This window comes from Agromyces chromiiresistens (assembly GCF_029167465.1).
GTDB lineage: Bacteria > Actinomycetota > Actinomycetes > Actinomycetales > Microbacteriaceae > Agromyces > Agromyces chromiiresistens.
The window spans coordinates 1,651,160-1,707,103 of sequence record NZ_JARFNL010000004.1 but is presented as its reverse complement, the minus strand read 5'-3'; the positions used below and the strand labels follow the sequence as shown (position 1 = coordinate 1,707,103).

General features: G+C 71.7%; 56 protein-coding genes (2 of these 56 only partly in view). 17 read left to right on the top strand and 39 right to left on the bottom strand.

Translation table 11 applies throughout. From position 1 onward, the window contains the following. Positions 1–542 carry the 5' portion of a methylenetetrahydrofolate reductase gene (locus tag PX701_RS15110; RefSeq protein WP_231431301.1) on the bottom strand. The gene continues 436 nt to the left of window position 1, outside the view, so the window shows 542 of its 978 coding nt (coding positions 1–542); the start codon lies at positions 540–542; the stop codon falls past the left edge of the window. Positions 543–815: 273 nt separating this feature from the next. After that, positions 816–2,345 (bottom strand): GTPase HflX, encoded by a 1,530-nt coding sequence (gene hflX / locus PX701_RS15105; protein ID WP_275506755.1) that lies wholly within the window; start codon positions 2,343–2,345, stop codon positions 816–818. Between the two features lie 42 nt (positions 2,346–2,387). Here hflX and PX701_RS15100 point away from each other — a divergent pair, with 42 nt between their 5' ends. Then, positions 2,388–2,993, top strand: coding sequence for a class I SAM-dependent methyltransferase (locus tag PX701_RS15100; RefSeq protein WP_275506754.1), 606 nt, complete (start codon positions 2,388–2,390; stop codon positions 2,991–2,993). Positions 2,994–3,017: 24 nt separating this feature from the next. Here the strand turns inward: PX701_RS15100 and PX701_RS15095 are convergent, their stop codons facing one another. From PX701_RS15095 to PX701_RS15015, 17 genes are all read right to left on the bottom strand, one after another. Then, on the bottom strand, positions 3,018–4,286 hold the full coding sequence (locus PX701_RS15095) for an MFS transporter (RefSeq protein ID WP_275506753.1): 1,269 nt from the start codon (positions 4,284–4,286) through the stop codon (positions 3,018–3,020). Continuing rightward, on the bottom strand, positions 4,283–5,164 hold the full coding sequence (gene dapF, locus PX701_RS15090; RefSeq protein ID WP_275506752.1) for a diaminopimelate epimerase: 882 nt from the start codon (positions 5,162–5,164) through the stop codon (positions 4,283–4,285). Before dapF ends, PX701_RS15095 begins: the two co-directional genes overlap by 4 nt. A gap of 5 nt (positions 5,165–5,169) precedes the next feature. Beyond that, positions 5,170–6,090 carry a tRNA (adenosine(37)-N6)-dimethylallyltransferase MiaA gene (gene miaA, locus PX701_RS15085; RefSeq protein ID WP_275506751.1) on the bottom strand — a complete coding sequence of 307 codons (921 nt, stop codon included), beginning with the start codon at positions 6,088–6,090 and terminating at the stop codon, positions 5,170–5,172. Between the two features lies 1 nt (position 6,091). Beyond that, entirely contained in the window at positions 6,092–7,678 is a 1,587-nt protein-coding gene (gene miaB / locus PX701_RS15080; RefSeq protein WP_231431307.1) for a tRNA (N6-isopentenyl adenosine(37)-C2)-methylthiotransferase MiaB, read from the bottom strand. A gap of 12 nt (positions 7,679–7,690) precedes the next feature. Continuing rightward, a complete protein-coding gene (locus tag PX701_RS15075; RefSeq protein WP_275506750.1) occupies positions 7,691–8,359 on the bottom strand; it encodes a regulatory protein RecX in 669 nt (222 codons plus the stop codon). Between the two features lie 49 nt (positions 8,360–8,408). Beyond that, positions 8,409–9,464: a recombinase RecA gene (recA, locus tag PX701_RS15070; RefSeq protein WP_231431309.1), complete on the bottom strand. Its 1,056-nt coding sequence runs from the start codon at positions 9,462–9,464 to the stop codon at positions 8,409–8,411. Positions 9,465–9,742: 278 nt separating this feature from the next. Next, a complete protein-coding gene (locus PX701_RS15065; RefSeq protein ID WP_231431310.1) occupies positions 9,743–9,985 on the bottom strand; it encodes a DUF3046 domain-containing protein in 243 nt (80 codons plus the stop codon). A gap of 65 nt (positions 9,986–10,050) precedes the next feature. Continuing rightward, on the bottom strand, positions 10,051–10,359 hold the full coding sequence (locus tag PX701_RS15060; RefSeq protein ID WP_130351053.1) for a helix-turn-helix domain-containing protein: 309 nt from the start codon (positions 10,357–10,359) through the stop codon (positions 10,051–10,053). Positions 10,360–10,610: 251 nt separating this feature from the next. After that, positions 10,611–11,120: a CinA family protein gene (locus tag PX701_RS15055; protein ID WP_231431311.1), complete on the bottom strand. Its 510-nt coding sequence runs from the start codon at positions 11,118–11,120 to the stop codon at positions 10,611–10,613. Beyond that, entirely contained in the window at positions 11,117–11,713 is a 597-nt protein-coding gene (gene pgsA / locus PX701_RS15050) for a CDP-diacylglycerol--glycerol-3-phosphate 3-phosphatidyltransferase (RefSeq protein WP_231431312.1), read from the bottom strand. The genes PX701_RS15055 and pgsA overlap by 4 nt, the downstream gene beginning before the upstream one ends. A gap of 21 nt (positions 11,714–11,734) precedes the next feature. Then, a complete protein-coding gene (locus tag PX701_RS15045; RefSeq protein WP_275506749.1) occupies positions 11,735–14,614 on the bottom strand; it encodes an FtsK/SpoIIIE family DNA translocase in 2,880 nt (959 codons plus the stop codon). Positions 14,615–14,696: 82 nt separating this feature from the next. Further along, positions 14,697–15,191, bottom strand: coding sequence for a GNAT family N-acetyltransferase (locus PX701_RS15040; RefSeq protein WP_275506748.1), 495 nt, complete (start codon positions 15,189–15,191; stop codon positions 14,697–14,699). A gap of 144 nt (positions 15,192–15,335) precedes the next feature. After that, positions 15,336–17,012 carry a ribonuclease J gene (locus PX701_RS15035; RefSeq protein ID WP_275506747.1) on the bottom strand — a complete coding sequence of 559 codons (1,677 nt, stop codon included), beginning with the start codon at positions 17,010–17,012 and terminating at the stop codon, positions 15,336–15,338. An 81-nt stretch (positions 17,013–17,093) separates the two neighbouring features. After that, on the bottom strand, positions 17,094–18,068 hold the full coding sequence (gene dapA, locus PX701_RS15030; protein ID WP_275506746.1) for a 4-hydroxy-tetrahydrodipicolinate synthase: 975 nt from the start codon (positions 18,066–18,068) through the stop codon (positions 17,094–17,096). A 79-nt stretch (positions 18,069–18,147) separates the two neighbouring features. Continuing rightward, a complete protein-coding gene (locus tag PX701_RS15025; protein WP_275506745.1) occupies positions 18,148–19,074 on the bottom strand; it encodes a type IV toxin-antitoxin system AbiEi family antitoxin domain-containing protein in 927 nt (308 codons plus the stop codon). Between the two features lie 311 nt (positions 19,075–19,385). Then, complete coding sequence (locus tag PX701_RS15020; RefSeq protein WP_275506744.1) at positions 19,386–19,976, bottom strand: dihydrofolate reductase; 591 nt, start codon at positions 19,974–19,976, stop codon at positions 19,386–19,388. After that, positions 19,973–20,782 carry a thymidylate synthase gene (locus tag PX701_RS15015; RefSeq protein ID WP_275506743.1) on the bottom strand — a complete coding sequence of 270 codons (810 nt, stop codon included), beginning with the start codon at positions 20,780–20,782 and terminating at the stop codon, positions 19,973–19,975. The genes PX701_RS15020 and PX701_RS15015 overlap by 4 nt, the downstream gene beginning before the upstream one ends. Positions 20,783–20,873: 91 nt before the next feature. Here PX701_RS15015 and PX701_RS15010 point away from each other — a divergent pair, with 91 nt between their 5' ends. The 4 genes from PX701_RS15010 to PX701_RS14995 all read left to right on the top strand — a co-directional run bounded on the left by PX701_RS15010 (position 20,874) and on the right by PX701_RS14995 (position 23,202). After that, entirely contained in the window at positions 20,874–21,320 is a 447-nt protein-coding gene (locus PX701_RS15010) for a TlpA family protein disulfide reductase (RefSeq protein ID WP_275506742.1), read from the top strand. Next, positions 21,304–21,774, top strand: coding sequence for a DUF4395 domain-containing protein (locus PX701_RS15005; RefSeq protein ID WP_231431319.1), 471 nt, complete (start codon positions 21,304–21,306; stop codon positions 21,772–21,774). The genes PX701_RS15010 and PX701_RS15005 overlap by 17 nt, the downstream gene beginning before the upstream one ends. Positions 21,775–21,864: 90 nt before the next feature. Further along, positions 21,865–22,290 (top strand): OsmC family peroxiredoxin, encoded by a 426-nt coding sequence (locus tag PX701_RS15000; protein WP_231431320.1) that lies wholly within the window; start codon positions 21,865–21,867, stop codon positions 22,288–22,290. A 3-nt stretch (positions 22,291–22,293) separates the two neighbouring features. Then, entirely contained in the window at positions 22,294–23,202 is a 909-nt protein-coding gene (locus PX701_RS14995) for a TIGR01777 family oxidoreductase (protein ID WP_231431321.1), read from the top strand. On the opposite strand, the gene PX701_RS14990 is transcribed toward PX701_RS14995, so the two are convergent. Both PX701_RS14990 and dapB read right to left on the bottom strand, forming a co-directional pair. After that, the gene (locus tag PX701_RS14990; RefSeq protein WP_231431322.1) at positions 23,174–23,641 is read right to left on the bottom strand and encodes a tetratricopeptide repeat protein; all 468 of its coding nucleotides are present in this window, start codon (positions 23,639–23,641) and stop codon (positions 23,174–23,176) included. The genes PX701_RS14995 and PX701_RS14990 overlap by 29 nt on opposite strands. Further along, complete coding sequence (gene dapB, locus PX701_RS14985; RefSeq protein WP_231431323.1) at positions 23,638–24,402, bottom strand: 4-hydroxy-tetrahydrodipicolinate reductase; 765 nt, start codon at positions 24,400–24,402, stop codon at positions 23,638–23,640. The genes PX701_RS14990 and dapB overlap by 4 nt, the downstream gene beginning before the upstream one ends. Before the next feature lie 58 nt (positions 24,403–24,460). Between dapB and PX701_RS14980 the strand changes: the two genes are divergently transcribed. Further along, entirely contained in the window at positions 24,461–24,958 is a 498-nt protein-coding gene (locus tag PX701_RS14980; protein ID WP_275506741.1) for a GNAT family N-acetyltransferase, read from the top strand. A gap of 123 nt (positions 24,959–25,081) precedes the next feature. Here PX701_RS14980 and PX701_RS14975 read toward each other — a convergent pair whose 3' ends face one another. The 8 genes from PX701_RS14975 to PX701_RS14940 form a co-directional block, all read right to left on the bottom strand. Then, on the bottom strand, positions 25,082–25,684 hold the full coding sequence (locus tag PX701_RS14975) for a histidine phosphatase family protein (RefSeq protein WP_231431325.1): 603 nt from the start codon (positions 25,682–25,684) through the stop codon (positions 25,082–25,084). Positions 25,685–25,716: 32 nt separating this feature from the next. Continuing rightward, positions 25,717–27,102, bottom strand: a complete 1,386-nt coding sequence (locus PX701_RS14970; RefSeq protein WP_275506740.1) for a M16 family metallopeptidase — start codon at positions 27,100–27,102, stop codon at positions 25,717–25,719. 58 nt (positions 27,103–27,160) lie between these two features. Further along, the gene (locus PX701_RS14965) at positions 27,161–28,243 is read right to left on the bottom strand and encodes an aldo/keto reductase (RefSeq protein WP_275506739.1); all 1,083 of its coding nucleotides are present in this window, start codon (positions 28,241–28,243) and stop codon (positions 27,161–27,163) included. Positions 28,244–28,411: 168 nt separating this feature from the next. After that, a complete protein-coding gene (locus PX701_RS14960) occupies positions 28,412–29,230 on the bottom strand; it encodes an HpcH/HpaI aldolase/citrate lyase family protein (protein ID WP_275506738.1) in 819 nt (272 codons plus the stop codon). After that, complete coding sequence (locus PX701_RS14955) at positions 29,230–29,811, bottom strand: MaoC family dehydratase (RefSeq protein ID WP_231431329.1); 582 nt, start codon at positions 29,809–29,811, stop codon at positions 29,230–29,232. Before PX701_RS14955 ends, PX701_RS14960 begins: the two co-directional genes overlap by 1 nt. Before the next feature lie 53 nt (positions 29,812–29,864). After that, on the bottom strand, positions 29,865–31,031 hold the full coding sequence (locus PX701_RS14950; protein ID WP_275506737.1) for an acyl-CoA dehydrogenase family protein: 1,167 nt from the start codon (positions 31,029–31,031) through the stop codon (positions 29,865–29,867). Beyond that, positions 31,028–33,103 (bottom strand): ATP-binding protein, encoded by a 2,076-nt coding sequence (locus PX701_RS14945; protein ID WP_275506736.1) that lies wholly within the window; start codon positions 33,101–33,103, stop codon positions 31,028–31,030. The genes PX701_RS14950 and PX701_RS14945 overlap by 4 nt, the downstream gene beginning before the upstream one ends. A 62-nt stretch (positions 33,104–33,165) precedes the next feature. Further along, positions 33,166–33,735 carry a TetR/AcrR family transcriptional regulator gene (locus tag PX701_RS14940; RefSeq protein ID WP_231431331.1) on the bottom strand — a complete coding sequence of 190 codons (570 nt, stop codon included), beginning with the start codon at positions 33,733–33,735 and terminating at the stop codon, positions 33,166–33,168. Positions 33,736–33,847: 112 nt separating this feature from the next. Here PX701_RS14940 and PX701_RS14935 point away from each other — a divergent pair, with 112 nt between their 5' ends. Further along, positions 33,848–34,573, top strand: coding sequence for an MBL fold metallo-hydrolase (locus PX701_RS14935; protein WP_275506735.1), 726 nt, complete (start codon positions 33,848–33,850; stop codon positions 34,571–34,573). A gap of 47 nt (positions 34,574–34,620) precedes the next feature. Here the strand turns inward: PX701_RS14935 and PX701_RS14930 are convergent, their stop codons facing one another. Next, entirely contained in the window at positions 34,621–36,228 is a 1,608-nt protein-coding gene (locus PX701_RS14930) for a carboxyl transferase domain-containing protein (RefSeq protein ID WP_231431333.1), read from the bottom strand. A 127-nt stretch (positions 36,229–36,355) separates the two neighbouring features. Between PX701_RS14930 and PX701_RS14925 the strand changes: the two genes are divergently transcribed. Next, positions 36,356–36,982 (top strand): TetR/AcrR family transcriptional regulator, encoded by a 627-nt coding sequence (locus tag PX701_RS14925; protein ID WP_231431334.1) that lies wholly within the window; start codon positions 36,356–36,358, stop codon positions 36,980–36,982. Continuing rightward, positions 36,961–37,443, top strand: coding sequence for a GNAT family N-acetyltransferase (locus tag PX701_RS14920; RefSeq protein WP_231431335.1), 483 nt, complete (start codon positions 36,961–36,963; stop codon positions 37,441–37,443). The genes PX701_RS14925 and PX701_RS14920 overlap by 22 nt, the downstream gene beginning before the upstream one ends. A gap of 126 nt (positions 37,444–37,569) precedes the next feature. Here the strand turns inward: PX701_RS14920 and PX701_RS14915 are convergent, their stop codons facing one another. The 4 genes from PX701_RS14915 to pdhA form a co-directional block, all read right to left on the bottom strand. After that, the gene (locus PX701_RS14915) at positions 37,570–37,884 is read right to left on the bottom strand and encodes a 4a-hydroxytetrahydrobiopterin dehydratase (RefSeq protein WP_231431336.1); all 315 of its coding nucleotides are present in this window, start codon (positions 37,882–37,884) and stop codon (positions 37,570–37,572) included. Between the two features lie 133 nt (positions 37,885–38,017). Continuing rightward, on the bottom strand, positions 38,018–39,421 hold the full coding sequence (locus PX701_RS14910; RefSeq protein ID WP_275506806.1) for a dihydrolipoamide acetyltransferase family protein: 1,404 nt from the start codon (positions 39,419–39,421) through the stop codon (positions 38,018–38,020). Positions 39,422–39,426: 5 nt separating this feature from the next. Further along, positions 39,427–40,437, bottom strand: coding sequence for an alpha-ketoacid dehydrogenase subunit beta (locus PX701_RS14905; protein ID WP_231431337.1), 1,011 nt, complete (start codon positions 40,435–40,437; stop codon positions 39,427–39,429). Next, on the bottom strand, positions 40,434–41,582 hold the full coding sequence (pdhA, locus tag PX701_RS14900; protein WP_275506734.1) for a pyruvate dehydrogenase (acetyl-transferring) E1 component subunit alpha: 1,149 nt from the start codon (positions 41,580–41,582) through the stop codon (positions 40,434–40,436). The genes PX701_RS14905 and pdhA overlap by 4 nt, the downstream gene beginning before the upstream one ends. A gap of 165 nt (positions 41,583–41,747) precedes the next feature. Here pdhA and PX701_RS14895 point away from each other — a divergent pair, with 165 nt between their 5' ends. The 4 genes from PX701_RS14895 to PX701_RS14880 are packed head-to-tail and all read left to right on the top strand — an operon-like array spanning position 41,748 to position 44,057. Beyond that, the gene (locus PX701_RS14895; RefSeq protein ID WP_231431339.1) at positions 41,748–42,212 is read left to right on the top strand and encodes an Lrp/AsnC family transcriptional regulator; all 465 of its coding nucleotides are present in this window, start codon (positions 41,748–41,750) and stop codon (positions 42,210–42,212) included. A gap of 9 nt (positions 42,213–42,221) precedes the next feature. Beyond that, positions 42,222–43,127 carry an ATP-grasp domain-containing protein gene (locus PX701_RS14890; protein ID WP_275506733.1) on the top strand — a complete coding sequence of 302 codons (906 nt, stop codon included), beginning with the start codon at positions 42,222–42,224 and terminating at the stop codon, positions 43,125–43,127. Positions 43,128–43,176: 49 nt separating this feature from the next. After that, positions 43,177–43,836, top strand: coding sequence for an ArsR/SmtB family transcription factor (locus tag PX701_RS14885; RefSeq protein ID WP_231431341.1), 660 nt, complete (start codon positions 43,177–43,179; stop codon positions 43,834–43,836). After that, positions 43,836–44,057 carry a hypothetical protein gene (locus PX701_RS14880; protein ID WP_231431342.1) on the top strand — a complete coding sequence of 74 codons (222 nt, stop codon included), beginning with the start codon at positions 43,836–43,838 and terminating at the stop codon, positions 44,055–44,057. Before PX701_RS14885 ends, PX701_RS14880 begins: the two co-directional genes overlap by 1 nt. A 180-nt stretch (positions 44,058–44,237) precedes the next feature. Here the strand turns inward: PX701_RS14880 and PX701_RS14875 are convergent, their stop codons facing one another. After that, a complete protein-coding gene (locus PX701_RS14875) occupies positions 44,238–46,520 on the bottom strand; it encodes a polyribonucleotide nucleotidyltransferase (RefSeq protein ID WP_231431343.1) in 2,283 nt (760 codons plus the stop codon). 339 nt (positions 46,521–46,859) lie between these two features. Between PX701_RS14875 and PX701_RS14870 the strand changes: the two genes are divergently transcribed. Beyond that, positions 46,860–47,051 (top strand): DUF5302 domain-containing protein, encoded by a 192-nt coding sequence (locus PX701_RS14870; protein ID WP_231431344.1) that lies wholly within the window; start codon positions 46,860–46,862, stop codon positions 47,049–47,051. Positions 47,052–47,137: 86 nt separating this feature from the next. Beyond that, positions 47,138–47,344 (top strand): dodecin family protein, encoded by a 207-nt coding sequence (locus PX701_RS14865; RefSeq protein WP_231431345.1) that lies wholly within the window; start codon positions 47,138–47,140, stop codon positions 47,342–47,344. 73 nt (positions 47,345–47,417) lie between these two features. On the opposite strand, the gene PX701_RS14860 is transcribed toward PX701_RS14865, so the two are convergent. Beyond that, positions 47,418–47,915 (bottom strand): hypothetical protein, encoded by a 498-nt coding sequence (locus PX701_RS14860; RefSeq protein ID WP_231431346.1) that lies wholly within the window; start codon positions 47,913–47,915, stop codon positions 47,418–47,420. 314 nt (positions 47,916–48,229) lie between these two features. Between PX701_RS14860 and PX701_RS14855 the strand changes: the two genes are divergently transcribed. Beyond that, positions 48,230–52,261, top strand: coding sequence for a DUF3376 domain-containing protein (locus PX701_RS14855; RefSeq protein ID WP_275506732.1), 4,032 nt, complete (start codon positions 48,230–48,232; stop codon positions 52,259–52,261). Here the strand turns inward: PX701_RS14855 and PX701_RS14850 are convergent. After that, positions 52,236–52,868: an FMN reductase gene (locus PX701_RS14850; RefSeq protein ID WP_231431348.1), complete on the bottom strand. Its 633-nt coding sequence runs from the start codon at positions 52,866–52,868 to the stop codon at positions 52,236–52,238. The genes PX701_RS14855 and PX701_RS14850 overlap by 26 nt on opposite strands. Continuing rightward, positions 52,865–54,094, bottom strand: a complete 1,230-nt coding sequence (locus tag PX701_RS14845; RefSeq protein ID WP_275506731.1) for an LLM class flavin-dependent oxidoreductase — start codon at positions 54,092–54,094, stop codon at positions 52,865–52,867. Before PX701_RS14845 ends, PX701_RS14850 begins: the two co-directional genes overlap by 4 nt. A gap of 128 nt (positions 54,095–54,222) precedes the next feature. Here PX701_RS14845 and PX701_RS14840 point away from each other — a divergent pair, with 128 nt between their 5' ends. After that, the gene (locus PX701_RS14840) at positions 54,223–55,029 is read left to right on the top strand and encodes a glycosyltransferase family 2 protein (protein WP_231431350.1); all 807 of its coding nucleotides are present in this window, start codon (positions 54,223–54,225) and stop codon (positions 55,027–55,029) included. Between the two features lie 50 nt (positions 55,030–55,079). Here the strand turns inward: PX701_RS14840 and PX701_RS14835 are convergent, their stop codons facing one another. Beyond that, positions 55,080–55,944 carry the 3' portion of an alpha/beta fold hydrolase gene (locus tag PX701_RS14835; protein WP_374201167.1) on the bottom strand. 44 nt of this gene lie beyond the right edge of the window, so 865 of the gene's 909 nt are visible here — the last part of the coding sequence; its start codon lies off the right edge, out of view — the gene reads right to left on this strand; it ends in the stop codon at positions 55,080–55,082.

Genomic DNA, 55,944 nt, shown 5'->3' with positions numbered 1-55,944 from the left:
CCCGTCGGGAACGCCGCGACCGCGACCCGCTCGGGGCGGGGTCGGGCTCCGATGCGGCGGGCGCCGGGCGCGCCGGGGACGCCCGACTCTCCGAACGGCTCGCGCTCCTCCTGCACCCGGTGGATGAGCTGGACGAGCTCCGCCGCGGTGCCGAGGTCGCCGAGACCGGCGTCGGGGTCGTCGCCCTCCGGTGGGTCGCCGCGCAGCGCGAGGAAGCTCGTGATGCCCGCGTCGAGGAACTCGCGCACGAGGCGGTTCGCCTCGGCGTGCGACGAGCCGACGCAGGTCAGGTGCGCCATCGGCTCGACGGAGGTGTGCTCGAGGATGTACCGCAGCACGGTGAGGGAGCGGCCGCGCTGCGACCCGCCCGCCCCGAACGTCACCGAGATGAAGGCCGGGTCGACCTCGGCCAGCCGGTCGATCGTGCGCCCGAGCGCGATCGCCGCGGCGTCGGAGCGCGGCGGGAACAGCTCGAACGAGATCGGCGGGCGGTCGGTACAGTCACCCGTCTCCCGGGTGCCGGCGGCTCCGGTCGCAGCCATGTCGGACTCCTCGATGGGTGCCGCATGGCGGTGGTGGCACGGCAGGCCGCGGCCACCGCCTCACGGCGGATGGGTCACGCGGGCGGGTGCCGGGCTCGGCGGTCGCTCCTGGCGACGGGCATCCGGCCCGTCGTCGACGATCAGGAGCGACGTTACGCGATGGCACGGCGCCGCCGGCCAATGTGACCGGGAATGACGTCGACACGCTCGGAGTGCGGCAACGACCCGGATGCCTCGGCGCCTGCCGGGGCATCCGGTGGTTCGGCCGGTGCGCTACGCGGCGGCGACGGGTGCGACGAACTCCGCGTACTGGCCGGCGAGCTCTGGCGAGACGAGCGCACGAACGCGCGTGCCGTCTTCGACGTAGTCGAGCTCGAGGACGCGCGCCTGCTCGTGCAGGGCCGACACGATTTCGCCGCGGTCGTACGGCACGAGCAGTTCGACCTCGACCGCGGGGTCGGGCAGCATCTCGCCGATGGCGGCCAGCACGTCGGCGATGCCCTCGCCCGTACGGGCCGAGGCGAACACGGCGTCGGGCTCGAGCCCGCGGAGCACGAGGCGATCCTCGGCCGAGACGAGGTCGGCCTTGTTGAAGACCACGAGCTCGGGGATGTCGCGGGCGCCGACCTCGCCGATGACGTCGCGCACGGTCGCGATCTGCCCGGCGGGATCTGGGTGGGCCGCATCGACGACGTGCACGATGAGATCTGCGTCGCCGACCTCTTCGAGCGTCGAGCGGAACGCCTCGACGAGCTGGTGCGGAAGGTTGCGCACGAAGCCGACCGTGTCGGCGATCGTGTAGACGCGGCCGTCGGCCGTCGTGTTGCGACGCACCGTCGCATCGAGGGTCGCGAACAACGCGTTCTCGACGAGCACGCCGGCACCCGTGATGCGGTTGAGCAGGCTCGACTTGCCGGCGTTGGTGTAGCCGGCGATCGCGACCGACGGCACCGCGTTGCGACGGCGGTTCGCCCGCTTCGCCTCGCGCGCTGGCTTCATGCCCGCGATCTGGCGCCGGAGCTTGGCCATGCGCGAGTGGATGCGACGGCGGTCGAGTTCGATCTTCGTCTCACCGGGACCTCTCGAGCCCATGCCCGCGCCGCCCGAACCCACCTGGCCACCGGCCTGGCGGGACATCGATTCGCCCCAGCCGCGAAGCCTCGGGAGGAGGTATTCGAGTTGTGCGAGCTCGACCTGCGCCTTGCCCTCCCGGCTCTTCGCGTGCTGGCTGAAGATGTCGAGGATGACGGCGGTGCGGTCGATGACCTTCACCTTGACGGCGTCCTCGAGTGCACGCCGCTGGCTCGGCGCGAGCTCGGTGTCAGCGACGACCGTGTCGGCGCCGAGCGAGGCGACGATGTGCCTCAGCTCTTCGACCTTGCCGCGGCCGAGGTACGTCGAGGGGTCGGGGTGCGGTCGCCGCTGCAGCACGCCGTCGAGCACCCGGGCGCCCGCAGTCTCGGCGAGGGCTGAGAGCTCGCGGAGCGAGTTCTCGGCGTCGTCGAGGGAGCCCTGCGAGTAGACGCCGATGAGCACGACGTTCTCGAGCCGGAGCTGCCGGTACTCGACCTCGGTGACGTCTTCGAGTTCGGTGGAGAGGCCGGCGACGCGACGCAACGCCGCACGCTCTTCACGGTCGTACTGCTCGCCGTCGGTGTCGGCTCCCGAGGCGGCGTCGGAGCCGTGCACCATCATGGCCTCGGCCGCACCGGAACCGAACCGGGTGACCCCGGCCTTCGTCTCCGCGCCCCTCAGCACTCGCTCGACCGCGTCGTCGGCGGTGTTCTGTTCGGCTTCGTTCATCGTGTTAACCCTACTTCCGATCGCTGCGATAGGTTCCCCTACATGGGTTCCGACCACTACTTCTGCGCCGCGCCCTCGAGCGAAGCCCGCACCCGTACCATCCGCGTGGCGCTCGCCGGTCGCGAGGTCGAGCTCATGACCGCCGGCGGCGTGTTCAGCCCCGAGCACCTCGACCAGGGCACCCGCGTACTGCTCGACGCCGTGCCCGCTCCCCCGGCGGCGGGCGACCTGCTCGACCTCGGCACCGGATGGGGCCCCATCGCGCTCACCCTCGCGATGCGGTCGCCCGAGGCCACGGTGTGGGCGGTCGACGTGAACAAGCGCGCCCTCGACCTCACGCGGCGCAACGCCGCCCGGCTCGGCCTCCACAACGTCAACGCCGTCAGGCCCGACGATGTTCCCGACGACGTGCGCTTCGCGACGATCTGGTCGAACCCGCCGATCAGGGTCGGCAAGCAGGAGCTGCACGAGATGCTCTCGCGATGGCTGACCCGGCTGGACGACTCCGCCGAGGCCGCCGCGTGGCTCGTGGTCGCCAAGCACCTCGGCGCCGAGTCCCTGCAGCGCTGGATCGGCGCCGAGCTCGGCCTCGACGTCGAACGCGCGGCGAACTCCAAGGGCTTCCGCGTGCTCGACGTGCGCCGCTGACCGGGTGCCCGTCCGTCGAACCCGCTATCGCGCCCTGCGGTCGATGAGGCGGGCGGAGCGCACGGAGGCCGAGGTCGTGAGCACGAGGAACGCGAGCGTCGCGACGAGCACCGCGACGAGCGGCAGGGCCCATGCGCCGCTCGATTCGTGCAATGCGCCGAGCACGGGTGGCGCCGTCGCCGCGACGAGGTAGCCGCCGGCCTGCACGAGCGCCGACATCTGCGTGGTCTCGCGGTCGGTACGGGTGATGCGCACGACGGTCGCGATGATGACGACGAATCCGCCGCCCTGGGCGATACCGCCGGTGACGGTCCACACGAGGTACGCCTCCGGGGCGAGGAGCAGGCCCAGCGGCAGCGTCGTCCACAGCACGCCGACGATGGCCGGCTGCACCCAGGCCGGCCGCAGTCGGCCGAGGAACGGCACACCGAGCGCCCCCGCGACGGCCGCGAGCTGGAAGAGCGACGCGACGTTGCCGGCGGCGATCGTATCGAGGTCGTACACGTCGGCGTAGAGGCTCGGCAGCCAGGCGCTCAGTCCGTAGTACGAGAACGACTGCGCGGCGAATGCCGCCGCGAGCAGCCAGGTCATGGGGTTGCGCCACGCCGAGTACTCGCCGGGGGCGACGACGCCGGTCGGTCCGGTGACGGCGGCCAGTGAACCGGTGACCGCGAGCGCGGCGGCCTCGCGCGCCTCGCGGCTCTCGGCACTGACGCGCCGCAGGTGCACGCCCCACACCGCGAGAGCCACCACGATGAGCACGCCCCAGATCGCGGTCGCCCACTGCCAGCCGATCAGCTCGGCGAGCGGCGCCGTCACCGCGATCGTGAGCATGGAGCCGACGTTCATCATGGCCGAGTACACGCCCGTGACGAGCTGCGCGCGCTCGGGCGGGACGTCGCGCCGGATGACGACCGGCACGACGACGTTGCCGATCGCGATCGCGAGGCCGATGATGACGGTGCCCGCGAACGCCGCCCAGGTCGTGCCGCCCGATCGCACGATCGTGCCTATGAGGGTGCCGATGAGCGAGATCGCGACGGCCCGCTCGGCACCGGTCAGCCGGATCGTCCACGCGGCGATCGGCGTGCCCAGGGCGAAGCACAGCACGGGCAGGCTCGTCAGCAGGCCGGCCGCGGTCGGCGAGAGGCCGAGCGAGGCCTCGATCTCCTCGATGACGGGCGCGATCGCGACGAGCGGGCCGCGCAGGTTGAGCGCGACGAGCGAGATGCCGACGAGCAGGAGCCAGGGGAAGGAGGACGCGGCGGCCCGACCGGTGGCGCCGCGGGTCATGCGAGCGTGAGCACGCCGTCGAAGACGAGCTCGGCGGGGCCTGCGAGCGCGACGTGCTCGCCGTCGGACGCCTCGAACATGCGGACGCCGAGCACCCCGCCCGGCACCTGCACGCGCCAGTCGTTCGGCGCACCGGCGCCGGCCCAGTACCGCACCGCGAGTGCGGAGGCCACGGCACCGGTGCCGCACGAGAGCGTCTCGCCCGATCCGCGCTCGTGCACGCGCATGCGGATGCGGCCGACGCCGTCTTCGACGAGCGGCTCGGCGGGCACGACGAACTCGACGTTGGCGCCCGCAGCGGGCACCGGTTCGAGCATGGGCGCGTAGGCGAGGTCGAGCCCCTCGAGCTCGTCGTCGTCGGCGAGGGCGACGACGACGTGCGGATTGCCCACGTCGATGCCGAGACCGGGCCGCGCGACGGGCAGCTGCTTCGCGCGCACGAGCGGTTCGCCGCCCGCGAGACGCCAGGTGCCGAGGTCGACCTGGAAGCCCGACGCCGTGCGGGTCACCGTGCGCACGCCGGCCCGGGTGCCGATCGCGATCTCGTGGCCGGGATGCAGCTCGGCGAGCCCCTGGTCGAGCAGGTACCGCACGAAGACGCGGATGCCGTTGCCGCACATCTCGGACACGGTGCCGTCGGCGTTCCAGTAGTCCATGAACCAGACCGCGCGCGGATCGGCTGCGAGCGCCGCTGCACCGTCGGCGAGGTTCTGCGAGCGCACGGCGCGGATGAGCCCGTCGGCGCCGACGCCGAAACGCCGGTCGCAGACGGCCGCGATCTGCGTGGGCTCGAGTTCGTTCTCACCCTCTGGGTCGCTGAAGAGCACGAAGTCGTTGCCCGTGCCCTGGCCCTTGGTGAATCGCAGATCGAACGGCATGCGACTCAGTCTAGGGCGGCCTGCCGGGCGAGCTCGGCGCTTCTCGCGACGGCATCATCGGCGTCGATCTGCACCGCGTCCCGGTATCGCTTGAACCAGCCGACCTGCCGCCTCGCGTACGTGCGGGTGAGCTGTTGCGTCTCGGCGACCGCGTCCGTACGAGGCATCCGGCCCTGGAGCTCGGCGAGCGCCTGCGCGTAGCCGATGGCCTTGCGCGCGGTGACCCCGCGCTCGAGGCCGAGCGGGACGAGTCCGCGCACCTCGTCGAGGAGGCCGGACGCCCACATGTCGTCGACGCGGGCGTCGAGCCGCGCGACGAGCCGCGCGCGGTCGCTGCGCAGGTGCACGATGCGATGCGGTCGCCACGGCACCGGATCGTCGGGAATCCTCGCCGCCGCCGGCGAGCCGGTGACCTCGATCACCTCGAGGGCACGGACGACGCGGCGCCCGTTCAGCGGGTCGACCTTCGCTGCGGTCTCGGCATCGATCTCGCGGAGCCGCGCGTGCAGCATGCCGGGACCCTGCTCGGCGAGCTCGGCCTCGAGGCGCGCACGCACGTCGGGATCGGTGCCGGGGAACCGGAAGTCGTGGATGACCGACGAGACGTACAGACCCGATCCGCCGACCAGCAGCGCGACCGATCCGCGGCCGGTGATCTCGTCGATGCGCGCCCTCGCCTCGGCCTGGTAGGCCGCCACGGATGCCTCGTCGGTGACCTCGAGCACGTCGAGCAGGTGATGCGGCACCCCCCTGCGCTCCCCGAGCGCGAGCTTGGCGGTGCCGATGTCCATGCCGCGATACAGCTGCATCGCATCGGCGTTCACGACCTCGGCGGTGCACCCGGCGCGATCGAACGCCTCCGCGAGGTCGAGCGCGAAGGCCGACTTGCCGGTGCCGGTCGCGCCGACGACGGCGATGAGCGTCACGTCAGCGCTGGCCGTCGGTCGGGTCGTAGATCGGGAACGTGCCGACGCCGGGCGACACGAGCGGCTCGTTCGCGATGCGCAGGGTCGGGAGCCCGAGCGAGACCCGGCCGGGACTCGTCGAGCCGGTGTCCGCGGGCACGCCGCAGCTCTCGGCCTGGTCGCGATCCCACGCGTCGCCCGCGCGAGTGCGCCGGATCCGCAACGGGGCGCCGTCGACCGAGTCGGCGAGGAGGTGGAACGGGGCGGCCTGCGTGATCTCGACCGTGACAACGTCGCCCGGGCGCGGCAGTTCGGAGCCCTCGGGCACCTCGAAGTGCACGAGACGGCTGTCTTCGGCGCGACCGCTCAGGCGGTGGGTCTCGGCGTCCTTCTTGCCTTCGCCGGTGGCGACGAGGAGATTGACCGTCGTGCCGACGAGCTTCAGGTTCTCCTCCCAGGAGATGCGCTCCTGCAGGGCGATGAGGCGGTCGTAGCGCTCCTGCACGACCTCCTTCGGCACCTGATGCTCCATCGTGGCGGCCGGAGTGCCGGGACGGATCGAGTACTGGAAGGTGAACGCAGAGGCGAATCGGGCGGCCTCGACGACGCGCATCGTCTCCTGGAAGTCCTCCTCGGTCTCACCGGGGAAGCCGACGATGATGTCGGTCGAGATCGCGGCGTTCGGAATCTTGGCACGCACGCGGTCGAGGATGCCGAGGAACTTCTCGGACCGGTACGAGCGTCGCATCGCCTTGAGGATGCGATCGGAACCCGACTGCAACGGCATGTGCAGCTGCGGCATCACGCTCGGGGTCTCGGCCATGGCATCGATGACGTCGTCGGTGAACGCAGCGGGGTGCGGGCTCGTGAACCGGATGCGCTCGAGCCCGTCGATCTCGCCTGCGGCGCGGAGGAGCTTGCCGAACGCCTGGCGGTCGCCGAACTCGACGCCGTACGAGTTGACGTTCTGTCCGAGCAGGGTCACCTCGACGGCACCGTCGTCGACGAGGGCCTGGATCTCGGCGAGGATGTCGCCGGGCCGGCGGTCCTTCTCCTTGCCCCGCAGCGCGGGGACGATGCAGAACGTGCACGTGTTGTTGCAGCCGACGGAGATCGAGACCCAGCCGCTGTAGGTCGAGTCGCGCTTCGTCGGCAGCGTCGACGGGAAGACCTCGAGTGCGTCGAGGATCTCGAGTTGCGCCTCGTCGTTGTGCCGGGCACGCTCGAGCAGGCTCGGCAGCGACCCCATGTTGTGGGTGCCGAACACCACGTCGACCCACGGCGCCTTCTCGAGGATGACGTTCTTGTCCTTCTGGGCGAGGCAGCCGCCGACGGCGATCTGCATGCCGGAGTGGCGGCGCTTGACGCCGGCCAGGTGCCCGAGGTTGCCGTAGAGCTTGTTGTCGGCGTTCTCGCGGACGGCGCACGTGTTGATCACGACGACGTCGGGTTCGGCGCCGTTCGCAGGGACGTAGCCGGCGGCCTCGAGCGAGCCCGAGAGTCGTTCGGAATCGTGGACGTTCATCTGGCACCCGAAGGTGCGGACCTCGTAGGTGCGCGGTGCGGGCTCCGTCGCCCGGGCGTCGGCGACCTCGTGAATGGTGCTCATGATCGCACCATTCTACGAGTCGTCGGCTGCGAGCGCCGTCGTCACCGCCTCGCGAACGACCTCGCCCGAGTAGCCGCGCCGCTGGAGGAAGGCCGACAGCCGTCGTTCGGCGGTCGCCCGGTCGAGCCCCGTCAGCTGGCGAGCCCGTCGCACCGCGACGGCCGTCGCGTTCTCGCGCTCGGCCTCGGGATCGAGATCATCGACCGCCGCTCGGGCGACGGTCGGATCGATGCCCCGTCGGCCGAGCTCGTGCAGGATGGCGCCGGCACCGCGACCCCGCCGCACGCTGTGGTTGTGCACGACCTGCTCGGCGAGCCGGGCGTCATCGAGGTAGCCGTAGCGCTCGTACCGCTCGATCCAGGACTCGACCTCGGGCTCGTCGAGCCCGTGCTCGACGAGCACCGATCTCACCTCGGCGATCGACAGCGCCGATCGCCGCAGGCGTGAGACGACGAGACGGTCGATGCGTTCGTCGCGCTCGAGGCCCGTCTCGTCGGGCGAGGGCGCCGCGTCGTCGTTCGACCGTGGATGTCGGCGTGCGCGGGTGTCGCGCTCGACCCCCGCCCCACGCGCCGGCCGGCCGCGACCGGGCTCATCGACCGTCGAGCCGGACGAGCCCTCGTCGGCCACCCACGGCAGATAGGTGACCGGGGCAAGGTGCTCAGCCGACGCGTCGCGCATGCTGCTGCCCTCCCCGGTCACTCGATCTCCCATGTCACGGCTCAGGCGCTCAGGCGCCCTTGCGCTTCGCGTCGAGCGACTCGACGTTGGCCGGTGCAGCGGCACCCGCTGCGCCGATGCCGAGCTTCACGAGGATCTTCTGCTCGATGTCGGCGGCGATGTCGGGGTTCTGCAACAGGAAGTTGCGCGCATTCTCCTTGCCCTGGCCGAGCTGATCGCCGTCGTAGGTGTACCAGGCACCCGACTTCTTGACGATGCCCTGGTCGACGCCGTAGTCGATGAGGCTGCCCTCGCGCGAGATGCCGACCCCGTAGAGGATGTCGAACTCGGCCTGCTTGAACGGCGGGGCCATCTTGTTCTTGACGACCTTCACGCGCGTGCGGTTGCCGACCGCGTCGGAGCCGTCCTTCAGGGTCTCGATGCGGCGGATGTCCATGCGGACCGAGGCGTAGAACTTGAGCGCCTTGCCGCCCGCCGTCGTCTCGGGGCTGCCGAAGAACACGCCGATCTTCTCGCGGAGCTGGTTGATGAAGATCATCGTGGTGTTCGTCTGGTTCAGGCCGCCCGTGAGCTTGCGGAGCGCCTGCGACATGAGACGGGCCTGGAGGCCGACGTGCGAGTCGCCCATCTCGCCCTCGATCTCGGCTCGCGGCACGAGTGCGGCCACGGAGTCGATCACGATGAGGTCGATCGAGCCCGAGCGCACGAGCATGTCGGCGATCTCGAGCGCCTGCTCGCCCGTGTCGGGCTGCGACACGAGCAGTGCGTCGATGTCGACGCCGAGCTTCTTGGCGTACTCGGGGTCGAGCGCGTGCTCGGCGTCGACGAACGCCGCGATGCCGCCGGCGCGCTGGGCGTTGGCGATCGCGTGGAGCGTGAGCGTCGTCTTGCCCGAGGACTCGGGACCGTAGATCTCGACGATGCGGCCGCGCGGGAGCCCGCCGACGCCGAGGGCGACGTCGAGGGCGATCGAACCGGTGGGGATGACCTCGACGGGGGCTCGCTCTTCGCTGCCGAGGCGCATGACCGACCCCTTGCCGAACTGGCGGTCGATCTGCGCGAGGGCGGCTTCGAGAGACTTCTCGCGGTCTGCGGGTGATGCCATGGTGTGGGCTCCTTCGATGCTCGTGTGCTGCTGCCTCTAGGCTGTCGTTCCACGCTTCGGGCCCCGGTGCTGACCCGCGACGTCTCGCGACAAGGCGGTTGCGGTGTGTTCCGACGCATCGACCGTATGACCGGCCACCGACATCCGACGCCCTCACGGGTGGGGATGTGGAGGGATGCCTCGTTCCTCCTGCTGTTGAGGACAGTACCGCAGAACCGAACGGATGTTCGAACCCGGGCGCGGCGTGTCGAACAGCTCTTCGGTATGCGCGGGCGGCGTCAGCGCGCGGCGCCCTCCGGCCGACCCGGGACGGGTCGGCCGGCGCCGTGCCGTCGCTGCTCCGGGACGTCCGTCGCCTCGCAGAGGGCGATCCAGACGTCGCGCGGCCGCACGCCGGCGTCGAGCGCCTCGCGAGCCGTGCGCCCACCGAGCTGAGCGAGCACCAGGTCGTTCACGACGACCCCGCCGTACCCCGGGCCGAACTCGGCATCCACGGCGAACTGGAACTCGCTGAGCTTCATGGCACCTCCGGAAACGGCTCCGGCCGGTCAGAAGACCGGCCGGAGTACGGGTAAGAACGATCGGGTCAGCGGACCATCATGTCGGCGTCGAACTCGGCGACGAGCTCGTCGGGCAGGCTGTCGGGCACCACCGAGAGGCCCTCGAGCACCGCGATGCGGTCGCCGACCTCGTGCATGATCACCGAGATGGGCGTGTCGAGCGCTTCGGCCACTGAGGCGAGGATCTCGGAGGACGCCTCTTTCTGCCCCCGTTCGACCTCGCTGAGGTACCCCAGCGCGACACTCGCCTTGGACGCGACCTGCCGGAGCGTGCGCCCCTTCTGCAGGCGGAAGTCCCTCAACACATCGCCGATCTCCTGTCGAACCAGAACCATCGGGGAACCTCCTTCTACACTGCCTCGACTCCGCCGGAGCCGGAAACGGGAGCGTCAGTCTACCTGATGCTCATGTCTTCGAATCTAGCGTCGCACACTGGGGCTTTCGTGTGAACCTGCCACGTGTAACAGGGTGTTCACGAAGAGTATTCCGCTCCCTCGGGTCGCGCCTGCGAGCGGGCGGCGAGGCGACGGATCCGAGCGCCTCGGACCCCTCGACCGGGATGCGTCCCGCCGCGAGCCGCCCAGGATCAGGCCGCCGGCAGGCCTGCGAGCAGCGCACCGATCGCGGCGTGCACGGTCTGCCGACGGATCGACGCGCGGTCGCCCGTGAAGGACAGGTCGATCGCGTCGACCCGGTCGCCGATCGCGAGTCCGACGTGCACCGTGCCGACGGGCCTGCCGTCCTGCGGGTCGGGCCCGGCGACGCCCGTCGTCGAGACCCCGATGTCGGCGGGGTGTCCGTCGACCGCCAGCGCGGTGCGCACGCCGATCGCCATCTGCCGGGCGACCTCGGGGTGCACGGCGCCCTCGCGACGCAGCAGCCCGGCGTCGACGCCGAGCAGCGTATGCTTCACGGCGGTGTCGTAGGCGACGATGCCGCCCGTGACGACGAGCGAGGCGCCGGGGACGCTCGTGAGCTCGGCGACGACGAGCCCGCCCGTGAGCGACTCGGCGACGGCGATGCGCAGGCGTCGGCGGGTGAGCTCGGCGATGAGGCGCGCGGCCGCTTCGGCCTGGAGCGCACCCGGCCCGCTCACGCCGCCCGGCCCCGCGCGAGTCGGACCGCATCGCGTACGTAGAGCAGTCCGGACCAGACCGTGAGCACGAGGGCGAGGCCCATCGCGACCCAGTTCACCCAGAGGATCCAGTCGCCGACGATCGTCCAGAGCGGCACGAGCGCGAGCGAGATCGCGACCGATTGCACGACCGTCTTGAGCTTGCCGCCCGACGAGGCGGGTACCACGTTGCCGCGTCGGAGCTCGACGAGCCGCCAGACGGTGATGCCGACCTCCCGCACCACGATGAGGATCGTCACCCACCACCACAGCTCGCCCAGGATCGACAGGCAGACGAGCGCACCGCTCGTGAGCAGCTTGTCGGCGATCGGGTCGAGGATCTTGCCCAGGTCCGTGACGAGCCCGCGACTGCGGGCGATGTGTCCGTCGATGCCGTCGGTCGCGATGGCGACGATGAACAGCGCTGCCGCCCACCACCGCAGGGGGCCGTCGGCTCCGTCATCGGCGAGCAGCAGCCAGAAGAAGACCGGTGCGGCCAGGATCCGCACGATGGTGATCGCGTTCGGCAGGTTCCAGTTCGCCGATCGGGCGCGCCCTTCGGCGGAGGAGGTCATACGGCCAAGGATACCGGGCGCTCAGTCGCGGCCGGTGAGGCCCCAGGCGTCTTCGTCACCCTCGGCCTCGACCTCCTCGAGCCCCTCGGGGATGCGGCCGACCGGGTCGTCGTAGCGGTCGTCGACCTCGTGCGCGACGGGCGCGGGCGCTGCCGCGGCGGGCGGCGCCGTCGCCTGCGGCGGTGCCGCAGGCGCACTCGGCTCACCACGCAGCTTCGCGAGCACGCCCGGCAGCTGCTCCGCCGTCACGAGCACGTCGCGCGCCTTCGAGCCCTCCGAGGGACCGACGATCTCGCGCGACTCGAGCAGGTCCATGAGGCGACCGGCCTTCGCGAATCCCACGCGCAGCTTGCGCTGCAGCATCGACGTCGAGCCGAACTGCGTCGACACCACGAGCTCCGCCGCGGCGAGCAGCAGCTCGAGGTCGTCGCCGATGTCGGAGTCGATCTCCTTCCGCTCGACGGCGGCCGCGACATCCTGACGGTACTCGGGACGCGCCTGGCGCGTGACGTGGGTCACGACCTTCTCGATCTCGGCCTCGGTGACCCAGGCACCCTGCACGCGCAACGGCTTCGACGCCCCCATCGGCAGGAAGAGCGCGTCGCCCTGCCCGATGAGCTTGTCGGCGCCCGGCTGGTCGAGGATGACGCGCGAGTCGGTGACGCTCGTCACCGCGAACGCAAGTCGCGACGGCACGTTCGCCTTGATGAGGCCCGTGACGACGTCGACCGACGGCCGCTGCGTCGCGAGCACGAGGTGGATGCCCGACGCACGCGCGAGCTGCGTGATGCGCACGATCGAGTCCTCGACGTCGCGCGGGGCGACCATCATGAGGTCGGCGAGCTCGTCGACGACGACGAGCAGGTACGGGTACGGCTTGAGCTTGCGCTCGCTTCCCGCCGGCAGGATGATCTCGTCGTTCACGACGGCCTTGTTGAAGTCGTCGATGTGGCGGAAGCCGAACGACGCGAGGTCGTCGTACCGCATGTCCATCTCCTTCACGACCCACTGCAGCGCCTCGGCGGCCTTCTTCGGGTTCGTGATGATCGGGGTGATGAGGTGCGGCACGCCCGCGTACGGGGCGAGCTCGACGCGCTTCGGGTCGATGAGCACCATGCGCACCTCGCTCGGCTTCGCGCGCATGAGCAGGCTCGTGATCATCGAGTTGACGAAGCTCGACTTGCCCGAGCCGGTCGAGCCCGCGACGAGGAGGTGCGGCATCTTGGCGAGGTTCGCGACGACGTAGCCGCCGCCGACGTCCTTGCCGACGCCGATCGTCATCGGGTGCTTCGCGCCGACCGCGGCGTGCGAGCGCAGCACGTCGCCGAGGGTCACCGTCTCGCGGTCGGCGTTCGGGATCTCGACGCCGATCGCGCTCTTGCCCGGGATCGGTGACAGGATGCGCACCTCGTTCGACGCGACCGCGTAGGCGAGGTTCTTCGACAGCGCCGTGACCCGCTCGACCTTGACTCCCGGCCCGAGCTCGATCTCGTACTGCGTCACGGTCGGACCGCGCGAGAAGCCCGTGACCTTCGCGTCCACCGAGAACTGGTCGAGGACACCCGTGATCTGGCGCACGACGTCGTCGTTCGCCTGCGAACGCGACTTCGCCGGCGGCCCGGCAGCGAGGGTCGCGGCGGAGGGCAGGAAGTACGGACGGTCGGGCTGCTCCGCCGCGTCGGCGTCGGCGGGAACGAGGGATGCCTCGGCACCGGCGCCGTTCGCATCGGCCGTGAAGTCGGCCGCCGCGTCGTAGAGCGGGATCGCCTGGGTCGCACCGGCGTCGTCGCCGCGGAGCCCGATGCCGGCGTTCGAGCCGTCGCCGGCGAAGTTCGCGACCGCGGATTCGGCGCGCTCGAGGTCGCCGAGCAGCTCGGTGCCGTACGCGTCGGCCCCGCCGGCCCCCTCGATGGGGCTGTCGAAGCTGCCGGCGGCGGAGCCCGCACCGAACACCTCGGTGATGCCGTCGATGCCCGACGCCTCGAACTCCGGATCTTCTTCGCGGCCCTGCGCATTTCGCCGCCACCAGGGCACGAGCCCGGGCGCGGCGTCGTCGGCATCGTCGTCGATGCCGTCGAGCTCGGTCGGGACGCTCTTCTCCTTGCGGCGACGCGACGGCTTCGCCGAGGCATCCGCTTCATCGGCGGGCACCTCGTCGGGGGCGCCGAACAGCCAGTCGTAGAGCTCGCGGAACCGCGCCGGGACCCGGTTCGGAGGCGTCTTCGTGATGATCAGGACGGAGAGCACGACGAGGAGGATCACGACGATCGCCGCGCCCACCTCGGTGATCAGCAGGATGAGCGGGGTGGCGAGCATCCAGCCGAGGATGCCGCCGGCACGCGCGAGCACCGCCATGCCGTCGCTCGGCTCGGGCTGGCCGCCGAAGATGTGGCACAACGCCGACACGCTCAGCAGGAGGAGGAGGAGCCCGATGCCGATACGCGTGTTGTCGTGCACCGAACTCGGATGCCGGAAGAGCCACACGGCGAACAGCAGCATGATGACGGGGAGCGCGAACGCCACCCTGCCGAACAGGCCGCCGAACGTCCACGAGTCGAGGGTCTGCGCGACGGGCTCGTTGATGAAGAACCACTCGACGACCGCGCCGGCGATGGCGAGCACGACGATGAAGAAGGGCAGTCCGTCGCGACGCTCGTCTTTCTGCAGCGTCTCGGGCCCGAGCGCGCGTGCGGCGCCGCCCGCGAGGTGCGCCAGCCCCATCCACGCCTTCACGAAGATGTTCGGCCCCGCCGACGTCTGGGCCGGCTTCTTCGCGGCCGCGCCGCGCGTCTGCGCCGGCAGCTTCTTCGTCGGCGCGGTCTTCGCAGATGCGGTGCGCGAGCTGCCGCCGCGGGACGAGGTGCCCGAGGCGCGCCCGTTCGACTTGGTGCCCGTAGCCATGGGGTCAAGGTTACGGCCGACGGCCGACCTCCCCCGGGAGCGCGGGGCGAGTGTCTGCGATCCGTGCTCGTGGCCGCGCCGCTCAGGCGAGCAGCGTGCGCACCATGGTGTCGCGTCGTCCGCTCGTCTCGACGACCGCGAATCCCTCGGAGCGGTAGAGCGCCGCAGCGAAGTTGCCGTGTTCGACCGACAACGCCAGCCGCGCATGGCCGGACGACCGCGCGGCATGCGCGAGCTCCTGCAACAGCGCGCGGCCGACGCCCTGCGCGCGCCACAGCGGCCGGACCCCGATGATCAACTCGGGGACCCCGCTCGCGACGAACCCGTGCGCACGACGATCGGCCGGGAACAGGCGGTACCAGGCCGCGCCGACCGGATCGCCATCGCCGTCGAGGGCGACGACGCCCCGATCGGCCGGCCGCTGCCAGCCCGCGACGTAGCCGCGGGAGACCGGGTCGGCGAGGACGTCGTGCCGAGGGCGCGCCGCTCCCTGACGCCAGTTCGCCACCTCGACGACCATGTCGGCGAGGAACGCGCCGTCGGCCGGAGCCGCGGGGCGGAGCGAGTAGGTCGTCATGACGGGAGGGTACGGCAACCGTGTCACGGCGGTGTTACGAGCGGCTGCATGCGGCTGGGGATCGACCGGCCGTCGCCGAGGCGCCGCGCGCGGACGTCGGGAACGGACCGCGTCGATCGCCCCCGCACACCGCGGCGAGCGGGGCTACGCCTCGATGACGAGCGGCACGAGCATCGGGCGCCGGCGCAGTCGCCGGTTCACCCAGGTGCCGAGCGTGCGGCGCACGAGCTGCTGCAGGGCGTGCGAATCGCGCACCCCGTTCTGCGCCGCATCGGCGAGCGCTGCGACGATCTTCGGCTTGACGTCCTCGAACACGGCGTCGTCCTCGGCGAATCCACGGGCGTGGATCTCGGGGCCCGAGATGACGCGACCGGTCGTGGCATCGACGACGACGATCACCGAGATGAAGCCCTCCTCGCCCAGGATGCGGCGGTCCTTCAGATCGGCGTCGGTGATCTCGCCGACCGTCGACCCGTCGACGTAGACGAAGCCGAGGTCGAGCTGGCCGGCCTCGCGCACGACGCCGTCGGTCATGTCGTAGACCGTTCCGTTCTCGCCGATGAAGGTGTTCGCCGCGGGGATGCCGGTGTCACGGGCGAGCTTCGCATTCGCCTGCAGGTGGCGGTACTCGCCGTGGATCGGCAGCACGTTCGCCGGCTTCAGGATGTTGTAGCAGTAGAGCAGCTCGCCCGCGGCCGCGTGGCCCGAGACGTGCACCTTCGCGTTGGCCTTGTGCACGACGTTCGCACCGAGCTTCGTCAGGCCGTCGATGACGCGGTAGACCGCGTTCTCGTTGCCCGGGATGAGGCTCGAGGCGAGGATGACCGTGTCGCCCTCGCCGATCTCGATCTGGTGGTCGCGGTTCGCCATCCGGCTGAGCACGGCCATCGGCTCGCCCTGCGAGCCCGTCGACATGTAGACGATCTTGTCGTCGGGGATGTCGCCGGCCTTCTTGTAGTCGACGAGCACGCCCTCGGGCACGTCGAGGTAGCCGAGGTCGGCCGCGATCGTCATGTTGCGCACCATGCTGCGGCCGAGGAGCGCCACCCGGCGGCCGTTCGCGTGCGCCGCGTCGAGCACCTGCTGCACCCGGTGCACGTGGCTCGAGAAGCTCGCGACGACGACCTTCTTCGGCGCGCGCGAGATCACCTGGTCGAGCACGGGGCCGATCTCGCGCTCGAGCGGGGTGAAGCCCGGGACATCCGCGTTCGTGGAATCGACCATGAAGAGGTCGACGCCCTCTTCGCCGAGCCGCGCGAACTCGCGCAGGTCGGTGAGCCGGCCGTCGAGCGGCAGCTGGTCCATCTTGAAGTCGCCCGTGGCGAGCACGGTGCCCGCATCGGTGATGATCGCGACGGCGAGCGCATCGGGGATCGAGTGGTTGACCGCGATGAACTCGAGGTCGAACGGGCCGATCTCCTCGTGCTGCCCCTCTTTCACCGTGAGGGTGTACGGCGCGATGCGGTGCTCCTTGAGCTTCGCCTCGACGAGCGCGAGCGTGAGCTTCGAGCCGATCAGGGGGATGTCGCCCCGGAGCTTCAGGAGGTAGGGCACCGCGCCGATGTGGTCTTCGTGGCCGTGCGTGAGCACGACGCCGACGATGTCGTCGAGCCGGTCGCGGAGGAATCCGAAGTCGGGCAGGATCAGGTCGACGCCGGGCTGGTGCTCCTCGGGGAAGAGCACGCCGCAGTCGACGATGAGGATCTTGCCGTCGATCTCGTAGCTCGTCATGTTGCGGCCGACCTCTCCGAGGCCGCCGATCGGGATGATGCGGAGCGTCCCTGCCTCGAGCGGAGCGGGATCGATGACGGTGTCGGGCACAGTGCCCTCCTTACGTTCGCGGTGTTCAGTTCGGTGCGATGCGCTCGGGCATCGCGGATGTCTCGTGGTGGGCTCGCCCGGTCAGCGGGTCGTGCCCGCGACCTTCGGCAGTGCGCCGCCGGCGGCGGCGTTGCGGTCGGGCCGGAAGTTGTGGAAGTCGACGCCCTCGACGCCGCGCACGAGGTCGATCTCGTCCTCGATGAGCGCAGCCTCCCACTCCTCGGGGCCCACGAGCGGCAGGCGCACCCGCGGGCTCGAGATGCGGCCGAGGCCGTGCAGGATGTACTTCGCCGCGACGGTGCCGGGGACGTGGGTCATGGTCGCCCGCACGAGCGGCTCGAGCCGCTGGTGCGCCTCGGTCGCGGCCTTGAGGTCGCCGCGGTTCACCGCGTCGACGATCGTGCGATACGGAGCCGGCGCGATGTTCGCGGTGACGCCGATGAGGCCGGTCGCGCCGATCGACAGGTGCGGGAGCACGTTCGCGTCGTCGCCCGAGAAGTACATGAGGTCGGTCTGGTTGAGCACCCGGCTGACCTCGGAGAAGTCGCCCTTGGCGTCTTTCACGGCGAGGATGTTGGGGTGCTTCGCGAGCCGCAGGATGGTCTCGTACTTGATCGGCACTCCGGTGCGACCCGGGATGTCGTAGAGGATGACCGGCAGGTCGGTCGCGTCGGCGACCATGCGGAAGTGCGTGAGGATGCCCGCCTGGGTGGGCTTGTTGTAGTACGGCGTGACGATCATGATGCCGTCGGCGCCGGCCTTCTCGCTGTGCTGGTACAGCTCGATGGCGTGCGCGGTCTCGTTCGAGCCGCCGCCGGTGATGATCTTGGCGCGGCCCGCGGCCACGTCTTTGCCGACCTCGACGAGCCGGATCTTCTCGGGGTCGGTCAGGGTCGACGTCTCGCCGGTGGTTCCCGTGACGACGATGCCGTCGGCGCCTGCCGAGATGACATCGTCGATGTGCTTCTCGACCCCGGGCCAATCGACCTCGCCGTCCGCCGTCATCGGAGTGACGAGCGCGACGAGCACTTGTCCGAAGGGGTTCTCTGAGGTCACGCCCACCAGCGTATCGGTTCGGCGGGATGCCGCGTCGCCGCCCCGACTCGATGGGTCACGTCGAGCCTCGTCACGAGGGTCATCGGCTGCCGGACCGACGAGCGGGACTCCACGTGCGGTGCAGCCCGCGCGCGACGCAGGCGAGGACAGCCGCCTCGACGCGGGGCCAGTCATGGATGATCTGCGCGTAATCGAACCTCAGGGTGACGTACCCGCGTTCGGCCGCCGCGGCGTCTCGCACGAGGTCCTTGTGTCGCTTCGATGCGGTGGCCGGCGCGGGGGCGGCTCTTCCCTGCAGCGCGTCGGCGAATCCGTCCACATGGTTGCTCTTGCCATCTGCTTCGAGAATGAGCCGATCGCCGAGCACGAAGTCGACCCGGCCGACCCCGTCGATCAGTACCTGCGAGCGCAGTTCGATGCGATGGCGCCGAAGACGCAGCCGCAACAGCGACTCCAGGCCGCTGTCGGCGTCCCAGCGAGCGAAGTCGACGAGCCGACGGTGCTTCGCGGGTACCCTCGCGCGAAGGCGGCCCACGCCCGCTCGGTCGATCAGCCCCTTCCGCATCGCGGACTCGAGCGCAGCGAAGAAGGTCTCGCCGCCCCGGCACCCGAGCACCTGTGCGAGCGCGTCGACGATGGTGCCCTCCCCGAGCGCCGACCCGCTGCCCGTCCAGTGCAGCACGCATGCGCAGCCGTCATGCAGGTGACGACGCCCGTGCTCGGGCATCGAGACATGCACCCGATCGTCGTCGTCGAGCAGCCACACGCCGGCGCGTCGCAGACGCGAGATGCAGCCGAGCATCCCTCCGTGCCGCGCGGCCGTCACCACCTCGGCGGCAGCGGTCGTCGAGGCGTACACACCGGATCGAACCCGTTCGATGGCGCCTTCGCGCCGCGCCCGGCCGATGGACTTCGAATCGACACCGACCGCCAGAAGATCGGCGGTGCGCGCGACGCCGCCGAGCCGGTCGCACCAGCGCTCGACCTCATACGTGTCGATGGGCATGCAGCGATGCTGTCCTCCGGTCGAAGCCCGATCACTCTGCGAAGCCGAGCCGGTGGATCGTTGGGGAAGTCTTGCGGGTGTGGAGGACGAGTGGACTCGATCGGAATGTCGGGGAATCTCCGCGTCGAGCCGGCAGACGGTCGACCGGAATCGAATTCTCCGACATCTCGTCTGCGCCGGGTCGGCCAGCACAGCCGAAGTGTCGGAGGAAACCCACACGGGCCGCCTCGACTTCGCCTCGTAGCCGGAATCCTCCGACACTTCGGCGCGCACCGCGCCCGGCTGGTGGCGATACGGAGCGGGCGGCGGCGTCAGGCGCGGCGGTAGGTGAGGAAGCGGTAGCGGATGCCGCTCCGGGAGGCGTGCTCGCCGGCCGGCGGGTCGACGGCGACGAGCTCGAAGCCCTCGGGCACGGCGGGGGCGTGCACGTCGCCCGGCTCGGCGGCGAATCCCCCGGTGTGCTCGAGCTCGGTCACCTCGAGGAGGTCGGCCCGGTCGATCGCCTCGGCGAACAGCTGCCCGCCGCCGATCGCCCAGACCCGCTCGTCGCCGGCGACGAGCGCCAGCGCCTCGTCGAGTGATCTGGCGCGCTCGGCTCCGTCGTCGGCCCAGTCGGCCTGCCGCGTCACGACGATGTTGCGGCGCCCCGGCAGCGGACGGTACCGGGGCGAGAGCGAGTCCCAGGTCTTGCGCCCCATGATCACCGGCATGCCGAGCGTCACGGCCTTGAAGTGCGCGAGATCCTCGGGCACGTGCCACGGCATGCCGCCGTCGCGCCCGATCACGCCGCCGCCCGCCTGGGCCCAGACGAGTCCGATGCGCGGGACGCGCGATGCCGGGCCTGACGCCGAGCCAGGCGCCGACGCTCCCGAGCGGTTCGGTGCCGGGGCATCCTCGCTCATACGGCGACGGCCGCGCGGATCGCCGGGTGGTGCTGGTAGCCCTCGACCACGAAGTCGTCGTACTCGTAGTCGAAGATCGAGGCGGGCACCCGAGCGAGGCGGAGCGTCGGGTACGGGTACGGGTCCCTGGCGAGCTGCTCGCGCACCTGCTCGACGTGGTTGTCGTAGATGTGGCAGTCGCCACCGGTCCAGACGAAGTCGCCGACCTCGAGGCCGGTCTGCGCGGCCACCATGTGGGTCAGCAGCGCGTACGAGGCGATGTTGAACGGCACACCGAGGAAGAGGTCGGCACTGCGCTGGTAGAGCTGGCACGAGAGCCGGCCGTCGGCGACGTAGAACTGGAAGAGGGCGTGGCACGGCGCGAGCGCCATGTCGGGGATGTCGGCCGGGTTCCACGCCGAGACGATGAGCCGGCGCGAATCCGGGTTCTCGCGGATCTGCGCGACGACGTCGGCGATCTGGTCGATGACCTCGCCCGACGGGGTCGGCCACGAGCGCCACTGCACGCCGTAGACGGGGCCGAGCTCGCCCTGCGCATCGGCCCACTCGTCCCAGATGGTGACGCCGTGCTCCTGCAGCCAGCCGACGTTCGACGAGCCCTGCAGGAACCACAGCAGCTCGTACGCGATCGACTTGAAGTGCACGCGCTTCGTCGTGACGAGCGGGAACCCCTTCGAGAGGTCGAACCGCAGCTGGCGGCCGAACACGCTGCGCGTGCCCGTTCCGGTGCGGTCGGTCTTCGGCTCGCCGTGCTCGAGCACGTCGCGCAGGAGGTCTTCGTACGGGGTGGCGATTCGCTCGGACATCAGGTCAAGGCTAACCCGCGGATGCCTCGTGGCGGGCGTCATTCGTCGTCACAGTCGTCGTGGCGCGGCGGAGCCGCCGTACCGTCGGTTCATGGACCTCGTCGCCGCGCTCGCCATCGGCGCCGCACTCGTCGCCGCCGCGACCGCGGTGGGGCTCGTCTGGCGCGCACGGCAGGGGCGCGCGGTCGGCGGATCGGGCGAGCGCGTGCGCCCGGCTTCGCTCGGCGTCGAAGCCGGCCGGTTCGGCGAGCGGGCGACGCTCGTGCAGTTCTCCACCGAGTTCTGCAGCCGATGCCCGGCCGCGGCGCGCCTGCTCGGCGGCATCGCCGATGAGACGCCCGGAGCCCGCCACGTCGAGGTCGACCTCACGCATCGCGCCGATCTGGCCCGCCGGTTCGACGTGACCCAGACCCCGACGACGCTCATCGTCGATGCCGACGGCATCGTACGGACGCGCATCGGCGGGGCGCCGCGCGCCGACGTGGTGCGCGCTCGACTCGACGAAGTGCTCGGGAGGCAGCATGTCGACATCCGCTGACGGACGCGAACCGGCCGGCATCGACCCTCGCGGTCCCCGCTTCGGCGCGGGCATCACGGCGGTGCTGCTGCTCGCCACGGTCGTGCTCGCCGTCGGCGGCGCCTCGGCCGCCGCCTTCTGGCTGCTCGTCGCGGTCGCCGCCCTCTTCGCGTGGGGCGCGTTCGCCGGCATCCGACGGCACCCCTACGGCCTGATCTTCCGGAAGCTCGTGCGACCCGGGCTCGCGCCGCCCGCCGAGCTCGAAGACCCGCGACCGCCGACCTTCGCACAGGGCGTCGGCTTCGCCGTGACGCTCGCGGGCATCGTGCTCGCCCTGCTCGGCGCTCCGCTCGCCGTGCCGATCGCGGCGGCGATCGCGTTCTTCGCCGCCTTCCTCAACTCGGTCTTCGGCTTCTGCCTCGGCTGCTGGCTGTACCTCTGGCTCGTGCGGGCCCGGGTGATCCGGACGGCGTGAGCCTGCGGCATCCACAGCCGTCGAACCCGCCTGCCGACGGCCCCTGCTCCCCCGCTAGGCTGGGAGCCCGGCTCGAAGTGGAGGATCCCGATGGCACTCACCAGTGAAGCGACCACCGTCTGGAAGGGCACCCTGTTCGAAGGGTCGGGCGACGTCGCCCTCGACTCCTCGGGGCTCGCGAACTTCCCCGTCAACTGGAAGGCGCGCGCCGAGGGCGTCGCCAACACGACGAACCCCGAAGAGCTCCTCGCCGCGGCGCACTCGTCGTGCTTCTCGATGGCCCTCTCGCTCGCCCTCGCCGAGGCCGGAAACCCCGCGGAGAGCATCCAGACGACCGCTGCCGTGACCTTCGAACCCGGCAAGGGCGTGCTCGGCAGCCACCTGCTCGTGAGCGCACGCGTGCCCGGCCTCAGCGAGGCCGAGTTCGAGGCGTTCGCGAACGACGCGAAGGCGGGATGCCCGATCTCGCAGGCGCTCGCCGGCATCCCGATCACGATCGAAGCCGAACTCGCCTGATCGATGCGGGTCCTGATCGCCGGTGCCACGGGCTTCATCGGCACCACGTTCTCGGCCCGGCTCCGCGAACGCGGCCACGAGGTCGTCCGTCTCGTGCGCCGTCGCGCGCACGAGGCCGACGAGGTGTCCTGGTCGCCCGCCGCGGGCATCATCGACTTCACCGTGATGGATCGCGTCGACGCGGTCGTGAACCTCGCCGGCGCCTCGCTCGCGCGACTGCCGTGGACGAAGCGCTACCGCGACGAGATCCTCGAGTCGCGGATCGGCGCGACTCGCACGCTCGCCGACGCGATGCGCAAAGCCCGCACGCCGCCGTCGGTCTTCCTCAGCGCGTCGGCGGTCGGGTACTACGGCGACCGCCCCGGCGAGCTGCTCACCGAGTACTCCAGCGCCGGAAGCGGGTTCCTCGCCCAGGTCGTCGGCCGGTGGGAGGCCGCGGCGTCGCTCGCTCCCGAAGAGACCCGCACCGTGCTCGTCCGCACCGGCCTCGTCGTCGGCTCGGGCGGCGGGGCGTTCCAGCGGGTCGCGACGCTCACGAAGTTCGGCCTGTCGAGCCGACTCGGCACGGGTGGCCAGCACTGGCCGTGGATCGCCCTCGACGACGAGGTCGGCGCGCTCGTGCACCTGCTCGACTCGAAGCTGTCGGGGCCGGTCAACTTCGTCGGGCCGACCCCGGCGACGGCGGACCGGGTGATGCGCGCCATGGCCGAGCGGATGCGGCGCCCGCACGCGTTCGGCGTACCCGAGAAGGTGCTCGAGCTCGCGCTCGGCAGCGCGGCCGACGAGCTGCTGCTCGCGAGCCAGAAGGTCCGGCCGCAACGGCTCATCGACGACGGCTACCGATTCGCGCACACGACCGTCGAGTCGGCGATCGACGCGATGATCAGCGCTGCCGGCGGTCGAGCTCGATAGCGGTGCGCACCGCCTGCCGCGCACGACGGCGGTCGCCGGCCGCGTCGTACGCGAGGCCGAGCCGCAGCCAGGCCCGCCACGACGCCTCGTCGGCCTCGACCTCGGCCTTGAACCGGCCGAACTCGGCGTCGGCGGCGTCGCGGTCGGCGCGCCCGCTCGGGCGCAGCGGCAGGCCGAGGTCGGTACCGCCCTCGTCGTGGAGTCGCCGGATGAGCTCCTGCGAGCGGATGCCGAACGCGAGCTCGCGCCAGAGCGCCCACGCGGCGATGATCGGCAGCACGAGGAGCGCGATGCCGATGACGATCGCGACCGGCTCGCCCGTGCCCATGAACTGCACGGCGCGCCACCCGACGAGCGCGAGGTAGAGCGCGAGCAACGCCGCCATGATCAGCGCGCCCGACTTCGCGGTGAGCGCCCGGCGGCCGCCGGCCGCGGTCATCGGGCGCCGGCAGGCGCGCCGCCTGCGAGGCCGAGGTCGAGCAGGGCGTCGAGGCCGACGCTCACCCCGGATGCCTCGGTCGCGCGCCGCAGCGCGAGCAGGATGCCCGCCTCGTACGAACTCGGCGAGAGCGTCGAGTGGGTGAAGGTCAGGGTCTCGCCGTCGCCGCCCATGACGACGCGCTGCTCGGCGAGCGTGCCCGCCATGCGCAGGCTGTGCACGGGCACGCCGGAGACGAGCTGGCCGCGAGCGCGCTGATCGGCATGCGGCGCCGAGACCGGGCCGGCGGCGCCGCGCGCCTCGCCGATGAGTTCTGCGGTGCGCACCGCGGTGCCCGAGGGCGAGTCGACCTTGCCCGCGTGGTGCGCCTCGATGATCTCGATCGAATCGAAGTACGGGGCAGCGAGCGCGGCGAACGCGGTCGCGAGCACGCTGCCGATCGAGAAGTTCGGCACGAACAGCACGGCACCGGCGTCGTCGTGTCCGCGGACGAACTTCGTGATCTCGGCGATGCGGTCGCGCGACCAGCCCGAGGTGCCGACGACGATGGGGATGCCTGCGCCTGCGGCGAACTCGACGATGGCGGGACTCGCCGCCGGATGGGTGACGTCGAGCGCGACGTCGGCGCCGAGCATCTCGTCGAGGCTCGATCCCGAGCCGAGCGCAGCGTGGAGTTCGAGGTCGTCGGCCGCCTCGATGAGTCGGATCGCCAGCTGCCCCATCTTGCCCGTGGCTCCGGCCACGGCGACCTTGATCGTCACCCGTCGAGTCTACCGAGGCCCGTGCTCCACGCAGCCGCGTCCCGAATATGCTCGACGCATGCTCCGATACCGCGAGGCCGCCGTGACCGATCCCGACGCCCACGACTTGCTCGAGGCGTACTTCGCCGAGCGCGCGGCGGGCTTTCCCGCCGAGCAGGGCGAGTACCGCCCGACCTGGCCGGATGCCTCGCAGTTCACGCCGCCCGCCGGCGTGTTCCTCGTCGTGGTCGACGACGAGCGGGGCGGCGAGCTCGTCGGCTGCGGCGGGGTCCGGCGCATCCAGCGTCGCCCCGAGACCTATGAGATCAGGTTCGAGGTCAAGCACCTCTGGCTCGCCCCGGCCGGCCGGGGTCGTGGCGAGGGCAAGCGGCTCCTCGCGGAGCTCGAGCGCCGGGCGATCGAGTTCGGCGCGCAGGAGCTCGTGCTCGACACGAACGCCTCGCTCGAGGCGGCCGGCGGTCTCTACCGCTCGGCCGGATACGTCGACATCGAGCCGTACAACGCGAACCCGAACGCGACGAACTGGTACGGCAAGCCGGTCGGCGCCGATCTGTAGGGAGCACCCGTCGACACGCCGAGGGCACGGGCGCGACGCGCCGTGCGCGGCTGGAATGTTCCTCCACGGGTGCACGGTGCGAGCGAGCCTGCGTGGGGGCGAGCCCGGGTGGGAGCGTGCGGCTCAGATGGAGAACGGCTCCGGCAGGCCGGTGCGGAGCTCGGGCGGCAGGTGCGCGAGGTCGTTGTGCACCACGAGGCTCCACGGTCGCCCGGGCTTCTGCGTCAGCACGGTGAGCCCGGCGTTGGCCTGGTTGATCGAGACCCAGCGCCAGTCGGGAGCGCCGAGCACCTCGCGGACGAACCAGCCGATCACGAAGTTGTGCGTGATGAGCAGCTCGTGCCGGTCGTCGCGGTGCGAACGCAGGAATTCGGCGACCGCATCGGCCATCTGCGCGTTGCCGGCTTCGATCTCGTCCTCGGTCACGGAGCCGAAGAACGGGTCGTAGAACTTCGGCGTCTCGGGGGCGGGCCCCGAGGGGATGCAGTCGAACAGGAGCGGAGACGGCTCGGGGTTCAGCGCCGGCATCTTCGCCGCGATGATCTCGGCGGTCTCGGTCGCCCGCTGCAGCGGCGAGTGCCACGCGTGGTCGAACGGGATGCCGCCGAGCCGCTCGGCGAGGAGCTCCGCCTGACGGCGACCACGGGGTGACAGCGGGCCGTCGGGCAGGCCGTGCTCGGCGTCGAGCTGCTCGCCGTGCCGCACGAGATAGAGGTGATGTGCCAAGGGTTCGTTCCTGTACTGCTCGTCGGGTCGCGTCAGGCGACGTCGGTGCTCGGCGCGAGCTGGTCGATCGCGCCGGTGAACGCCGTCTCGTCGATCGCACCCACGGCGACCACCGAGAACGGGCGGGAGACGAGGTCGGCGGCGAGCGCCCGCACGTCGTCGACGGTGACGCGTGCGATGCGCCGGAGCGCCTCGTCGAGGTCTGCGAACTCGCCGAGCGTCAGCTCGGCCCGGCCGAGACGGCTCATGCGGGTGTCGGAGTCTTCGAGCGCGAGCGCCGATGCGCCGGCGAGCTGACCGGCCGCGCGTCGCAGCTCTTCGGCGGTCACGCCGTCGCGGGCGAGCCGCTCGAGCTCGTCGCGCATGAGCTCGGCGACGGTGCCGGCCTTCGACGGGGCGCAGCCCGCGTACATGCCGAAGAGGCCGGCGTCGGAGTAGGCCGGCGCGAACGAGTAGACGGCGTAGGCGAGCCCGCGGCGCTCGCGCACCTGCTGGAAGAGCCTCGACGACATGCCCGAGCCGAAGATCGCGTTGAGCATGCTCATCGTCGAGCGGCGCTCATCGGTGGCGACGAGCCCGGGAACGCCGACGAGCAGGTTGACCTGCTCCGTCGGTCGTTCGACGACCGTCAGCGGATGCCCCGTGTCGAGGGTCGCCGGGGCGGTCGAGCGGCGCGGCACCGGGTCGGCCGCCTCGTCGAGCCGCCAGCCCGCGACCCCGAGGGCGCGCGTGAGATCGAGGACGAGCGGGTCGTGGTCGACGGCGCCCGCGACGGTGACGACCAGGTCTTGCGGGCGGTAGTTCGCCCGGTAGTGCTCGTGCACGGCCGAGCGGGTGGCGGCCCGGATCGTCGCGGGATCACCGCCGATGGGACGGCCCAGCGGGTGCTCGCCGAGCACGGTGCTGAAGAATCGCTCGTTGGCCACGTCGGCGGGGTCGTCGCCCGCCATCGACAGCTCCTCGAGGATGACGCCGCGCTCGGTCTCGAACTCGCCCGCGTCGAGCAGCGACGAGGTGAACATGTCGGCGAGCACCTCGACCGCCATCGGCAGGTCGCGATCCTGCACCTTCGCGTAGTAGCAGGTGTACTCCTTCGCGGTGAGCGCGTTGTGCTCGCCGCCGACCGAGTCGAACGAGATCGCGATGTCGAGGGCGGTGCGCTTCGCGGTGCCCTTGAACAGCAGGTGCTCGAGGAAGTGGGTCGACCCGAGGCTCGCCGGCCGCGAGGCATCCGCCCCCTGCTCGTCGCGCGAGCCGACCGCGACCCAGAAGCCGACGGTCGCGCTGCGACTGCCCGGAACCTGCTCGCTGAGCACCCGGACGCCCGAGGGGAGCACCGAACGCCGCACGCGCGAGCCGCCCGTCGCCTCGAACGAGAGCTCGGCCTGGCCGAGTGGGAGGTCGACGGCGCCGTTCATCCCGAACAGCCTATGCCACCCGGGCATGGAAAGCAGGTCGGCTCGACGGCCGCGCGACTCAGGCCGAGGCGCGGTCGAGCTCGACGAGCTCGGAGCGCGTGAGCTCGATGCCGGCGGCGGCGAGGAGCGCCTCGACCTGCTCGGGTCGCGTTGCGCTCGCGACGGGCGCTGCGACCGTCGGCTTCGCGAGCAGCCAGGCCAGTGCGATCGTCGCGGGCTGGACGCCGTGGGCGAAGGCGACCGCATCGACGGCGGCGAGCACCCGGTGACCGCGACGCCCCAGGTGCTTGGCCTGGCGCGCTCCGCGGGCGTCGTGCCGCACGTCGGCACGACGGCGGACCTGGCCGCCGAGGAATCCGTTCGCGAGGGCGAAGTAGGGCAGCACGGCGAGGCCCTGCGCGTGGGCGACGAGCTCGGGAGCACCCTCGTAGGGACGACGCTCCATGAGGTTGTACCGGGTCGTGAACGTCTGGAAGCGGGGCAGCCCGTTCGCGGCGAGCACGCGCGCCTCGATGAGCCGGTCGGGACCGAAGTCGCTTGCGCCGATCGCCCCCACCTTGCCGGCGGCGATGAGCGCGTCGACGGCTCCGAGGCTCTCTTCGAGCGGGACCTCGGGGTCTTCGCCGTGGAAGTGCACGAGGTCGAGGCGCTCGACGCCGAGCCGCGAGAGGGAGGCCTCGACAGCGGCCTTGATCTGCTTCGGCGCGAGGCCCGGGTGATCGGGGTGCTGGCCGATCTTCGTCATCACCGACATCCGGGCGCGCGCGCTGCGCGACTCGAGCCACATGCCGATGATCGACTCGCTGCGCCCCGCGGCGTAGCTGTCGGCCGTGTCGAGGAGCGAGCCGCCGACGCCGGCGAAGCGGTCGAGCACCGCGAATGCGTCGTCGGCGCCGAGCGTCCAGCCGAAGGTCGACGCCCCGAGCGCGAACGGCTGGGCCTCGATGCCGGTGCCTCCGATGGGCACACGCGCCGGCACGGTGATCGGCCCGGAGAGCGGGTTGGACGCGACGGTCTCGACGCGCAGGCGGGCCGCTTCGGGCTCGCTCGACTCGGCGCGCTCGATCGCGTCGATGTCGATCTCGGCGATCGCCGCCCCCGCAGCGCTCGCCGCGCTGCCGCGGTAGACGTGTCGTGCCACTCGTCTCCTCCTCCCCAGGATTGGCTCTGAGGATATGCAGATCGATGGCTGTTTCTGCGCCGATTCGGCGGAGAACGGGTGAACCGTTATCGAATCGTTTGCAGCGGGGCCGCGGATGTCCCCCGTTCAAGGGGATCCTGAGGCAGTCTCATGAACCGAGCGCGCGGTTCAGCCGCGGGCGCGCCGCAGCACCGCTTCGGCCTGGGCGAGCATTGGTGCGTCGACCATCGTCCCCCGGAACGCGAACACCCCGCGCTCGCCCTCGGCCGCCTCGAGCACCGCGCGCGCCCACGCCACGCGCTCGGGCTCGGGCCGGTACGCCGACCGGACGACGGCGGACTGCGAGGGGTGGATGCACGCGGTCGCCGCGAAGCCGACGGCCGCCGCATCCTCCGCCTCGAGGCGGAGACCCTCGACATCGGCGATGTCGAGGTGGACGGCGTCGATCGCCGCGGCGCCGTGCGCCCCGGCGGCGAGCAGCACCTGAGATCTGGCGTGCCGCGCGACCTCGCGATAGCCGCCGTCGGGCCCGCGACTCGACGAGCCGCCGAGCGACGCGACGAGGTCTTCAGCACCCCACATGAGCGCCGACACGTTGGGGATCGCCGCGATCTCGGCCGCGGACATGACGCCGCGCGCCGTCTCGCAGAGCGCGACGACCTCGAGCTCGGCGAGGTCGACCAGGTCGGCCGTGCCCTCGCACTTGGCGAGCATCACCGTGCGGTAGTCGGTCGCGGCGATCGCGGCGAGGTCGGCGGCGAAGTCCTCGGTGCCGGCGGGGTTCACGCGCACGATCACACGCTCGGGGTCGAGCGGCGTGTCGACGAGGGCTGCGCGGGCCTCGGGCTTCGCACCCGGCGCCACGGCGTCTTCGAGGTCGACGATGACGGCGTCGGCGCGGTCGAGCGCCTTCGCGTATCGCTCGGGGCGATCCGCCGGGCAGAACAGGATCGCCGGCCCGAAGCGGAAGGCGGGTCGGTCGGCCATCATTCCTCCTCGTCGGTGCGCTCGGCGCCGCGCGCGCCGGCGGCAGCGGAACCGCTCGCGGACTCGGATGCCTGCCGCTCCCCCGCCTCGCGCGTCCACATGAGGACCGACCGCGTCGCCCGGGCGACTTCGACCCCGTGCTGGTTGCGCCCGACGTGATGCAGGGTGACGATGCCCTGACCGGGCCGTGAGGCGGACTCGCGCACCGCGACGACCAGCGTCTCGCTGTACAGGGTGTCGCCGTGGTAGAGCGGTGCGGGGAACGCGACCTCGGCGAACCCGAGGTTCGCGACGATCGTGCCCTGGGTCAGCTGGGCCACCGAGGCGCCCACGATCGTCGCGAGCGTGAACATCGAGTTCACGAGCCGCTCGCCGAACGGCTGGCCCTCGGCCCACGCGGCGTCGAGGTGCAGCGACTGGGTGTTCATCGTCAGCGTCGTGAACAGCACGTTGTCGGCCTCCGTGACGGTGCGACCCGGCCGGTGCAGGTAGCGGGTGCCGGGTTCGAACTCGTCGAACCAGAGCCCCCGCTGCAGCACCTCGCGGCGCACCTCGGGCAGGTCGGTCGATTCGCCGGGCATCGCCCGCTCCCTCCCGCCTCGGTCGGCCCGAGGCATCCCTCTCGACTCGAACGCTACCCGGCGAGGCCCAGCTCGCGTGCGATCACCATGAGCTGCACCTCGTTGGTGCCCTCGCCGATCTCGAGGATCTTCGAGTCGCGGTAGTGCCGGGCCACGAGGCTCTCGTTCATGAAGCCCATGCCGCCGAAGATCTGGGTGGCGTCGCGAGCATTCAGCATCGCGGCGTCGCTCGAGACGAGCTTCGCCATCGCCGCCTCCTTCTTGAACGGGAGGCCCGCGTCGGCGCGTCGGGCCGCGTCGTGCCAGGCGAGGCGCGACGTGTAGACGCGGGCCTGCATCTGGGCGATCGTGAAGGCGATGAACTGGTGCGACGCGATCGGCACGCCGAACACGTTGCGGGTCTTCGCGTAGGCGAGCGCCTCGTCGAGGCAGCCCTGCGCAGCACCCGTCGCGAGCGCCGCGATCGCGATGCGGCCCTCGTCGAGCGTCTGCAGGAAGTTGGCGAAGCCGCGCCCGCGCTCGCCGAGCAGGTTCGCCGCGGGCACGCGCACGTCGTCGAACGTCAGCGGGTGCGTGTCGGACGCGCGCCAGCCCGACTTGTCGTAGCCGGGGGCGACCGTGAAGCCGGGTGTGCCGTTCGGCAGGATGATCGTCGAGAGCTCCTTCGCGACCGATCCGTCGGCCCGGGTGCGCTCGCCGGTGACGGCCGTGACCGTGACGAACCTCGTGATCGGCGTGCCCGAGTTGGTGATGAACTGCTTCGAGCCGTTCACGACCCACTCGTCGCCGTCGAGCACGGCCGTCGTGCGGGTGGCGCCGGCGTCGGAACCGGCCTCGGACTCGGTCAGGCCGAAGCCGGCGAGCGCGCGACCCGCGACGAGGTCGGGCAGGAACTCGGCCTTCTGCTCCTCGGTGCCGTGACGGAAGACCGGCATCGCGCCGAGGCCGACCGCAGCCTCGAGCGTGATCGCGATCGACTGGTCGACGCGGGCGAGGGCCTCGATCGCGAGGCACAGCGCCACGTAGTCGCCGCCCTGGCCGCCGACCTCCTCGGGGAACGGCAGCCCGAACAGCCCGAGCTCGCCCATCTGCGCGACGACGTCCATCGACAGGGTGTGCGTGCGGTCCGCCTCGTACGCCTGCGGTGCGACGACGGTGTCGGCGAACTCGCAGACCATGTCGTACAGCTGCTGCTCTTCGCTGCTCAGCTCGGTGCTCACGTCGTGATCCTCATTCCTGGTGGGGTGCTCGGGTGCGCACCCTCGTGGAGTGCGCCCGACGATGCCGGTGGGATGCTCGGGGCGGCCGCGACCGGGTCGCGGTCGGCGGTGCCGTCGATGCGGGTGGATGCCTCGGGCGATGCGTCGACTCGGGCGACCGGCTGGTCTCGCGAGACCTGCTGCCCCATCGCGACCGACAGCCGCACGATGCCGGCGACGGTCGCGGTCACGCGGTGCTCCATCTTCATCGCCTCGATCGCGACGACGGCGTCTCCGGGCTCGACCCGGTCGCCGTCGGCGACGAGCACGGCGGTCACGGTGCCGGGCATCGGCGCACGGAGTTCGGGGTCGACGAGGCCGCCGCGCTCGATCATCGCGAGTCGGGCGTCGAGGTCGGCGCGACGATCGGGAGCCGGCACCCGCCAGGTACCGTGCGGAGTGTGCACCCAGGTCGCGCCGTCGCCGGCGGTCGCGACGGCGTCCGCAGACGCCGAGTGCGCTGCGGCGCCGGAGGGGGTGCCCGGTCGACCGGGTCGCCAGTCGCGGGCGAGCTGCCAGGCACGACCGCCGGCCTCGCGGGCGGCATCGACGGCCGCCGAGGCGCGTGCCGCCTGCGCGGCGGCGAGCGCCTCGGGGGGAACGCCGTCGGACTCGGGCTCCGGCATGCGGTCGATGAGGCCGGTGTCGAGGTCGCCGCGCCGCACCGCCGGTTCGGCGAGGAGGCGGCGGAGGAACGCGAGGTTCGTGTCGATGCCCAGCACCACCGTGCCGGCGAGCGCCGCGTCGAGCCGCGTGAGGGCCTCGGCCCGGTCGGCCCCGCGTGCGATGACCTTCGCGAGCATCGGGTCGTAGTCGGCGGTGATCGTCTGGCCCGAGCGGATGCCGCCGTCGACCCGCACCCCGTCGCCCGCCGGCTCGCGCCAGATGAGCAGTTCACCCGTCGACGGGAGGAAGCCGCGCTCGGGGCTCTCTGCGTAGACACGCGCCTCGATCGCGTGCCCGGTGAGCCGCACGTCGTCCTGCCGTACAGCGAGCGGCTGGCCCGCGGCGATGCGCAGCTGCTGCTCGACGAGGTCCATGCCGGTGACGAGTTCGGTGACGGGGTGCTCCACCTGGAGCCGGGTGTTCATCTCGATGAAGAAGAACTCGTCGGGTGCAGAGTCGGAGACGAGGAACTCGACCGTGCCGGCGCCGCGGTAGTCGACGCTGCGGGCGGCGTCGCAGGCCGCCTCGCCGATGCGGGCGCGGGTGGCCGCGTCGAGCAACGGCGACGGCGCCTCTTCGATGACCTTCTGGTGGCGGCGCTGCAGCGAGCACTCGCGCTCGCCGAGGTGGATGACGCGGCCATGGGCGTCGGCGAGCACCTGCACCTCGATGTGCCGGGGGCGCTCGATGAGCCGCTCGAGGAGGAGCGTGTCGTCGCCGAACGCGGCCCGGGCGATGCGGCGTGCGGCCGGCAGCGCCGCGGCCAGCTGCTCGGCGTCTCGCGCGATCTGCATGCCCTTGCCGCCGCCGCCGGCGGACGGCTTCACGAGGAGCGGGAACCCCACCGCCGCACCGGCTTCGAGGAGTGCCGCGTCGTCGAGCGCTGGATCGGCGACGCCGGGCACCGTCGGCACGCCCGACGCCGCGACATGCTGCTTCGCGCGGATCTTGTCGCCCATGATCTCGAGGGCGCGCGCGCCGGGGCCGACGAAGGCGATGCCGGCCGCGGCGCAGGCGGCGGCGAAGTCTGCGTCTTCGGACAGGAAGCCGTACCCGGGGTGCACGGCCTGGGCACCCGTCGCGAGCGCCGCAGCGACGAGGCGGTCGGCATCGAGATAGCTCTCGGCGGCCGCTGCGGGGCCGATGCGGACGGCGTCGTCGGCGAGCCGCACGTGCGGCGCGTCGGCATCGGCGTCGGAGTAGACGGCGATCGAGCGGATGCCGAGCCGACGAAGGGTGCGGATGACGCGCACCGCGATCTCGCCGCGGTTCGCGACGAGCACGCGCTCGAACGGGCGCGGGCGGGGATCGACCTCGGCGGGGAGTCGGGAGCCGGCATCGCCGGGCAAGCCCTCGAGCGTGACCATTCGCGCCTCTCTGCACCATCGCAGCGCGCTCTCCAGTTAGCGCGCACTAACTGGAACTGATGTTAGTGCTCGTTAACTGAATTGGCAAGCGCCTCGGCGAGTCGCTCGACGCCGTAGTCGAACGCGCGGTCGACGTCACCGCCGAGCCGGAACGCCCCCGCGAGTTCCATCGTGACGAAGCCGTTCGCCCAGGCGGTGATCGTGCGCGCGGCGGGAAGCGCATCGGACTCGCCGACGAGCGCCGTGGCGACGCGCAGCACCGGGGCGCTCGCCGCCGTGAGGACCCCCTGCGACACTCCCCCGCCGCCGGGTGCGAACACCAGGCCGAACGCGACGGGGCACTCGTGCGCGAACGCACGGAGCTCGCGGGCGAGCCCGACGAGCCCGCGACGCGCGTCGCCGCCGGACGGCGCCGCCGAGTCGAGGCGGGCGGCCAGGTCGCGCACGGTCGCCTCGGCCACGAGCGCCACGAGCGCGCCGCGGTTGCGCACCCGCTTGTAGAGCGACGGCGCTCGCACGCCGACGCGATCGGCGACGGCCTGCATCGTCAGGCCGTCGAGGCCGGCGGACTCGACGACGGTGCGGCCGGCGGCGATGATCTCCTCGAGCGAGGTGCGATCGGGTGCGGGCATCTCGTGCTCCCCTCATGCGATGTCGGAATCGAGCTTAGGCTATTGCGCATAGCCATGATGGCTATGTAGCATAGCCATCATCGTCCACACCGAGAACGCAGAGGATCCCGAAATGCAGCTCGCCCCGTCGCTCCACCGCATCGGCAACGACATCGTCGCCGTCTACCTCGTCGACGCACCCGAGGGCGTGACGGTCATCGACGCAGGCCTCTCCGGGCAGTGGCCGGAGCTGATCGACGAGCTGGCGGCGATGGGCCGCACGGTCGACGACGTCCGGGGCGTCGTGCTCACCCACGGCGACACCGACCACATCGGCTTCGCCGAACGCCTGCGCCGCGACCACGGCGTGCCCGTCCACGTCCACGAGGCCGACGCGGCCCGCGCGCGGGGCGAGGAGTCGTCGAAGCCCGGATGGGGGCACGTGAAGCTCGGCGCGACCGCGAGGTTCCTCTGGTACGCGGCGCGCACGGGCGGCCTGCGCACGACGCACCTCACCGAGGTCGTGCCGATGCGCGACGGCGACGTGCTCGACCTGCCGGGCTCGCCGCGCATCATCGGCATGCCGGGGCACTCCGCCGGCAGCGTCGCGATCCACGTTCCCGCGGTCGACGCCGTGTTCGTCGGCGACGCGCTGACGACCAGGCACGTGCTCACGGGCGCCGAAGGTCCGCAGCCCGCCCCCTTCACCGACGACCCCGCCGAGGCGCTCGCCTCCCTGCATCGGCTCGACGGCGTCGCGGCGAGCTGGGTGCTTCCGGGCCACGGCACGCCCTGGCACGGCGGCGTACCGGCGATCGTCGACGCGATCGAGCGCGCGGCCGAGGCATCCGCTCGCTGACGCTGCGAACGGCGGGGCGCCCGAGCGCCCGAGCGCCCGAGCCGTCACTACATGCGGAAGAGCCCGAACGCCGGCTCGGGCAGCGGAGTGCGGCTCGCGAGCTCGAGCGCGAGGGCGAGCACCGTGCGCGTGTCCTCGGGCGCGATGATGCCGTCGTCCCAGAGCCGGGCCGTCGAATGGTACGGGCTGCCCTGGTCTTCGTACTGCGCGCGGATCGGGGCGCGGAACGCCTCCTCCGCGTCATCCGCCCAGGTCTCGCCCTTGATCGCGAGCTGGTCGCGCTTGACCGTCGCGAGCACGGAGGCCGCCTGCTCGCCGCCCATCACCGAGATGCGCGCATTCGGCCACATCCAGAGGAACCGGGGCGAGTACGCCCGCCCGCACATCGAGTAGTTGCCGGCGCCGAACGAGCCGCCGATCACGACCGTGAGCTTCGGCACCCGGGTCGTGGCGACCGCGGTCACCATCTTCGCGCCGTGCTTGGCGATGCCGCCCGCCTCCGCGTCGCGGCCGACCATGAACCCCGAGATGTTCTGCAGGAACAGCAGCGGGATTCCGCGCTGGTCGCACAACTCGATGAAGTGCGCGCCCTTCATCGCGGATTCGCTGAACAGCACGCCGTTGTTCGCGACGATGCCGACCGGGTGGCCGTCGATGCGGGCGAAGCCGGTGACCAGGGTGTCGCCGTACTCGGGCTTGAACTCGCTGAACTCGCTGCCGTCGACGAGCCGCGCGATCACCTCGTGCACGTCGTAGGGCTGCTGCACGTCGATCGGCACGGCTGCGGTGAGGCCCGCCGGGTCGACGGCCGGAGGACGGGGCTCGCGCACCGCCCACGCCCGCGCCGGCTGCTCGGGCAGCGTCGCGACCATGTCGCGCACGAGCTCGAGCGCGTGCTCGTCGTCTTCTGCGAGGTGGTCGGTGACACCGGACACCCGCGAGTGCAGGTCGCCGCCGCCGAGCTCCTCCGGCGTCACGACCTCGCCGATCGCTGCCTTCACGAGGGGCGGGCCGCCGAGGAAGATGGTGCCCTGGTTCCGCACGATCACGGTCTCGTCGCTCATCGCCGGCACGTAGGCGCCGCCCGCCGTGCACGAGCCGAGCACGGCGGCGAGCTGCGGGACCCGCATCGACGAGAGCTGCGCCTGGTTGTAGAAGATGCGGCCGAAGTGCTCGCGGTCGGGGAACACCTCGTCCTGCAGGGGCAGGAACGCGCCGCCAGAGTCGACGAGGTACACGCACGGGAGGCGATGCTCCTTCGCGATCTCCTGCGCGCGCAGGTGCTTCTTCACCGTCATCGGGTAGTAGGTGCCGCCCTTGACGGTCGCGTCGTTGCAGACGACCATCACGGGACGGCCGTGCACGAGCCCGATGCCCGTGATGATGCCGGCACCCGGCGAGTCGCCGCCGTACAGGCCGTCGGCGGCGAGGGGCGCGACCTCGAGGAACGGGCTGCCCTCGTCGAGCAGGCGGTCGACCCGGTCGCGGGGCAGCAGCTTGCCACGGGCGACATGGCGCTCCCGGGATGCCTCGGGCCCGCCGAGCGCCGCGGCGGCGAGCCGCTCGCGCAGCTCCTCCACGAGTTCGGCATGGGCGGCGGCGTTCGCACGCCCCGCCTCGCCATCGGCGTCGATGTGCGTCTGCAGCGTGACCATTTCGCCCCGTCTCGGTCGATCCGCCGTCGGCCCCTTCGCCGGCGGCGGCGCGCCCCCTTGTGGACGGCACGTGATTTCGGTTAGTGTGCACTAACTCGATTCCCGATGTTAGCGAGCGTTAACCGAGATGGCAAGCAGCCCCGCCCCCGTGCCCGAGGCACCGGCAGCGCTCACCGAGCGCGGCCGCCAGAAGGCCGACCGTCGCGCCGCCATCCTCGCCGCCGCGGCGACGCTCTTCGCCGAGCGCGGCTATGCGGGCGTCACGATCGAAGACCTCGGCACCGCCGTTGGCGTCTCCGGCCCCGCGGTGTACCGGCACTTCCCCGGCAAGGCCGCGGTGCTCGCCGCCATCCTCGAGGGCGCGAGCCGGGCCCTCCTCGACGGGGCCGAGCGGGTCCTCGGCGAGGCATCCGGCCCCGACGACGCGCTGCGCGCGCTCATCGCCCACCACGTCGACTTCGCGCTGGGCGAGGCCGACGTCATCCTCGTGCAGGACCGCGAGCTCGAGCAGCTCGACCGCGGCGCCCGTCACGAGGTCCGCCTCCTCCAGCGCCGGTACGTCGAGAACTGGGTCGACGTGCTCTCCAGACTCCGGCCCGATCGGGCCGAGGCGGAGCTCAGGGTCCGGGCACACGCCGCCTTCGGACTCCTGAACTCCACTCCGCACAGCGCCCGCATCCCCGGGCGCCGACCTGCCGAGGGCATCGTCCGCGGCATCCTGGAGGAGATGGCATGGGCGAGCCTCATGTCGTGACGCTGCGCGCGACCCGCGTCGGCGATCTCGATGCACTGTTCCTGATCGAGCAAGACCCCGTCGCGGTCGAGATGGCCGCGTTCACGCCGCCCGACCCGGGCGATCGGGCGATGTTCGACGCCCATTGGCGACGACTCTTCGACGATCCGGGCATCGACGCCCGCACCGTCCGCGTCGACGGCGACATCGTGGGCAGCGTCGCCCGCTGGTTCGACGAGGGCACGCCCGAGATCACCTATTGGATCGACCGTGCGTACTGGGGCCGCGGCATCGCGACCCGTGCGATGCGCCTCTTCCTCGACACGCTCGGCGAGCGCCCCGTGCGCGCTCGCGTCGCAGCCGACAACGCCCGCTCGATCGCGGTGCTCGAGCGGCTCGGATTCGAGCAGGTCGGCACCGAGACGGGGTTCGCGAACGCACGCGGCACCGAGATCGAGGAACGCGTCTACCAGCTCGGCTGATCGGCGCGGGCGGATGCCTCGCGGGCGTGCCGACCACCGGTCCGGCCCGACTGCGGCGAACCCCGAGCCCCGGCCGATCGCGTGCCGCGCAGTTCGCGACGACTGCCGGGCCGCGCGCCCTGCCCGTCAGTTGCCGGGCCGCGCACCCTGCCCGTCGGCGAGCGCGTCGATCCGGCGGGCGAGCTCGACGTCGCGCGAGGTGACGCCGCCCACGTCGTGCGAGCTCAGCTCGAACTCGATGCGCCCCCAGCCGAGCCGCACGTCGGGATGGTGGTTCAGGGCGTCGGCGACCGCAGCGACCTCGTCGAGCAGCTCGACCGCGCTCGCGAAGTCATCGGTGCGGTAGGCGCCGTCGATCCGGTCGCCGGTGTGCACGAACGCCGTTCCCGCCAGGTCGTCGGCGGTCTCGGCCGGGGTGAGGATGCGCCGCGGGTCGTTCATGCTGCCATCATCCTCCGGGCGACGACCCGCCGGTAGGGGTGCGGTCCCACCCGGTACCGAACCCGGGTGCCCGCCGCGGATCGCACGACGGAACGGCGAGCCGCCGCCGATCTCCCGAGTTCGGTACCGGCCGTCACATCATGGTCAGCGCGCGACCCGGCTCGCGCAGGATCGCGCCGATGTCGGCGAGGAACCGCGAGCCCTGCGCACCGTCGACGAGTCGGTGGTCGAACGAGAGGCTGAGCGTCATGACCTCGCGCAGCGCGATCTCACCGCGGTGCTCCCACGGCTGGCGTCGCACGGCCCCCATCGCGAGGATCGCCGCCTCACCCGGGTTGAGGATCGGCGTGCCCGCGTCGATGCCGAACACGCCGATGTTGGTGATCGAGATCGTCCCGCCTGCGAGGTCTGCGGGGCTCGTGCGCCCTGCGCGGGCGGTCTCGGCGAGCGCGGTGATCGCGTCGGCGAGCTCGAGCAGCGTCAGCTCGTCTGCGGCCGGAATGTTCGGCACGACGAGTCCCCGATCGGTCGCGGCGGCGATGCCGAGGTTGACGCCGCCGAACTGCACGATCTCCTGCGCGTCGTCGTCCCACCGGGCGTTGACGTCGGGCGTGCGGCGAGCGGCGATGCAGAGCGCCTTCGCGACGACGGCGAGCGGGGTGACCCGGTGCGACGCGAGCGCGCGGTCTTCGCGCAGGCTGCGCACGAGCTCCATCGTCTCGGTGACGTCGACGGTGAGGAACTCGGTCACGTGCGGCGCGGTGAAGGCGCTGCGCACCATCGCCGCCGCGGTGTGCTTGCGCACGCCGCGGATCGGGATGCGCGTCTCCGCCGGGCGGTCGGCACGGCCGCGGGCCGCCGCGGCGGGCACTGCGCCGACGGCACCGGCCGCGGGAGCCGCGACCCCGGGCGAGGACGCCGCGCGCTCGACGTCGTCGCGCGTGATGAGCCCGCGCGGGCCGGTGCCCGCGATCTGTTCGAGGTCGACGCCCAGGTCACGGGCGAGCTTGCGCACCGGCGGCGTCGAGCGGGGTCGCTCGGGCCGCTCCCCCGCCTGCGCGGGCGCTTCGGCGGCGGCCGGCCCGGTCGTCGCCTCCGCCGACGTCGCGGAGGGCGTGCCGGTGCGTGCCGTCGCCGCCGCGGAAGCGGCACCGCCCGGCGCGCGGCGCGCACGCCGCTTCGGGCCGCCCTCGTCGCGCGCACCGTAGCCGACGAGCGTGGGCTCGGGGGCATCGGAGGTCGAGGCGCCCGACTCGGAGGCATCCGCCGCCCCGACCGGTTCGCCGTCGTCGATCGGTTCACCGGTGTCGCACGAGAAGAGCGGCTCGCCCACGTTGACCGTCTCGCCCTCGGCGGCATGCAGCGCGGTGATGACCCCCGCGTACGGCGTCGGCAGTTCGACGACGGCCTTCGCGGTCTCGACGTCGGCGACGATCTGGTTGAGCTCGACCCGGTCGCCGACGGCGACCCGCCAGGCGACGATCTCGCTCTCGGTGAGGCCCTCGCCGAGGTCGGGCAACGGGAAGTCGCGGATCATCGTCGTCATGCCTCCACTCCGCTCAGCGAGTTCGGACGGCCGAGCACCCGGTCGACCCCGTCGAGGATGCGGTCGAGGTCGGGCAGGTGGTGCCGTTCGAGCTTGGCCGGCGGGTACGGGATGTCGTGGCCGGTGACGCGCACGGGCGCCGCCTCGAGGAACTCGAAGCACCGCTCGGTGATCGACGCCGCGATCTCGGCGCCCATGCCGCCCTGCTGTCCCGCCTCGTGCGCGATCACGAGGCGTCCCGTCCGACGCACCGACGCCTCGACGGGTGCGTAGTCGATCGGCGCGAGCGAGCGCAGGTCGATGACCTCGATCGAGACGCCGTCTTCCGCCGCCGCCGTCGCCGCGTCACGGGCGGTCTGCACGAGCGCGCCGTACGTGACGAGCGTGACGTCGTCGCCGCGGGTGAGCGTCGACGCGACGCCCATGGGCGGTGCGTCGGCGAGGCTCGCGTCGAGGTCGACCTCGCCCTTCACGTGGTAGCGGCGCTTCGGCTCGAAGAAGAGCACGGGGTCGTCGCTCGCGATCGCCTGGCGGATCATGAGGTGCGCGTCGGCGGGGTTCGAGCACGCGACGACGCGCAGGCCCGCCGTGTGCGCGAAGTACGCCTCGGGCGACTCCGAATGGTGCTCGGCCGCACCGATGCCGCCGCCGAAGGGCACGCGGATCGTGATCGGCATCTTCACCGTGCCGCGCGAACGGTAGTGCAGCTTGGCGACCTGGGCGACGATCTGGTCGAAGCCGGGATAGATGAAGCCGTCGAACTGGATCTCGACGACGGGGCGGAATCCGCGGTACGCGAGCCCGACCGCCGTTCCGATGAGGCCCGCCTCCGACAGCGGCGAGTCGACGACGCGGTGCGCGCCGAACTCCGCCTTCAGCCCGTCGGTGACGCGGAACACGCCGCCGAGCGTGCCGATGTCCTCGCCCATGAGCACGACCTTCTCGTCGTCGGCGAGCGCGTGGCGCAGCCCCGCGTTGAGGGCCTTCGCAAGGGTCAGCTGAGTCATCGAGCGCCTCCTTCAGAGCCGGATGCCTCGTGGCTCGCGTCGTCGAACATCGCGAGGTAGCGGGCGTAGTGGTCGCGCTGGCGGTCGAGGTGGCTGTTCGGCTCGGCGTAGACGTGGTCGAACACCGACATGGGTTCGGGGTCGGCGAGCGTCGTGATCGCCGCGCGCAGGTCGGCGGCGACGCGGTCGGCCTCGGCCTGCGCGTCGCGCTGCAGGCCCTCGGCGTCGACACCCGAGGCCTCGAGGAACGTCAGCACGCGCGCGATCGGGTCGCGCTCGCGCCATTCGGCGAGCTCGGGCTCGGTACGGTAGCGGGTCGGGTCGTCGGCGGTGGTGTGCGGGCCGATCCGGTAGGTGACGGCCTCGATGAAGGTCGGCCCTTCGCCGCGGCGGGCGCGATCGAGTGCGATGCGCGTCGCCGCCAGGACGGCGAGCACGTCGTTGCCGTCGACGCGGATGCCCGGCATGCCGAAGCCGTCGGCGCGACGCGCGAGGGGCTGCTTGGACTGCAGTCCGACCGGCTCGGAGATCGCCCACTGGTTGTTCTGGCAGAAGAACACGACGGGGGCGTCGAAGCTCGCGGCGAACACGAGCGCCTCGTTGACGTCGCCCTCGCTGGTCGCGCCGTCGCCGAAGTAGGCGATGGCCGCGGTGTCGGTGCCCTCCCAGCGGGCTCCCATCGCGTAGCCGGTGGCGTGCAGCGCCTGCGCGCCGATGATGATCTGCGGCACGGCCATGTTGTGCTCGTAGGGGTTCCACCCGCTCGCGGCGGTGCCGCGCCACACGCTCAGGAGCTCGGCCGGCTGCACATCGCGCACCCAGGCGACGGCGTGCTCGCGGTAGCTCGAGAAGACGAAGTCGTCGCCGCGGAGGGCGCGCGCCGACCCGATCTGGGCGGCCTCCTGGCCGGCCAGCGGGGGCCACAGGCCCAGTTCGCCCTGGCGTTGCAGGGCCGTGGCCTCGGTGTCGAGCCGGCGCACGACGACCATGTCGCGGTACAGCCGCGCGAGCACATCGAGGTCGATGTCGCGGACCCACGGGTCGTGGACGTCGTCGCGCACGCGCTCGCCCGTCGGGGTGATCAGCTGGACGAACGGATCGGGGCGCGTCAACAGCCCCGTGGCGTCTCGGTCGGATGGGGTCATCGTCGATCCTCGCTTTCGGCGGACCCGCTTCGTGGGCAGCCCGCACCGGCCGCTCTGCCGGATACGGCGAGCATACGTCGATCGGTCACACCGCTCAAGCATGCACCGATCGCTTGAGCATGTTGCCAAGTCGAAGCCGAGCGATGCGTGCTATCGTCTGGCGATATGACCGGTTACGACGCCGTCGATCGCGCCCTGCTCTCGGCGCTCGCACCCGACCCGCGCGCCACGGTGGTCGCCCTCGCCGATCGGCTCGGCCTGTCGCGCAACACCGTGCAGGCGAGGATGGCGCGGCTCGAGGCATCCGGGGCGTTCCTCTCGTTCGAGCGCAGCATGGACCCCACGCCGCTCGGCTACCCGCTCGAGGCGTTCATCGCCGTCCACGTCCGGCAGAAGCTGCTCGGCGACGTGGTCGACCGCATCGCCGAGATCCCCGAGGTCATCCAGGCGCACGGGCTCTCGGGGTCGATCGACCTGCTCGTGCGCGTCGTCTGCCGAGATGCGCACGACCTGTTCCGCATCGACGGCGAGATCCTCGCGGTCGACGGCGTCGAACGCACCGAGACCTCGCTCGCGATGGGCGAGCTCATCCCCTATCGACTCGGACCGCTGCTCACCTCGGGGAGCTGACCGATGCACGTGGCGGTCGTGAGATGCGAGCGGCTCCCGAGCTTCGTCACGTGGCGCATCCCCGACGTGGAGTCGCTCTTCGCCGACGACCACCGGCTGCTCGAGGCGCTCCGCGAACGCGGCGTCGACGCCGAGGCCGTCGCCTGGAGCGACCCGACCGTCGACTGGAGTCGCTACGACGCCGCGGTGCTGCGGAGCACCTGGGACTACGTCGACCACGTCGACGCGTTCCTCGAGGCGACCGACGGGATCGCGCACTCGGGGTGCCTCCTCCTCAACCCCGTCGACGCGGTGCGCTGGAACGCCGACAAGCGCTACCTCGACGACCTCGAGCGCATGGGCGTGCCGATCGTGCCGGTCGTGCGCGGGCGACGGGTCGATGCGGCACGGGTGCTCGCCGCGGTCGACGACGCCGGCTGGGACGAGCTCGTCGTGAAGCCGGCGATCGGAGTCGGCGGGTCGGGCGTCGTCCGCACGACGGCGAGCGACCTGGCCGCGATGCTCGAGGCGCTCCCGCACGACGCCGAGGTCATGGTGCAGCCGTTCGCCGCATCGATCGTCGCGGAGGGCGAACTGTCGTTCGCGTTCCTGGGCGGGACGCACAGCCACGTGCTGCGCAAGCGCCCGGCCGCCGGCGACTTCCGCGCCCATGGCATCTACGGCGGGTCGATCGAGCGCGTCGTTCCCGACCCCGACGACCTCGCCGCGGTCGAGGCGATGCTCGCAGTGCTGCCGTTCGACCTCCTGTACGCGAGGTTCGACGTCGTCCGGTTCGGCGGCTGTCTCGGCGTGCTCGAGCTCGAGCTCATCGAGCCGATGCTGTACCTGGATCTCGCTCCAGGCAGCGCCGGACGCCTCGCCGAGGCGACGATCGCCCGGCTCGGCACCGACCGGGACGGAGTTGCAAACGATTGATTGCAAACAAACTCTTGCAAAGCTTTCTTTGCAGCGCTATCTTTGCAACATGACGACGACACCGGAGAACTTCGAGGACCAGCCGAGCAGCACCCGCCACCCCGGCATCGACCATGTGCTGTCGACCTCGGCGCTGAAGTCGCTCGCCCACCCGTTGCGAGTGCGCATCTACGACGAGCTGTCGGCCTACGGCCCGCTCACCGCGAGCGGGCTCGGCGAACGACTCGGCGAATCGAGCGGGTCGATGAGCTACCACCTGCGCCAACTCGAGCGGTCCGGCCTCGTGCGCGAGAACACCGCTCGCGGCAAGGGTCGCGAACGCTGGTGGGAGCGGGTGCCCGGTTCGGTCGCCGTTCCCGACGCCCGCTCGCTGCCGCCGGGCAGCGCCGAACGACTCGCCGCCAAGCTTGTCGAAGACGAGTGGATGCGCACACGCGAGCAGAACTTCCGCGACTTCGTCACCGAGGGCGACCAGATCTTCGACGCCGAATGGCTCGACATCGCCACGAGCGACACGATCAACCTCCGGCTCACCGCCGAGCAGCTCGGCGCACTCGTCGCCGAGCTCGACGTCGTCTTCATGAAGTACGGCGACCTCTACAAGCTCACCCCGTCGCCGGGCTCGCGCCCGGTGCAGATCCACCTCAACGCCTTCCCGCTCGTGCGCGGGCAGGTCACCGACGACACCACGACTCCGAAGGAGCGATGATGACGAACGCAACCCTCTCTCCCCTCTCTCCCGGCGCCGGCGCCCTCGCCGCACTCGCTGTGCGCGGCGGGCTCGGCCTCGCGAGCTGGGGTCTCCGGCTCGCGAGCCGGCGCAACGACCGCGAACGCCAGCTCGACCGGCTCGAGGCGCGGACCGCCGCCCGCAGGGCGCTGGCCGAGCGCGACGCGCTCACGGGCCGCGCCACGACCCGCCTGCTCTGAGCCGGCTCACGCGCCGCGCCGGGAGTTCGGCGATCGCCACGACTTCGGAGCGAGGCATCCGCATCGTTCCGAATCGGTGCGGATCACCGAAGCGGCGGCGGCCGGCCTCCCCCGGCCGTGAACGACGGATGCCCCGCCCGAATGGATCGGGCGGGGCATCCGCGTGCGTGCTGGGTGCGATTACGCGTCGGCACCCTCGGCGGGAGCCTCGGCGTGCTCGCCGGTCGCGCCGCGACCCTCGGAGTCCGCGTCCTCCTGCAGCACCGGGGCGAGCGAGAGCTTGCCGCGGTCGTCGATCTTCGTGATCTCGACGAGGATCTTCTGGCCGACGCCCAGAACGTCTTCGACGTTCTCGACGCGCTTGCCGCCGGCGAGCTTGCGCACCTCCGAGATGTGGAGGAGGCCGTCCTTGCCGGGCAGCAGCGAGACGAACGCACCGAACGCGGCGATCTTCACGACCGTGCCGAGGAACTGCTCGCCGACCTCGGGGTTGGTCGGGTTGGCGATCGCGTTGACCTGGGCGCGGGCGGCCTCGGCCGAGGGGCCGTCGGTCGCGCCGATGTAGACGGTGCCGTCCTCCTCGATGGAGATCTCGGCGCCGGTCTCGTCCTGGATGGCGTTGATCGTCTTGCCCTTCGGGCCGATCAGCTCGCCGATCTTGTCGACGGGGATCTGCACGCTGATGACGCGCGGCGCGGTGGGCGCCATCTCGTCGGGCGCGTCGATCGCGGCGTTGAGCACGGCGAGGATCGTCGTGCGGGCGTCCTTCGCCTGGGTCAGCGCGCCGGCGAGCACCGACGCGGGGATGCCGTCGAGCTTCGTGTCGAGCTGGATCGCGGTGACGAACTCGCTCGTGCCGGCGACCTTGAAGTCCATGTCGCCGAGGGCGTCTTCGGCACCGAGGATGTCGGTGAGCGCCGCGTAGCGGGTCTCACCGTCGACGGTGTCGGAGATGAGGCCCATCGCGATACCCGCGACGGGGGCCTTCAGCGGCACGCCCGCGTTGAGCAGCGAGAGCGTCGACGCGCAGACCGAGCCCATCGAGGTGGAGCCGTTCGAGCCGAGCGCCTCCGACACCTGGCGGATCGCGTAGGGGAACTCGTCGCGCGACGGCAGCACCGGCACGAGGGCGCGCTCGGCGAGGGCGCCGTGGCCGATCTCACGACGCTTCGGCGAACCCACACGACCCGTCTCACCCGTCGAGTACGGCGGGAAGTTGTAGTTGTGCATGTAGCGCTTCTTCGTCACCGGCGAGAGCGAGTCGATCTGCTGCTCCATCTTGAGCATGTTCAGCGTGGTGACGCCCAGGATCTGGGTCTCGCCGCGCTGGAAGATCGCCGAGCCGTGCACGCGGGGCACGACCTGCACCTCCGCGTCGAGCGGCCGGATGTCGGCGAGGCCGCGACCGTCGATGCGGACGCCCTCTTCGAGGACGCGCGTGCGCATGACCTTCTTCGTGACCGACTTGTATGCGGCCGACACCTCGGCGATGGCCGACTCGGGCAGCTCGCCCGCCTCGACCTTGGCCGCGATGTGCTCCTTGGTGCGCGCCTTGAGGGCGTCGTCGGCGTCCTGGCGCTCGACCTTGCCGGCGATCTGGTAGACGTCCTTGAGCTCGGCGCCGGCGAAGGCCGCGACGGCCTCCTTGACCTCGGGCTGGTAGGGCGGGAACGTCGGGTAGTCGGCGACCGGCTTGGCGGCCGTCTTCGCGACCTGGAGCTGCGCCTCGACGAGCTGCTTGATGAAGGGCTTCGACGACTCGATGCCCTGCGCGATGACCTCTTCGTTCGGCTTGACGGCGCCGCCCTGGATGAGGTCCCACGCGTTGTCGGTCGCCTCGGCCTCGATCATCATGATCGCGACGTCCTGCGAGCCGTCGGCCTCGGTCACGACGCGGCCGGCGACGACCATGCTGAACACGGCCTCCTCGAGCTGCGAGTGCTTCGGGAACGCGACCCACTGGCCGTCGATGAGCGCGACGCGCACACCGGCGACGGGGCCCGAGAAGGGCAGGCCCGAGAGCTGGGTCGAGAGCGAGGCGGCGTTGATGGCGAGCACGTCGTAGAGCTCGTCGGGCTCGATCGCGAGCACCGTGACGACGACCTGGACCTCGTTGCGGAGGCCCTCGACGAACGAGGGGCGCAGGGGGCGGTCGATGAGCCGGCAGGTGAGGATCGCCTCGGTCGAGGGGCGGCCCTCGCGACGGAAGAACGAGCCGGGGATGCGGCCCGCGGCGTACATGCGCTCTTCGACGTCGATCGTCAGCGGGAAGAAGTCGAAGTGCTCCTTCGGCTGCTTCGAGACGCTCGTCGCCGAGAGCAGCATGGTCTCTTCGTCGATGTACGCGACGGCCGAGCCCTGCGCCTGCTGGGCGAGGCGGCCGGTCTCGAAGCGGATGGTACGCGTGCCGAACTTGCCGTTGTCGATGACGGTCTCGGCGAACGTGATTTCAGGACCTTCCAAGAGGCCTCTCCTTTGTTTAACGTCGCACCCCGTGTGGGCGCGACTCGTACGAAGGAGCAGGAACAGGCATTACGAATCGCAAGAGCTTGCGTTCACGCTGGCCACCAGTAGAAGTCCACCGATGCGTGCTCGGTGATCCACCACAGGGGACCAGCTTCCTGCCGGCCTGCTCCAGACGGCACCCGCGACGAATCGCACGGGTGACCGCCTGCCATGCTAGCAGAGCGAGCATTTTGAGGCCGTGAACTGCGGATGTCGCGTGGTCGACGCTCCGGATCGTGCTCGCCGCTCCTCCGCTCGTGGGGCATCCGCCGCGACATCCATGCCAGACTCGAACCCATGGCATCCGACGACGCGAAGCCCGCGGGCCCTACCGACGAGACCAAGCGCAAGTTCCGCGAGGCGCTCGAGCGCAAGAACAAGGCATCGAAGCAGCGCGAGGGCGAGGCGCACCTCGACGGCGGCGGCCAGGCGCACGACGCGCACGGCCCCGCCTCGCACAAGCGCGAGTTCCGCCGCAAGAGCGGCTGACGCGGGCCCGCACCGGTCAACCCCTCGCGGTCGCGCGCCGTGAGGCGGATGATGGGCGGTACGCCGATGGAATCGAGGAGGAACCCATGTCTTCCGTCGCACGAGTCACCACCATCACCGTCCGCTCCGAGGTGAGCTTCGACGACGCGGTCGCCGCGGGCGTCGCCCGCGCCGCCGAGACGCTTCGCAACGTCAGCGGCGCGTGGGTCAAGGAGCAGAAGGTCGAGGCGGCCGATGGCCGCATCACGGCCTGGTCGGTGACGCTCGAGGTCACCTTCGTGCTCGACGACTGAGCGTCGACGCCGCGGGCCGGCACACGAGCCGGCGGGGGCGCAGCCGCGCCCCCGCCGGGTCCGTGCGTGCCGATCAGACCGGTGAGCCCGAGCTGAACGTGCCCTTCAACATGATCGAGGCACCGCTCGTCAGGTCGTCGACCCTGACATTCGACCAGGTCACCGCGGTCAACGTCGACGTCTGGCCGTTCGGGCAGTCGAGCACGTCGGCCGCCGCGGGCGGCGACAGCGTCAGCGATCCGACGAGGTTGCCGTTCTTGCCGGCGGTGAAGACCCCGCTCTCCGAGACGTCCTGCGAGATGGTCGTCTTCTTCGGATCGCTCGGGTTGTTGCCCCCGCCGTTGATGCACTGGTACGTGGCGTCGAGATGCGCCGTCGCCTGGACGGTCTCGATGGAGCCCGACGACAGGCCGGCCTCCTTGAACTGGACGACGAGGCTGGTCCCGTCGGCCGACGCGCTCGTGGCGCTCTTGATGAAGTGGGGGCTGCCGCCCGCCATGGCGGGGCCCGCGCCGACGAGCACGAGCGCCGCAGCGGCGGCGAGTGCGGCCATGGCCTTGCGAATCAACATGGTGGATCCTTCCGATCGGGTTTCGAAACCGGTGACCCGGCCGTCGTCGACCCGCGAGACCTCGTGACCCGCCCCGATCGGAATGCGCGTGGCGTTCGCGGCCCTCCGGCCGCGTCCCGATTGCAAGGCTACCGCCGCCAGGACGGTCGCACGAGTGATATCGAGAATCTCTCACCTTGCTTCGTGGGATTCCAAAGGAATCACGGCGCGACCAGCGTCTTCAGTGCCTTCCCTGATGCCTCGCCGCGAACGCCGTCCTACGCTGTGCGCGGCCCGCCCGTCGACGGGCCGCGGCTGGGACGAAGGAGTCCGCGATGTCCGATGCGACGGTGCCGCACGACTACGTGAAGCTCGTGCTCGATCCTGCCCGGCCCCGCGGGCGCGACGGCGACCTCGAGTACGGCGACTTCCCGTACCCGGCCGGCACCGACGCCGCACCCGGCCGGCACGGGCCGGCCTCGGTGCCCGACCCGAACCCGCGCGTGTACCTGCCCGAGGGCGCCCGGCCGTTCCATTCGCGCGGCCTGCGCGTCGCACTCGCGATGAAGGGCGGTGTCAGCCTCGCCGTCTGGATCGGCGGGGCCGTCGCCGAGCTCGACATCCTCCGGCACATCCGCATCTACCGAACGGAGTCCGACCCGGCGGCGCAGGCGCTGCTCATCGACCCCTCGGACACGGCTCCCGATCGAAGCCTCGTCGAGCGGGCCGATCTCTACGCCCGGCTCCTGTACTCGCGCGGATACGACCGCGTCGAGTTCGACGTGCTCGCGGGCGCGAGCGCCGGGGGCCTCAACGCCGTCATGTACGCGGTCGCCCAGCGCGCCGGGGTCGACGTCAACGGCCTCCTGCCGGTCTGGCTGCGCGCCGGGTCGGCGTGGAGCCTGCTGCAACCCGGCAAGCCGGCGGCGTTCGACTCCGTGTTCCGCGGCGACGAGTACTTCTGGAGCGAGCTCACGAAGGAACTCACCGACATCGGCCGCCCCGCCGACGGCGAGATCCCGACATCCGGCCGGCGAGCGCTCATCGCACCGCACGTCGTCGTCGACCTGTCGGCGACGCTGATCGACGGCCGTGACACGAGCGAGCGCAGTGCGGCCGAAGGCCACGCGCACTTCCGCTTCGTCGGCACCGACGGGGACCCGGTACCCGACCGGGCCGTCCCGAGGGTCGACCGGCTCAACGATCCCCGCAACGTCCGATTCGACCGCGACGTACGACGGATCGCGTACGCGGCGCGCACGACCTCGTCGTTCCCCGGCGCCTTCGAGCCCGCGCTCATCTACTCGAGCGACGACGCCCTGGCCGCACCCGACGTCGTGACGAACCCGCCCGACATGCGCAACGTGTTCAGTGCGCATCGCGTCGACGGCGCGCACCATCCCTTCCGCGTCGTCGACGGCGGCGTGCTCGACAACATCCCGATCGACCGGGCGCTGCGGGCGGTGCGCAACATCCCGGCGAACGAGCACGTGAACCGGGTGCTCGTCTACCTCGACCCATCGCCGAAGGAGACGTCGCACTGGCTCATCCGAGCCAATCGGTACGAGGGACCCGTTCCCGAGCTCCCGCCCGATCCCCGCACCGAGCGGCAGGATCCGCTCTCCAGGTTCCTCTCACCCATCCTCGCGGCGGTGCGGAAGCGCGCGAGCGGTGAGAACGGCGAAGACGAGATCGACGGCGTCGATGCTGCACGCACCTCGCAGATCGTCGCGAAGGGTCGTGGCGCACTGCTGGCCGTTCGACTCGACACCCGCCCCGCGACCGGCTCCGACGGCGCAGCGACACCGGACGAGCTCGCGTACGCGAGCATGCGCTCGGCGACCGATCTCGAGCTCCTCCGCGACGTGCTGACCCGCCCCGGCGAGTGGGCACTGGGCACCGACCTCCTCGAACGTCCGCCGCACCGCGCGCTCGACCGCCTCGACATCGGCCGGTTCGCCCCGGTGCTCCGCTCCGTCATCGGCGAGTTCGTCGCCGACGGCATCGACGGCGTGCCGCCCGACGCGATCTCGAAGGGCGCGCAGGCGCTCGTCGACGCCGCGTTCGCGTGCCTCGCGTGGGTGAGGGCCATCGAGGACCACGCGTTCCGCTCGATCGGGCTCGCCGAGCTCGACGCCGTGCTCGGCGACCGTCCGGGCACCGCCGACCGCACTCGCCAGGCCGTTCGGGAGGCGCTCTACGCCACCCTCCGGCGCGCGCGCGACTACCGCGACGCAGCGGTCTCCGGGGTCGTCGACGAGGTCGACGGGATGTCGCGCCAGGAGCATTCACTCACTCCCGAACGTGCCCGCGACCTCGCCGTCGCGTGGCTCGCCGGCAATGCGGCATCCCCGCGCGGCCGCGACGCACTGTGGGCGGAGCTCGACCGCATCGTCGGCTGGCTGCAGCATGCCGGGGTGGAACTCGCGAGCGATCGGTCCACCCGGTGGTCGGACTCGCCGTGGCACCGCTTCCCCGCGCCCGGCGAGCGCATCGTGCTCGCGCGCGAACTCCCGCTGATCTTCGGCGGCAGCGGCATTCCGCTGCCCGATTCCACGATCCGCTTCCACACGATCGGCTCGGACACGCAGCCCGCCAGGGTCGGTCACTTCCGCACGCTGCTCGACGCACAGATCCTGGAGGGGTACCGTGCGGTTCTCGCGAAGGACCCCTCTCAGCTCGATCGCGAGACCGTCGCGCGACTGCTCGATGACGGCGCACTCCGCTCGACCTCGAAGCTGGCGGGCCTCCGGATCGCCGCCTTCGCGGGGTTCATGAGCCGTGCGTGGCGTCGCAACGACTGGTGGTGGGGCCGCCTCGACGCCGCGGCCGGGCTCGTCCGGCTGCTCGACAGCATGGAGGCCGCGCCGGCGCCCGACGGCACGGATGCGACCGACCAGGGCCCCGACCGGCCGGCCGCCGACCCTCCGCGCGGCGCGCTCGACGTCGACGACGCCGTCGAGCGCGTACAGGACGCTCTCCTCCGGCAACTCGATCGCGATGCCGGCGCGCGCCCCTACGCCGATGCGGTGTCGTCGGGCGAGCCCGACGGCATCCGCGGGCAGTTCGTGCGCGGCGCCCAGGACATCGAGGCGCTCGGCTCGGGCTATCGGCTCGCTCTGGCCTCGCGAACGGTTCGGACGGTCTCGGCCGCGATGGTGCGCGGAAGCGGCGGCGGTTCGCCGACGCGGTTGATGCACTGGCTGCTTCGACCACTGCTCGTCCTCGTCCCGACGCTGCTGTCTCCACCGCGACTCGTCCTCGCATCGGTGATCATCGCCTGCGGCGTGCTGCTCACCTGGCCGCAGCTCGACAGCACGCTCGAGCCCTCCGCGACCATCGGCGACAGCGGCGCGTTCATCGCCGTCGTCACGGCGGCGCTCGTCGCGTTCGTCGTGCTGCGGCTCGTCTCGAGCGCCCGGGCGCACCGGGCGCACGCCCGCATCGTCGCCGATGTGACGAACGCGGACTCGCGTCAGTTCGCGGTGATCCACCATGCCGAACGGCGGTCTCGGCCGGTGCGGGCAGCGCTCGTCGTGCTCGCCTTCGGCTTCATCGGCCTCTTCGTGCTCGCCTGCCTCTACTACCCGCTGTGGGGCGTCCCGTTCTGGGTGACGCTCCTTGCCGCAGTCGCGGTGGCCGAGATCGCAGGCAGGCGCCTCCGCACGGTTCCCTCGGCCCGCCCCTCACGGCCCTGGCGCTGGGTCGTCGCCGTGGTGCTCAGTGCGGCCGCCGTGGCCGTGACCGCCCAGCTCGCCGTGGTCCTCAGCAGCATGGCGACGAGCCTCGATGCACCGTGGTCCGGCATGCTCCCGGGGGCGACGGCGGCCGCCGTCGTCGCGGCGGCGCTCGCCGCCACCCTGTTCGCGCAGGCGATGCGGTGGCGACAGCTGATCGCGGTCGTGCTCGTGGCCGGCGTGCTCACCGCGCTCGCCGTGGCGCTGACCGGATGGATCTTCGAATCGATCTCGCAGTTCGACGCACTCGACGTCGACACGGGCACGAACGCGTTGGTCGACGGCGCGCTCCGCCCCGAGGTCGAGGCGGCGGCCGGCCTCGAGGCGCTCCAGACCGCCATCGCGTTCCTCGTCTCCGCGTGGGTCGCCGGGACGGTGCTCTGGTGGGCGCCCTGGTTCCGCGGCATCGAGACCGGGCCGGCGGCGAAGCCGCACGACGGCGTCTACGACCTGACGCCGGGCTCGCTCGTGGATCGTCCGCACGACGCCGACGGCGAGCGCCGGGTCGAACGCCGCGACCACGGATCGCGTCGGCCGCGCCCGGCCACGGCGCCCGACCGGCCTCGCGAGCACGCGGAGCCGGTCGGGGTTCAGGAGGAGACCGCTACTCCCCCGCCAGTCCGCCGATGAGGTGACCGAACGGCCGGTCGAGCTGGAAGGGATCGTTCACGAGCTGCGAGCGGTCGGTGCGCTCGACGAGATCTGCGAACTCCTCCGCCCCGCGGAAGATGCGGTCGGGCAGGGAACGCACGCCGTCGCCGTCGGAGCCGCCCCAATCGCTCGTCGCCGCGAAGACGCCGGTCGTCACCGGCACCGCGTGCAGGTAGGTGAACAGGGGGCGGATCGCGTAGTCGATCGCGAGCGAGTGCCGCGGCGTGCCGCCGGTCGCACCGATCAGCACGGGCAGGTCGGTGAGCGCCTGCGGGTCGATCACGTCGATGAACGACTTGAAGAGCCCGGCGTAGCTCGTGGTGAAGATCGGCGTGACGGCGATGAGGCCGTCGGCCGACGCGACCGCGTCGAGCGCCTCCTCGAGCTTCGGCGGTGCGAACCCGAGCAGCAGGTGGTTCGTGATGTCGTGGGCCAGCTCGCGCAACTCGAACGTGCGCACCTCGGCCTCGACGCCGCGCTCGCCGAGCGCCGCCACGGCGTCGGCGGCGAGCCGGTCGGCGAGCTGACGGGTCGAGCTCGGCGTCGACAGGCCGGCCGAGACCACGACGATCTTCTTGGCGGTCATCGCGCCACCCCCTGACGGGTCGCGGCGGGCCCGAAGGCCGACCCGGACTGCCGCGCGGCCGTCGCGTCGACATCGGTGTCCTGGTAGGGCGAGCCGACGGTGAGGTTGTCACCGCGGTTGGCGTTCGGCGTCGCCTGGCGAGGCGCCTCGTCGCCGTACTTCGCGCGCACGAGCGACGCGTGCGTCGGGGCATCCGGCACCTCGGCCGGGCGGTCCTTCGCGAACTCCTCGCGCAGCACCGGAACGACCTCGCCGCCGAGCAGGTCGAGCTGCTCGAGCACCGTCTTGAGCGGCAGCCCCGCGTGGTCCATGAGCCAGAGCTGGCGCTGGTAGTCGCCGACGTAGTCGCGGAAGCCGAGCGTCTTGTCGATGACCTCCTGCGGGCTGCCGACGGTGAGGGGCGTCTGCTGGGTGAACTCCTCGAGGCTCGGCCCGTGCCCGTAGACCGGCGCGTTGTCGAAGTACGGACGGAAGTCGCGCACCGCGTCCTGCGAGTTCTTGCGCATGAACACCTGCCCGCCGAGACCGACGATCGCCTGCGCGGCAGTGCCGTGACCGTGGTGCTCGTAGCGCTGGCGGTACAGCGCGATCATGCGCTGGGTGTGCGACGCGGGCCAGAAGATGTGGTTGGCGAAGAAGCCGTCGCCGTAGAACGCGGCCTGCTCGGCGACCTCGGGGGTGCGGATCGAACCGTGCCAGACGAAGGGGGGCACCCCGTCGAGCGGGCGCGGCGTCGAGGTGAAGCCCTGCAGCGGGGTGCGGAACTTGCCCGACCAGTCGACGACGTCCTCGCGCCACAGGCGGTGCAGCAGTTCGTAGTTCTCGACCGCGAGCGGCAGGCCCTGGCGGATGTCCTTGCCGAACCACGGGTAGACGGGGCCGGTGTTGCCGCGGCCGAGCATGAGATCGGCGCGGCCGCCCGAGACGTGCTGGAGCATCGCGTAGTCCTCGGCGATCTTCACCGGGTCGTTCGTCGTGATGAGCGTCGTCGCGGTCGACAGCTGAAGCGTCGAGGTCTGCCCGGCGATGTACGCGAGGGTCGTCGTCGGCGACGACGACCAGAACGGCGGGTTGTGGTGCTCGCCGAGCGCGAAGACGTCGAGGCCGACCTCTTCGGCGTGCTTGGCGATCGTCACCGTGGCCTGGATGCGCTCGGCCTCGGTCGGCGTGCGACCGGTCGTCGGGTCCTGGGTGATGTCGCTGACGGTGAAGATACCGAACTGCATGATGCTGCTCCTGGGCTCATCTGGTGATGCGTCAATTCTATGCGTTTGCATACATCGGGTCCAACGGGTGTCATAGCCACGGTATTCCCGATCGGCCCGATCGTTCGCGCGGCGATACACTCGGCCTGATGAGCACGATTTCGGTCGTCATTCCGAGTCTCGACGATGCGGAGTTCCTCGCCGCGTGCCTGAGGGCGATCTCGGCCCAGACCCGCGCCGCCGATGAGGTGATCGTCGTCGACAACGGCTCGACCGACGACACGGCGGCCGTCGCGCGCGCTGCCGGCGCACGGGTGCTCGTCGAGCCGCACCGCGGCATCTGGCCGGCGACGGCGACCGGATTCGACGCCGCCCGTGGCGAGATCCTGGCCCGCCTCGACGCCGACTCGGTGCCCGCACCCGACTGGCTCGCGGAGATCGAGCGGCGCATGTCGGCGCGCGACCGGCCGACCGTCGTCACGAACGGCGGCACGTTCTACGGACGCACCGCGCTCGTGCGCTGGATCGCGCGCAACATCTACATCGGCGGCTACTTCACCGTGATCGGCGCGCTCCTCGGCCACCCGCCCATCTTCGGTTCCAACTACGCCATGCGAGCCGACGCGTGGCGGCGCCTCCGGCACCTCGTGCACCGCGACCGCGCCGACGTGCACGACGACCTCGATCTCGCGTGGTGGATGCAGCCCGGCATGACGGTCGTGCGCGACCGCGGGCTCGCGGTCGAGGTGTCCGCGCGCCCGTTCGACAGCGCGGCGGGGCTCTGGCGCCGGGTCCGCATGGCGTTCCACACGATGTCGGTCGAGTCCCGCGAGTGGCCGCCGCTCACGCGCCGTGCCGAGCGACGCCGGGCTCCCGCCTGGGTCTGGGAGGCCCCCGGGCTGCGCGAGACGGCCGTCGACCGCGACACCGACGGCGACGAGGCCCTGCCGGCCTGACCACGGGCGGCGCGAGGATGCCTCGACGCGCCCCGCACGAGGCATCCCGTTCACCGGCCGTCGACCGGCCCGCTCGCGTCGAACAGTGCGAGCATGTCGCGCACGAGCTGGTGCGGCGCGGTCTCGCAGGGGCTGTGGCCCGTCGGGTAGGCGGCGAACCGGGCGCCGAGCTCACGGGCCGACCGCTCGTGCAGCTCGCGCGGCCACAGGTCGTGCTCGCCGACCGCGACGAGCTTCGGCACGGGCGTCGCGGCGAGTTCGGCACGCACGTCGGGGGTCGCCATCATGAGGCCGATGATGTCGTCGACGCTGTCACGGCGAGTGAGCGCGAACCGCTCGCGCACGAAGGCGAGCCGGCCGGGCGGCACCCTGTTGAGGTTGTTGCGGATGCCCCAGAGCATGAGCGCGGCGCCCTGCCGCGGCGTCGTGAACCCGCTCAGCGCGCCGATCCGCTTCACGCCGCGGAACGCCTGTCCGGGTTCGGGCGGCGAGCTCAGGAGCGTCAGGCTCGCGAACCGGTCGGGTCGCTCGAGCAGGGCGAGGCCCGCGAGCGTGCCCGCGAAGCTGTACCCGAGCACGTGCGCCGAGCCCGCCCCGTCGTCGAGGACCGCGATCAGGTCGTCGAGGAAGAGGCGCTGATCGTAGCGGGCGCGCGGCGGGTCGACGTTCCACGGGCCGGCCTCGAACGACTGGTACTGGCCGGCCAGGTCGTAGGACTCGACCCGGTAGCCCGCCGCTGCGAGCAGCGGCATCATGAGGACGAAGTCCTCCTTCGACCCCGTCGCCCCCGGCACGAGCACGACGCGGCGGCCGTCAGGCGGACCCAGCGCGATGCGGGCGAGCCGGCCGCTCGGCCCGGCGAAGTCGGTGCGCTCGGTGCCGGGCGGGAGCACGTGCCAGTCGATGTCGGGCAGC

Coding starts and splice junctions, on each gene's coding strand:
- hflX (WP_275506755.1), bottom strand. CDS start 2,345: ATGAACGAAGCCGAACAGAACACCGCCGACGACGCGGTCGAGCGAGTG.
- PX701_RS15100 (WP_275506754.1), top strand. CDS start 2,388: ATGGGTTCCGACCACTACTTCTGCGCCGCGCCCTCGAGCGAAGCCCGC.
- PX701_RS15095 (WP_275506753.1), bottom strand. CDS start 4,286: ATGACCCGCGGCGCCACCGGTCGGGCCGCCGCGTCCTCCTTCCCCTGG.
- dapF (WP_275506752.1), bottom strand. CDS start 5,164: ATGCCGTTCGATCTGCGATTCACCAAGGGCCAGGGCACGGGCAACGAC.
- miaB (WP_231431307.1), bottom strand. CDS start 7,678: ATGAGCACCATTCACGAGGTCGCCGACGCCCGGGCGACGGAGCCCGCA.
- PX701_RS15075 (WP_275506750.1), bottom strand. CDS start 8,359: ATGCGCGACGCGTCGGCTGAGCACCTTGCCCCGGTCACCTATCTGCCG.
- recA (WP_231431309.1), bottom strand. CDS start 9,464: ATGGCATCACCCGCAGACCGCGAGAAGTCTCTCGAAGCCGCCCTCGCG.
- PX701_RS15065 (WP_231431310.1), bottom strand. CDS start 9,985: ATGAAGCTCAGCGAGTTCCAGTTCGCCGTGGATGCCGAGTTCGGCCCG.
- PX701_RS15060 (WP_130351053.1), bottom strand. CDS start 10,359: ATGGTTCTGGTTCGACAGGAGATCGGCGATGTGTTGAGGGACTTCCGC.
- pgsA (WP_231431312.1), bottom strand. CDS start 11,713: ATGACCTCCTCCGCCGAAGGGCGCGCCCGATCGGCGAACTGGAACCTG.
- PX701_RS15045 (WP_275506749.1), bottom strand. CDS start 14,614: ATGGCTACGGGCACCAAGTCGAACGGGCGCGCCTCGGGCACCTCGTCC.
- PX701_RS15040 (WP_275506748.1), bottom strand. CDS start 15,191: ATGACGACCTACTCGCTCCGCCCCGCGGCTCCGGCCGACGGCGCGTTC.
- PX701_RS15025 (WP_275506745.1), bottom strand. CDS start 19,074: ATGCCCATCGACACGTATGAGGTCGAGCGCTGGTGCGACCGGCTCGGC.
- PX701_RS15020 (WP_275506744.1), bottom strand. CDS start 19,976: ATGAGCGAGGATGCCCCGGCACCGAACCGCTCGGGAGCGTCGGCGCCT.
- PX701_RS15015 (WP_275506743.1), bottom strand. CDS start 20,782: ATGTCCGAGCGAATCGCCACCCCGTACGAAGACCTCCTGCGCGACGTG.
- PX701_RS15010 (WP_275506742.1), top strand. CDS start 20,874: ATGGACCTCGTCGCCGCGCTCGCCATCGGCGCCGCACTCGTCGCCGCC.
- PX701_RS15005 (WP_231431319.1), top strand. CDS start 21,304: ATGTCGACATCCGCTGACGGACGCGAACCGGCCGGCATCGACCCTCGC.
- PX701_RS15000 (WP_231431320.1), top strand. CDS start 21,865: ATGGCACTCACCAGTGAAGCGACCACCGTCTGGAAGGGCACCCTGTTC.
- PX701_RS14995 (WP_231431321.1), top strand. CDS start 22,294: ATGCGGGTCCTGATCGCCGGTGCCACGGGCTTCATCGGCACCACGTTC.
- PX701_RS14990 (WP_231431322.1), bottom strand. CDS start 23,641: ATGACCGCGGCCGGCGGCCGCCGGGCGCTCACCGCGAAGTCGGGCGCG.
- PX701_RS14980 (WP_275506741.1), top strand. CDS start 24,461: ATGCTCCGATACCGCGAGGCCGCCGTGACCGATCCCGACGCCCACGAC.
- PX701_RS14970 (WP_275506740.1), bottom strand. CDS start 27,102: ATGAACGGCGCCGTCGACCTCCCACTCGGCCAGGCCGAGCTCTCGTTC.
- PX701_RS14960 (WP_275506738.1), bottom strand. CDS start 29,230: ATGGCCGACCGACCCGCCTTCCGCTTCGGGCCGGCGATCCTGTTCTGC.
- PX701_RS14955 (WP_231431329.1), bottom strand. CDS start 29,811: ATGCCCGGCGAATCGACCGACCTGCCCGAGGTGCGCCGCGAGGTGCTG.
- PX701_RS14945 (WP_275506736.1), bottom strand. CDS start 33,103: ATGGTCACGCTCGAGGGCTTGCCCGGCGATGCCGGCTCCCGACTCCCC.
- PX701_RS14940 (WP_231431331.1), bottom strand. CDS start 33,735: ATGCCCGCACCCGATCGCACCTCGCTCGAGGAGATCATCGCCGCCGGC.
- PX701_RS14935 (WP_275506735.1), top strand. CDS start 33,848: ATGCAGCTCGCCCCGTCGCTCCACCGCATCGGCAACGACATCGTCGCC.
- PX701_RS14930 (WP_231431333.1), bottom strand. CDS start 36,228: ATGGTCACGCTGCAGACGCACATCGACGCCGATGGCGAGGCGGGGCGT.
- PX701_RS14925 (WP_231431334.1), top strand. CDS start 36,356: ATGGCAAGCAGCCCCGCCCCCGTGCCCGAGGCACCGGCAGCGCTCACC.
- PX701_RS14920 (WP_231431335.1), top strand. CDS start 36,961: ATGGGCGAGCCTCATGTCGTGACGCTGCGCGCGACCCGCGTCGGCGAT.
- PX701_RS14915 (WP_231431336.1), bottom strand. CDS start 37,884: ATGAACGACCCGCGGCGCATCCTCACCCCGGCCGAGACCGCCGACGAC.
- PX701_RS14910 (WP_275506806.1), bottom strand. CDS start 39,421: ATGATCCGCGACTTCCCGTTGCCCGACCTCGGCGAGGGCCTCACCGAG.
- PX701_RS14905 (WP_231431337.1), bottom strand. CDS start 40,437: ATGACTCAGCTGACCCTTGCGAAGGCCCTCAACGCGGGGCTGCGCCAC.
- pdhA (WP_275506734.1), bottom strand. CDS start 41,582: ATGACCCCATCCGACCGAGACGCCACGGGGCTGTTGACGCGCCCCGAT.
- PX701_RS14895 (WP_231431339.1), top strand. CDS start 41,748: ATGACCGGTTACGACGCCGTCGATCGCGCCCTGCTCTCGGCGCTCGCA.
- PX701_RS14885 (WP_231431341.1), top strand. CDS start 43,177: ATGACGACGACACCGGAGAACTTCGAGGACCAGCCGAGCAGCACCCGC.
- PX701_RS14880 (WP_231431342.1), top strand. CDS start 43,836: ATGACGAACGCAACCCTCTCTCCCCTCTCTCCCGGCGCCGGCGCCCTC.
- PX701_RS14870 (WP_231431344.1), top strand. CDS start 46,860: ATGGCATCCGACGACGCGAAGCCCGCGGGCCCTACCGACGAGACCAAG.
- PX701_RS14865 (WP_231431345.1), top strand. CDS start 47,138: ATGTCTTCCGTCGCACGAGTCACCACCATCACCGTCCGCTCCGAGGTG.
- PX701_RS14860 (WP_231431346.1), bottom strand. CDS start 47,915: ATGTTGATTCGCAAGGCCATGGCCGCACTCGCCGCCGCTGCGGCGCTC.
- PX701_RS14855 (WP_275506732.1), top strand. CDS start 48,230: ATGTCCGATGCGACGGTGCCGCACGACTACGTGAAGCTCGTGCTCGAT.
- PX701_RS14850 (WP_231431348.1), bottom strand. CDS start 52,868: ATGACCGCCAAGAAGATCGTCGTGGTCTCGGCCGGCCTGTCGACGCCG.
- PX701_RS14845 (WP_275506731.1), bottom strand. CDS start 54,094: ATGCAGTTCGGTATCTTCACCGTCAGCGACATCACCCAGGACCCGACG.
- PX701_RS14840 (WP_231431350.1), top strand. CDS start 54,223: ATGAGCACGATTTCGGTCGTCATTCCGAGTCTCGACGATGCGGAGTTC.